Here is a 57,671-nt window from a genome sequence, read left to right as displayed (position 1 = left end):
CAGCAGGGACCAGGTTTGTTCCTTTCAGTTCAGCCACTTCAATATTGGCATCGGCACGAGCGAACTCGTGGAATGGGTGAAGTGTTTCTTCCAGCGCAGGATCGGAGACTTCATATGTTCCGTCTGCTGCTTTCACAGCGAGAGCTTGAGCTTCCTTGCTTTTCAGCACAACTTTGTCGCCGTCTTTTTCAAATGTCAGATCAATTCGAGAGATGTGTGAGCCATATTTATTCGGTTCGGAGATCAATACGCCGTTAACCGTTTGGGATTCAATCAAGGTATGCATGTGTCCGGCAAATATGGCAGCCAGCTCCGGGTTGGCATTGGCGATATCCGTCACTCCGGTTCCCGGATTTCCGTTCTCGTTGTCCAGTCCCATATGCATGAGTCCAACCATGACATCAACTTTGCCTTTCAGCTCAGCAATGGCCTTCTTGGTCTCTTCCACAGGATCTTTGACGATGATGCCGTCCAGGTGATCCGTACCTTTCTCGAACTCGGTAATCATTGGTGTGTTCATTCCGATAACACCCACTTTGATTCCGTCTTTCTCGATAATCGTATAGGCAGGCATGTAGCGGTCGCCGTTTTCTTTGAAAATATTACCCACGAGAGGTTGTCCATTGAATTGGGAAGAGATCTTCTCCAGTACGTCCAGCCCAAAGTTAAACTCATGGTTACCCATAACCCATGCGTCATATTTCATTTCGTTCATTGCCACCATCATGGGAGATTGGGGCTGATCATTGAACAACTCAGCCGAGTTATCCTGAATCATGTCGCCTGCATCGAGCAGAATCGTATTGGGATTCTCCGCACGCACTTTTTTCACAATCGTGTAGAGCTGTGTCATGCTACCGGTTGGGTTTGGACCGTCCAGAGCATAGTCCCACGGCATAAATCGACCATGAATATCGGATGTTCCCAGCAACGTGATCTTAGTCTCCTTGTCTGCCTCAGCAGCCTGAACCGGAGTGGAAGCAAAAGGGGCAAACAAAATGGAGGCACATAAGAGGAACGATAAAGGCCATCCGGCGAAACGTTTTGTTGAAATTTTGCGCATGTTGTAATCTCCCTTGTTATCTAGTGTGTGTAAAGATATGTATCATTTCATACTAGATAAACATGTGGTGAATGTAAACTCCAATGTAAGAGTTATGTTGGATTTAAGAGAGTGAATCTATAAATAGCTTCAGAAAAAGCATTTAATTCTATTTTCTTTACAATAAAATACTATAATTTGACAGGTGTTAAAAACCAAAATTATCCAGTAAAATGATGTTTGTAAGCGCTTAACAAAAAATGAATACTAAGGAGGAAAATCATTGATTAAGTCTAAGTGGTTCAAAACAGTCGGCTCATTGGCATTGGTAGGGATTCTCGCTGCTTCTGTTGCGGTTGGCAGTGTGAGTGCTGGTTTGGCGAAAGGTAGCAAATTTCTGGGCAATATTATTGCCAACCAGGTTCCTTCGAATTTTAACCCATATTGGAATCAGGTAACTCCGGAGAACTCTACCAAGTGGGATGCTATTGAAGGCACACGCAACGTAATGAATTGGGGCCAGGCGGACATGGCCTACAACTATGCTAACAATAACGGATTTCCGTTCAAATTCCATACGCTCGTATGGGGAAATCAACAGCCAAATTGGATTAACAGTCTCTCAGCCGCAGATCAGAAGGCTGAAGTGACACAATGGATTAAAGCCGCAGGACAGCGGTATTCGAAGTCTGCCTTCGTTGATGTGGTGAATGAACCTCTGCATGCGAAACCATCCTATCGCAATGCCATTGGTGGAGATGGGGCAACGGGTTGGGACTGGGTTATCTGGTCATTTCAACAGGCGAGACAAGCCTTCCCTAACTCCAAATTGTTAATTAATGAGTATGGTATTATCGGTGATCCCGCTAAAGCGGACCAATATATCCAGATTATCAACCTTTTGAAAAACAGAGGTCTAGTTGATGGTATTGGAATCCAGGCGCATTACTTCAATATGGACAACGTTTCTGTGAGCACGATGAACACGGTATTGAACAAGCTCGCAGCGACAGGGTTGCCAATCTATGTATCCGAGCTGGATATGACAGGTGACGACAATACACAATTGCAACGTTATCAGCAGAAATTCCCTGTGCTGTGGAAACACTCTGCTGTTAAAGGTGTGACGCTGTGGGGTTACAACCAGAATCAAACCTGGCAGGCTGGCTCTCACTTGGTCAATAGCAACGGTACAGAACGTCCGGCTATGCAATGGCTGAGAAATTACCTGGCGAATAATCCTTAAGCTTGCGTTTTGACGAGTCTGATCTTCTATGTAGATTGGTTGATTATATAACACCATATAGCGCCTGTTCCACATGTTAAGCATGGGAACATGGCGCTATTTGTGTTAATGCTTTGTCTCAACAGTGTTCGGCAATTCATGGTGCAGGGAAACATTTGATTTTAATCCAAACCAATACAAAAGCGATCAGTGCAAAGATCATTCCGCTCCAGATCAGTTGATGTATTCCTAGGTTCGCGATGAACCAGCCGCCGATAGCAGTACCCAGGGTAATACCTAGGTTGGAAAAGGATACATACAAGCTGTTGCCGAATTCAGGCGCGTCCTGCGCTTCAGCGGTTAACCAGGTTTGGCTTACAATTAATCCTCCTGAATGCACGGATGCCCAGAGGATGACTACAATAACCATCCACATGAAGTGAGGACCGGCCCAATAGACGAGTGCGTAAGCTGCTACATACAGCAGGGGGAAGATGAGGACAGTTCGGACCACACTCTTACGCAGAAACTGTCCAAACCCCAAATTTCCGATAATCATGACGACACCAAAGACGGTCAGCATGACGCTGATCCATGATCCGCTCATGTGGGTGACCTGTCCAAGATACTCGGCGAAATAACTGTACACGGAGAACATGGCGGCGAATATAAAAATGACTGCGGCAACATTCAGCCATAATCCAGGTTTGCGCAGAATACCGAGCTGCTTGCCATAGGACATCTTTTCCTTCACGGGCATCGAGGGTAACCAGATCCATATGCCGATCAAAGCGACCACACTGACCATCGCTCCAAACAGGAAGGCGATTTCGAGGGATAGGCGTTCAGCAAGATACGATGTGAGTGGCACGCCAAAGGCAAAGCCCGCTGTAACTCCAGTGAATACTTTGGCGACGGCCTGACTGCTTTTCTCTGCTGTTACGAGTTGGGCACTGGTGACCAGGGCTACGGAAAAAAAGACGGGATGGAATAACGCGGGAATGATACGGAAGATAAGCATGGTATCAAAGGTTGTGGCGTAGGCATATACGACGTTTGAAATGGCAAACATCAGCACAGCGGTTAAAAGGATGATTTTGCGATTAATTCCGGACGCCAGCAAGGTGAGAAAAGGGCCCGCAATGGCTACGACTAGCGCAAATATACTGACCAGCCAACCTGCCTGTGCAGCCGAGATGCCGAATTTATGCGCAACCTGAGGAAGTACCCCCACGATTCCCATTTCTGTTGTAATAATTCCGAATACCCCGAGTGCCAGCATCAAGATAAGGAGTGGATTGACCTGTTGTGATTTCATGCAAAGCGTACCTCCAATAAATTTAAATATACAGAAAAGTAGATATATCATGTCGTAATGAGCCTGCCTTGCCTCCTATAATATGATGGACATGAGAGTAAGTTCTCTGGATTACATTATATCTAGATTTATAGATTTGTAAATATAAAAGGTGAAACGTCATATCTTTAAGTCGTCTTCGGCTTGTGTTCTACAGGAGTAATCATGGTGACAATAAGCATGGTCTGGTCCATGAAAAATAGCGCCGGCTCAAGGAATTCCTGAGCTCAACGCTATTGATGTCCGCGTTTTTAACGATGTGTTGGATTAGTTATTTCGGATGAATAACCATGCTGTTGAATGAATCGGCTTCCAGCTCCATGTGTAGGGTCTGTCCTTCCTCGATGGTCAGATACAGATTTCGACGGTCTTGGAATGGATTATTAATGACAATGATGAGACTGTTATCCGGGTTGCGGAAAGCAACGGATTTACCGCTCCAGGCGCCAGACAAGCCGACTCTTCGAGCACCAGGAACAATATGATGAGCGAAGTGTTTCATCACATAATACTCAGGGTTCCGAGTAACCTCCTTATTGTCGGGATCTATCGTAATCATGGAGTTCTGCTCCCAGCCCCATGTGCTGCGGCCTTTGGGTTCCAGAACCATGTTCCAGTAGATGTACGCGTTCACTCCATTGCTGAAGTAGTGCTGGTAGAGGTTATATACATATTTGGCATAGTTCCATGAGTTGTTGCCATCACCGCATTCGTTCTCGGTCTGCATATAACGCAGCTCCGGATAACTGGCCGAGGTACGTTGAATGGCATTTTTGCCTGCCCATTGATACCCAACACCTTTGATATAGGAATAGGCCTTTGGATCACTCAGGACAAGCCCGGCATACTCATCGAAGTCGTTTGTTTTTTTCTTGATCAATTCTTCCCATGGATCAGGGGCATTGATCGTTCCGAGCCAGATTTCCGTATCCAGACCGTGTTGGTCAAAAGCCGGGCCCAGATAATCGGCGATAAACTCACGAAGCTGCTCGCCTGTCCACATGCAAGAAGGGAATTTCTGATCTGCAATCACTTCGTTCTGCACATGCACCTGATGGATCGTAATGCCTGCTTCACGGTAGGCCTGTACAAATTTTACAAAATACAGAGCGTAGGCCTCCAGAATATCTTTCTCCCAGCGCAGTGTCCCATAGTTATAGGCTTTCGGCGACTTCATCCACGTTGGCGGACTCCATGGCGAAGCGAAGAATTGCAGGTTCGGGTTATAAGTCAGAGCTTCCTTGATGTAAGGAATCAGATATTTGAAATCACGATTGATCGAAAAATGTTCCATGGCCACGTCGCCGTCCACCTCATTGTGGCTGTACCACTGTTCTGCATAATCACTTGCGCCGATGGGCAGGCGACAGATGTTAAACTTGTGCTCACCCTCCGGATGGAAGAGAGAGTGAAATACCTCATGGCGCTGCTCCTCATTTAAGTGGGACAGAGCCATATAACCAAGCTCGTTGAAACATCCGCCAAACCCTTCCACAAGTTGGTGCTGTTCACCCGTCAGTTTTAAGTTAGCGCTTTCATTAGTCGGCACAAAAGATAGCTCTCTCCACGGGCTGTCTTGGGTTGTGGAATAACCAGTGAGCGTGAATGTCATGTGAATTTCCTCCTCGCTTGAACCTCAGTTGTCATATATATTACGTTCAGTATAACAACTCCCACGGCAAAAGAAGATATGCTAAACCGTGTGAAATTTACCCTAATCCAAGATGAAGCATCATGAGTTCGTATCCGCACAGACAGATGGTATAGTGTGTTTGCTTGTGATCGGCGATGTCCATATACCATTATCCAATGTCATAACACAACACAGCGAAAATCCCCACTGATTGTTCAGACGGGGACTTGCGCTATGTTTCTCAAATTCTCTTAAGGCTGTACACTTTCACCAAGCTGTTTATTTTCAAAAATCAGAATCGTTTTGCTGCTTCCGATGTAACCAACAGAGGTATTGAATTGCTCTGAAATGAAGCGTACAGGTACAAAAGCTTTACCATTTTTCATCAGAAGAGGAGCATCATTGATCGCAAGCGTATCATTCACGGCAACTTGTTTGTTACCCACGCTCCAGCGGATGGTCTTATCATGCTGTGTGATCACGGCTTCGCGCGTACCGTTGTTCCAGTTCACACGGGCGTTTAACTGCTCCGAGACAAAACGCAGAGGCACATAGGTGCGCCCTTCATCGATAAAAGGTGCAGCATCCAGTGCATAAGCACGATCCCCGACATAGGCAGTGGTGGACCCTTCAATCAGACGTTGGAAGCTGCCCTGCGGCGTTCGTTTCTGCTCCCGCACATTCATCTGGTTCAGAAGCTGCATCGTATGACTACCACTCACAACATCCAGATAATTATTCTGCACTGTGAGTCCGGCAGGCACAACCTCTGAGACAGACGTTTGAATACCCGAGGATAACGAGGTAGACGCCGAGATATCCTGTATAACATTTGTCGCTGACTGATCACGGGTAAACGTAAAACCTGCAATCGGTGTGAGATCCCACACCCGGTTGTTGGATAATTTTAATACGTCCAGGCTGGAAAGCTGCCGTAAAGGTTCCAGATCATAAATCTGATTGGATTCTGCATTCAACTCCGTCAGCCCAGTCAGTCCCTCAAGCCCTTTGAGGTGCTGTACTTGGTTACCAGAGATATCAAGTGTCCGAAGGCGTGTCATGTGCGCCAGTGGTGTCAGATCCGTGATTTGGTTGCCTGCCACATTCAGATTCCGCAGTGTATTTGGCAATTCAGCCAGTACGTCCAGCGTCTGAACCTGGTTGTTAGCTATGTTGAGTTGTTGGAGCCGGGTTTTACCCATGAGCGGTGTCAGATCGCTAATGGTATTGTTCGAAATCTCAAGCCACTTCAGTGCATCCGCATCCGAGAGGGCCGCAAGACTGGCAATCTGGTTACCGCTGGCGTGGAACGTATGTAATCGGTTGAACCCACGTACAACCTCTATAGAAGAAATGGAATTATTGCTGATATACAGCCGTCCCAAGTCTTTCAATTCAGTAAGTGCGTCTATGGATGTAATGTAATTATTGCGAACATCGATCTCGCGAAGCTGGGTTAGGTGCTCCAGCGGTGTGAGATCCTCAATCTCATTCCCATATAATCGGAGGTGTGTCAGGTTGGTTGCATATTCGAGACCGGACAGGCTGTGAATACCTGCATTGCTCAGATCCACCACTTCAAGCTGCTCCAGATCCGTTGAAGTTAAGGGCACATCCAGAGGTTTGTTCAGGATTAGTTTCAGTCCGTCCTCCAAAGCAGGATCTTCAATGATTCCCTCGCCCAAGTCCGTGGTTGTGTAAGCCATGGCTTGCCCCGATGCCCCGAGACTCAGGATGAATACTAGAAGTAATAGCGTCATTCTTCTCATTGCATGCATTCCCTCCGATTTTTAGAATTATAAAATAATCCGAACAGATTGAGTTAATTAAGTATAGTATTTACACGATAACAGCAACCGGAAGGTTGTTCTGCCCACGGGAGTGCTCAGTGTGAATTGAATAGTTTAACATATGCAGGTTCGGCTCAAAGCACATCTATAGTTATTAACCCGTCAACAGGGAAAAGGAACAAGAAATTTCGTAATAGGTATTTCTCTACTTCTATTCTATATGAAACAATCCCTGCTCTGCACTCTTCAGAGACATGTTTATCAAAAAAAATAGAACATCCACCACAGACCCTATTCAACCCACCCTTGAAACGGGTAATGATGAAGTAAAGATGCCATTTTGGAGGGGAAGATGTGAGTATGCGCCAAGCCATGATCATTAGTAATCCATCGTCAGGTAAGGAAGAGGCCGAGCAGTATGTGTCCCAAGTCAGAGAAATTCTGGAGTCACAGCAGTATGAGGTGGTTGTTAATGAGACGGCCGGGGAAGGTGATGCCACCAACTACTGTCTGAGCGCCTGCAAAGACGGCTGTGATCTGGTCATCTCCATCGGAGGCGACGGTACACTGCATGAGACGATTAACGGCATGATGGATCAGGATCATCGTCCCCGACTGGGCATTATACCGCTAGGTACGGTGAATGATTTTGCGCGAGCGCTGAATATCTCGCTTGACCCGGAAGAAGCCATTAGGCAGTTATGTTCGAATCAGACCCATATCGTGGATATGGGGAAAATCAATGATCGCCTGTTTGCTAACGTTGTGGCTGCGGGTTCTTTGGCAGAAGCTTTGTTCTCCGTATCTTCAGAAGAGAAGTCGAAGTTGGGATCATTCGCATATCTCAAAGAAGGCTTGAAAGATCTGGTGAATACACCAGCCAATCATCTAACCATCGAATATGACGGACAGATCTGGGAGGGGGAATCGCCACTTTTCCTGGCGGCGCTGACCAACTCGGTTGGAGGATTCGAGAAGTTGTCTCCGGATGCAGAGGTGGACGATGGTTTGATACATTGTTTTGTTGTTCGTAATATCAGTGTGTTCAACAGTCTGACCCTTGGCACTTCCCTTTTATTTGGCAGTCTGAAAGACCATAAGGACGTGGACTATTTTACAGCCAAAGAAGTTCATGTTCGCTCAGACGAAGCCATTCGCACCAATGTAGATGGGGAAGAAGGTCCTGCCCTGCCGATTCATATCCGTGTCCTGCCAAGGCATATTGAGGTTATCATACCGGAAGAAGTATAACTTGTTCTTTTGGATCTATAGGCTGGAATGAAGAACCTATCATTTCTCCATATGAAAGTAGGATAAATCTATTGAAACCGATTGCAGATATATGTCACAATCAAAAGTAAGATACACGATAATATTCGAATATGGAGGGAAAACATCTTGAGAACGATTAAATTGGGCAGCAGTGCACTAGAAGTACCTGTAGTCGCGGTGGGCTGCATGCGGATTAATTCACTAGACGGTAAGGAAGCCGAACATTTTGTTCGTTCTGCAATGGAGGTTGGCGCGAATTTCTTTGACCATGCCGACATTTATGGCACAGGAACATGTGAGGAGATCTTCGCCGAAGCGGTACAGATGAATCCCCAAGTTCGTGAAAATATGATTCTTCAATCCAAATGTGGTATCCGCAAAGGCATGTTTGATTTCTCCAAAGAGCACATCCTGAATTCAGTCGATGGCATCCTGCAACGTCTGAAAACGGAATATCTTGACGTTCTGCTGCTGCACCGTCCAGATGCATTGGTTGAGCCGGAGGAAGTGGCTGAAGCCTTTGATCAACTGGAGCGCGAAGGTAAAGTGCGTCACTTCGGGGTATCCAACCAGAATCCGAACCAGATCGAATTGTTGAAAAAATACGTGAAACAGCCACTGGTAGCCAATCAGTTGCAGATGAGTATTACCAATACGACGATGATTGACAGTGGCATCAACGTGAACATGGAGAACGACGCTGCGGTTAACCGTGACGGCAGTATCCTGGATTATTGTCGTCTGCATGATATCACCATTCAGCCGTGGTCCCCGTTCCAGTACGGATTCTTCGAAGGTGTATTCCTGGGTAGCGACAAGTTCCCGGAATTGAATGCAAAGATTGACGAGATTGCTGCGAAGTATGACGTGAGCAATACAACGATTGCAATCGCATGGTTGCTTCGTCACCCTGCACAGATGCAACCTGTGACAGGCACGATGAATATTGAACGTCTGCAAGACTGTGTAAAAGCAGGAGATGTTCATCTCACTCGTCCAGAGTGGTATGAAATTTACCGTGCGGCAGGTAATATACTGCCTTAAATCCAAGTTATAGTGAGCATACTGACTGCTGAGTCAGTTGAGGACACGAGCCCGTGGATGGCTCGTGTTTTTTGTCTATTTTCAGGTTTGATGCCAGACGGGTTTCCGATATAAAATAAGGATATGATTGTCTGTTTTATAAAAGGATTAAAATGGTTTTAATACAAATTAGTTGAAATTATCATATTGACCGATACTTTCTAATTACATATAATTACTTTTGCATACCGATAATCCCGTTTATGTTTTTTATTTTGGAGGGTGGTGTTCGTTTGGAGTCGACAACCACGATACGCGATCACTTGGAAAGTTATCTGAAGCGTGAACAGATGTCCATTAGTCATTTTTCGGAAACGTCAGGGATTAATTCGGGTACGCTCAGCAATATTTTGAATAAAAATCGGCCAATTGCCATGCAGCAGTTGGATCGCATTACTTCCGCCATGAGACTGGAAGAAGGTTACTTCTATGAGTTATACATAGATGAGTGTTTTGTGCACGCGACCCCGGACTGGCGAAGACTGGGACCCTTCCTTCATCGCTGTGCCGAGTTGGACAAATTGGACTGTATTGAAGAGGTTATTCGTCTAATGATGGATAATCTATCTTATATTCCTTTGTTATTTGATGTGGCTGAAGAATTCTACCAAGCGGGTAAATTCAAACCGGCCATTCTTCTATATGAGAACATTGCTGAAAGCGAGAAAATGCAACATTCCGAGCGGCTTGCACTCTGTCAGTATCGACTATTCCGGTTGGGACTGACCAATGATCAGCAGCGGAATCTGATTATTGCAGCACGGTTCGAATATTATGTGGATCGGCTGGATGAGCGCTATCAATTGGATGCGCTTAACGAACTAATTAATGCATTTGGAGCGTTGCATAGATGGAACAAGGTTCAGGAGTTATCTGAAAAATTGAAAATAAAAGCGTCCATCCATTATGAGATGAATGGCCGAAGGAAACAAGAAGAGACCAAAAGACCAATTGTCTTCTATATTCTGTACTCCGATCTAGCTGCAGGAAGTGCCTGTTATCATTTGAAAGACTACACTGGGGCACTTAAATATGTTTCTTTATATTCGGATAATCACTGGGTGAAGAACCCGGATAAAGATGAAATCGTTGTTATGAATCAGTTTCAGGAATGGGCTGAAGCGAATCGATATATATATCATTTAATGGGTGGTCATTTTGAGGTGTTACCTGATTATCTGGCGTATATCTCGACGAAGGAAAATGAGATATTCCCAGCGCTGTGTGATATTGTAACAGCGGCTAATCGTTATGATAAGGATATTGATCATGTTCTCAAACAGTATGAATCGTACTTCACTTATCAGGAACAGAGCAACCGAATTGGCAAAGTGAGCAGACAGGTTACGGATGATCGATATTTACGACTTTTAGCAGATTTAGGTGCATATTATTTAAAGAAAGACGAGTTCCATTTAGGGATAGAATTTGTTCTGGATAGTTTGAAATTTTCTATTGAAATTAGCAGTGGACGAGGTATGCTTAGAGGTGTCGGACTGTTTGAGCAATACCGGGAATTTGCATCTGAGACGGCGAAAAAGCAATACAAAATGATAATTAGTGAGGTGCAGAAACTCAATGAAGAGAAAGTTGGCTTTGCTGATAGCTACCTGTAGTATCGTTGTATTCATCGTAGCCCCTGCTACGGAACCTGTCCCAGGCAAGGAAATCCCGAACCCCGAAATTATGAGACCGGCTGATCATGGATTTGGAACTTAACAAAAGTAAAGAGCGCTTCTGATTTATTCAGAAGCGTTCTTTTTTTGTGTATCAAAGTGGAAGAATAAGTATGTCGTATCTCACATGCGCTTTTGATTGGCATAATACACTAAAATATGACAAAAAGGAGGGATACTATGGATCGCCTGGATTTGATATCACGGATCGAAGATGCCAGACAGTTGTTATATCGCATGCATATGGAATACGGCAGTCTGCTTCATCCGGAAGTGATCCAGCAATCCGTAGTCCTGGACGGGCTTATTAATCAATACAACAGAGCCAAGGTAGGAAAAGCGATGAATTAAGTTCGCCTATTTACATTTGAGTTTTTGTATACTATAGTTAGTTACATGAGTAACTAACCGACTAACTGACTAATGAATACGTATGAAAGTTGGAAGCACATGAAATCGACTTTGGATGAATCTCAGCCTATTTTTCATCAGATTGCCACGATGATTATGGACGATATTGTAGAGGGCAGATTGAAAGTGGAAGAACAGGTTCCCTCAACCAATGAACTGTCACGTTTCTACAATATCAATCCGGCTACAGCCCGCAAAGGACTGCAGGAACTCGTGGACAAGGGGATTATATACAAACAGCGAGGTGTTGGAATGTTTGTTGCAAAGGGAGCAAGAGAAGCATTGCTCGTTGAACGGAAACAAGATTTTTATGAAGAATACATCAAGCCTTTACTTGAAGAAGCCAGACGGATTCACATGAATGAAGACATGATCATTGATCTGATTCGCGGCAAGAAGGATAAGGAGAGTGAGTTATGATTCATATGGAGCAGGTCAACTACAGCTACCAGAAGACGCCCGTTCTGAACCAGATTACGCTACATGAGAGTGAGCCAATCATTAGTGCAATCTGGGGAAGAAATGGAGCGGGGAAAACAACCATGATGAGTTTACTGGCAGGGCATAACCGCCCGGACAGTGGAACCGTTCAGATCATGGGTCAAGACCCCTATAATAATCTGGCTTCCCAAGAGCATCTGTGTTACATCCAGGAGAATCATCCCCTGGGGAAAAACTGGACAGTTAGTGATATGGTTCAAATGGGACAATATTTTCATCCGCAGTGGAATCAGGATTTGGCGGAACGTTTAATCGATGTGTTCGAACTACCGGCGAAGAAGAAAATCATTAAATTTTCGAAAGGCATGAAGACTGCTGCCCAGATTATATTGGGTCTTGCCAGTAATGCAAAGATAACCATTCTGGATGAACCCACCAATGGGCTCGATGCTGAGAAGCGTAAATTCTTCTATAATGCGCTACTGGAAAGTTATGAAGATAACCCGCGTATGATTCTGATATCCAGCCATCACATTGAGGAGATTCAGCCTTTATGTGAGTCTCTTATCGTTTTGCAAGCCGGAGAGGTGTTGTTAAATCAACCGATGGAAGAGATGCGTGAAAAAGGGATTCTTCTAACAGGGGGAATTAATGATATCAACCGAGTCACAGCAGGTGTTAAAGTTATAGAGTCTTCCCAGATGGGATCAACTGTGAAAGTGATGATTGATGAGCCCTACTCGAAAATGTGGAAGGATATCGCTCATTCACAGGGGCTTTCTATTGAGAAAGCGACATTACAAGATTATTTGGTTAACAGAACCCGTAATCAAGAGGGGGTTAAACCATGAACGCAGTAAAAGGTACAAACCGACTGATTCGCGATGATATGCGTTTGTTTCTGACCATATTTTCATCCATCGCTCTAATGCTCACCGTTGTATATTTGGCCATTGGCTTCATATTTGATGTCTCGTATGCTACGCAACTGTTTGGTCCCATGTACGGAGGGATATGTGCGTTTGCAATCGGGGGAATGATTACACTGTTTCCGGTTGCGATTGGTATGGGCAGTACACGAATTCAATTTATGAAATCCTTCTATATGAACTCGGTATGGATGGTTGCAGGCACCATGGTTATTCTGCATGTGGCGTATTTCCTCATACACCTGCTTCAGGGAAAAGGAATTGTTGACGTAACCCTTTATCAACCGGGCATGTTGTATTCAAGCGAATATCATTTCTTATCCTACCTGTGGATCGATCTGATGTGCGGCTTTCTCGTACTGGGAATCTCTGTCTTCCCAACGGTTTGTTGGATGCGATTGGGGATGCGTAACTTCTTCATTATGTTCTTTGGGGTAGGTCTAATTATCACACTGATCGTTGTCTTCGCAGATTTTGGGGAGTGGATGAAGTGGTTTGCGAGTGTGAATATGATGACATTGTTTACCGTTCTAGGGTGTATTGGTGGTGCGCTACTTCTGTCTACGTACCCGATGATGAAGAATGCACCGCTTACCATGAAATCCAAAAAAGACTGACAGGAAACAGTTATAAAGGAACTGGGCAAGGAATCTAAGCGAAACTTCCTGTAAATATGAAAAACACGAGTGCGAACACGCCTCGTGTTTTTTGTAGCATATTAAATCACAGAATATACCTATTCAACAATCTTTGTGCGGAATTCCAAACTGAAATGTGTATGAGTTAAGCCTGAGCCTGCGGTTTGAATCCTTCGTCTTTGAGGTACTCGCCGGCTTCGCTACGCGTTTCAAAAGCCATATCCAGGTTATCACCGGAATACACATACCACATGTCATCTTCGTATTTTAAAGTCAGCGTATGTCCATCTTCATCGATCCACGTTCCGCCACCCGTAGAGGTTGTAGACAATGCAGGAGCAGCAGCTTTTACTTGTTCTGGCTCTTGGAATTCAGCTGCGTTGGGATTGTGAGACATCGCTTGGATCGTTTGATCTAACAATGTGCGCAGATCTGTTTCGGAGTAATCACGAATATTGACGAATCCTTTAGCATTGGTCTCATAGTTAGACAGTAGTCCTGCATAGATATAACCGTTTCCGTTAGGGTGAATATGGAGAGCAACAATTTTTTTATCATACGCACTATCCTCGTAGTGGAAATTAACTCGACCGAGAGAAACATCTTTGCGTTGCAGTTGGGGATACGATTGTAACACTTCTAGCTTTTGTTCCACGTTAAGCATAATTGCCTCCTGTAAATGTTCAATAGAGGTGATTATAACATGCCCTCCTGTTAATTTCCCGATAAAATGTTTCTCCCCAGTTCTTTCAGGTGTTCCATAACTTGCAGATAGGGATATGGCCCGTAGCTTACACGTGCTACACCCAGTGTGGCAAGCTGTTTTGGTGAAGGCTCAGGAGACGTAACCATAACGTTAATTGGCAGCGGTGAACGCTCACACAATTCCTGAATCAGTTGGTGATCCTGCAAACCGGGTACAAACAGACCACTGGCTCCTGCATCTGCATAATGGCTCGAACGTATAAGTGCTTCCTCCAGGAGAGAGTGGTTATGGTGTTCAGGTGCATGTTGCAGAAAAATATCTGTGCGGGCGTTAATGAACAACGGGATGCCTGCCTGCTGCGTAGCTTCCCGGGCGGCGGACAATCTCGGGCATTGCTCCTCCACAGTGTACAATCCCAAGCCAGCGGGAAGTTGATCTTCAATGTTGATTCCTACAGCACCATGATCGATGACTTGCAGGATATTTCGCTTCACTTCTGACACAAACCTCCCATACCCTCCCTCTATATCGATCGTTACAGGCAGATCCACGCTTGCTGTAATCCGTGCGAGATTGGCAAGCACCAGATGGAATTGCATGGCTTCACCATCGCGTTCACCGTGGGCCGCTGCAACGGACCAGCTTCCGGTAGCAATGGCCGTTGCTCCAGCGGATTGGATGGCTTGTGCGCTTCCGGCATCCCATACATTGACCAGAACAAGTGGTTTTCCTTTCACATGGTATTGTTGGAACAACGCTGCTTTTTCTTCTAAGGTACTCATATTATGTTGACTCTCCTTTGTTATATCATGCATTCCTTTGGACATTTGATGCGTACTTCATTACTTCATTCCGTTATTCGCAGCTATCCTGTTCCTGCCCCTGTTTCTCGTGAGTCAAAAGCCAGTTTTTGCGAGTTAATCCCCCGCCATATCCACCCAGTTCGCCACTGGCATTGATTACACGGTGGCATGGAATCACAATCGCAAGCTGATTGGCACCATTCGCCTGTGCCACAGCTCGGCAAGCAGTCGGTTTTCCCAGTGCATTTGCAATCTCCTGATATGACCTCGTTTCACCAGCCGGAATGGCCAGCAACTCGTCCCACACACGCTTTTGGAATGGTGTTCCTAAACAGAACAACGGTGTGTCGAATGCTGTCCGAATACCTTGAAAGTACTCGTTTAGTTCACGCTCAATGGACTGGATGGGAGCTGTAGTACCGGGCACAATCGCTGATTTGGTTCGTTTGCGCAGACGCTCAACTTCGCGTTCCAGACCTCTGCGGTCCACAAATTCCAGTAAATATAGCGACTCCTCATCAGCAATAGCCATCATCGGGCCGAGGCGGGTGTCAATCCAGGACGCTTTTAGGATATGTCCTTCATCGACTTGTGTAGGGGCAGCACCCATGATCCGTGAAAAGGCATCGCGGAAGCCGCTGCTTGATTCATATCCAGTAGATAATTGACTATCAATCACGGTGCGACCGGAGCGAATATTTTTCAGGGCAAGTCCCATGCGGCGAGCGCGAGCATATTCTACAAAGGTCATGCCGAACCGCTTCTTGAATTGTCGGCGAGCAGTGGATTCGTCGATGGAGAGGGCCTTGAAATCCTGTTCTTTCCAGCGTTTCTCCGGTTGTTTCTCCACAGCTTCCACTAATATGCGAACGACATCGGATACTTGGTTGGGGTGAGAGAGCGGGCGACAGCGCTGGCAAGGGCGATATGAGGCCAGAAGTGCCTGCTGAGCCGTCTCATAGAATTCGCAGTTTTCGAATTTTGGCTTTCGCGCCGGGCATGTGGGACGACAGAACACACCCGTGGTTCGGACCCCAACATAGAATAAACCCTCGTATTCCGAATCCTTGGCCACAAGCGCCTCGTAATATTGTTCCTTTAGATCAGCAGAAATCATGGGGCACGTCCTTACTCATTAGAATCTTTATCTATAACCTATTATAGAAAAACGTTACAGCAAGCATCGCCGAAAATCAGGCATGAATATTGGATAGATTAAATCGGATATAACATTGAAATTCGGTTGTTCAGAATTTGTTTAGAGTGAACTGGTAGTATAGACCTATCAGGGTAGGGATACTTAGGCAAAGATACCTATACAGTGAAAAAGTGAATTATTGATCATTCATTGTTATAGGAAAAATACATAGGTAAACATGAAATTAAAGATTAGCGGAATGAAAGTCTGGAGGTCGACTAGAATGAGATATTCTACGTACAAAAGTATTTATGAGTCCGTTTATACCAAAACGTCCGAGTCTCGCACCGTGTATGTTAAAGATCAATTCATGCAGCGTGTGAAGGCGCCATCTTGGCTAATGAAGATCGTCACTATAACTCTAATTATAATCATAGGGTGTAGTGCTGTATTCACTGCATTTGCCGGGGATGAGCAATTATTATCGGGTGACCAGATCGTTGTATCTCAGGGAGATACACTGTGGGGCATTTCATTGGCATATAAACCTCAGCAGATGGACACTCGTGTGTATGTAGAAGCAATCAAGAAAGTGAACAAAATCGAGCATAATGCCATCCAGATTGGACAAGTGTTGGTCTTGCCTGGGTTTGATCGATAAATTAAACAGTGCATGACGTCATGAACAGAGTTCTTTTTTTACTCATCGAGGTGCAGTTACATACTGAATTTATTAATCATTTACATATAATGGAGCTTCATGTGGGACGATATGGTGTAGTGATTAGTAAGTAGTATGTTGGATATATGTACTGTAAATGGATGAAGGGAGAATTAGATGATGAAAATAAATATAAAGAAATCTGCACTTTGCATGTCTGTGCTATGTATTTCGTTATTAGTCACTGCCTGTGGCACTAGTGGAGAATCAGTTCAGGAGCACGCCTATCCGCAATCGAAGCAACCCGTAGAGGAAGCTGGGGAAAACTCTGTTCCGAATGCGGATGCGAAGAATAACAATGATCAAGGTAGTGCCAGTGGTGATGAGGGCAAGCCTACGGCTCAATCGGAATCCACTGAACCGTCTGAGCAGATTGATATCGTCATTGACCAGTCGGAGAAACCGAGTGAGGGTAACAGCTTTGATTTTGGATTCAAGCAGGTTCCGAAGGGCTATACACTAACGGAGATGCGATGGACGTCTAACACGGTTACGATTGTGAATTCACTACAGGAAGCCATTGAACATGGTGGAAATGGTGAAGAGGGGTTCTACTTTAGCGGCAATGGACAATTCTCCGGCTTTATCTATTCGGATGAGATGAAGGGTGAGCGGGGCAAAGCCACATTTGTCTTCACAAATGATGAGGGGAACGAAATCATGTCCGAAAAAGAAATTAAGTTGAAGTAGCAGGCACATCATGAAGGCTCCGACTGGAGCCTGTTGAACAGGAAAAGCAGCCACTTGGGCTGCTTTTTTTGACATACATAATTACAAGCTCGCCGATCTATCCGTTCTGTTGCTACATAAAGTCAAAGAAATAACGGACCACGTGGAACATAACCGGCGAGGTATAGGTCAGGCTGTCGACCCGGCTCAGGTAGCTTTTTTTGAGCGAATCGAACTTATTGTCATCTCCGATTAACAGATCGCGCTTCAGTACAGACACCGTCAGACTGCCGAAGAATCCAGCCAAACTGATCAAGACCCCGATGAATAGCGAGAATTTCCAATCAAATGGCGTCAGGTAGGGATGGATAAAATAAGACGTTGCTGTCGTTACAATAAACGCACACGCGAACCCTTCCCAGGTGACAAAAGGATTGGCGGTAGGCACCACTTTTCGTTTGCCCAGATAGATAGAGACCAGATAGTGCACCACATCATTAAGCTGTGTTAACACGACTAGGAACAACACCAGCTTGGACCCGTACTCCGGTGTGGCAAAAGGAAAATAGGCCAGGTGGCTCAGTCCAAACACCATCAGCATCAGTCCCCATTGTGTGGAGCTGACACTGCGTAGGAACCCGACCGTACCTTTGTTGATCAGACGAGGCAGGGGCAGCACCAGGAACACATATAGTGGAATAAACACGATAAACATGCCATACCATCCAATGTAGATCCAGTAGAACTGAACCGGAATTGCCAGATACGCCCATAGGAACAGCCTGCGGTCGGCTTTGCGTGTACTGCGAATCATGGAGAAGTATTCTTTGAGTGAGAAGAATGCAAGCACCATGAGGGAGATGAGGGACACGATGGGGTTAAAAAGGGTGGCGAGGCAGAAGATCACAAACATACCCCACCAGGTTTTGATTTTTTGGCCGATGCCTGAATAGTCTTTGCTTGGCTGGAGCTTTGCAATAATTTTGTACACGATATGTATCACAAGTAAAGCTGTGAAGATTAACGTTAGTGTAAAGAGTGAACTGCTCACGTACTGATCACCTGCTTATTCAAAGTAAGATTCCATTATAGGGTACCTATGTTATTATGAAGGAATAGTACCGACTTGATAAGGGGAAATTTTGCTATGACAGATGAACGCTCCATCTATATCTTGCTTACGAATACAGGAACGCTGTTTACCAAGGTTATTCAGAGTTATACCCGAGCGCCATATAATCACGCATCGATCTCGTTTGACCGGGAGTTAACCGAGCTGTACAGCTTCGGACGTAAACATCCGAGCAATCCGCTAAATGGCGGGTTTGTGAAGGAAGATATTCAGACAGGTACATACAGCAAATATCCCAATACCACATGTGTCATATACAAGCTTCAGGTGACGGATCGTGAAGTGGAAAAGATGAAACGTGTGCTGCACATCTTCATCCGCAGCCGCCAGAAATATATGTACAATCTGCTCGGCGTGATTGGCATTACACTCAAGGAACCGGTGGAGTTCAGCAACTCCTACTTCTGCTCCCAATTTGTAGCTGAGATTCTACAGCGTTCGGGAATCAAATTGTGGAATAAGCTGCCTGCGCTGGTGACACCGGATGATTTTCGCCAGAGTGAACGATTGCAATTGGTCTATGAAGGAAAGTTAAGCGAGTATACGCTGGGGAATGCAGAGCAAGAGTAGGGTAGGTGCGTGTGCTGGTGCTTGCCAAGCAAATCCAATCATGAAATAGCCTGCTGCCACGGATAACGAGGCAGCAGGCTATTTGTGTACTTCATGTAGATGATGGTGAGGATGAGGATCGGTCGAAATTAACCTCTTCAAGGAATTCGATCACTTCACCATTCGGACTGTGGACGAGCGCATTTCTAACCAGAAGTGCAGGTTCACCAAGCGATATCCAATCCGGTTCAACATAGGCCTTGGCTCCATGGGCGAGCGCTCGCTCATAGATATCTTCTACATCATGCACGTAAAAGGCGAAATGTAACAGTGCGCCGTGCCGGACCGCTTCAGGAGAGGTGGCAGGTTCACCCTCCGCTGGAATGACAGCTTTTGGGTCAAATACCTCAATACAGGTGCGATAATCCGGAGAGATCAGCATACATGCGCGATAGTCTGATAGTAGGTCATAGATAACATGTTTAACAAAAAAATGTTGAATTATGACGAAAAAAATGAAATAAACCCCCATCTTTCATATATATTATGGAAATCACCCCTTTTTTTTGCTCCAATGTTCAGAATCCGTTCAGAGTTGTGTACTACAATAGGCCTATCTTTTGAAAGCGAGATTAGGGGGATAAGAAATATGCAGTACAGAAAAATAGTGAACATATTGCTCATTTTGCTATTGGTAGCACCATGGTTGGCACCAGTAGGAAAGGTTAGCGCAGAAGTATCGTATCCGGTACCGGGGAAAAATGGTCTAATTACAGTAAAGAACATTGGTGATGACTCGGTTGAACTAAGTTGGGAGTATGCCGAGTCAGTTACAACGTCTTCACCTGATCTGAATTATCAAGTATTCGTCTCCCAGGCACCTAATATCAAAGATATGGAGGAAATCAGCGGATTTCCACAATACGCCTATGGTAATTGGGTTGGTGGTAGCGATTCCGAAACAGGTATATTCACCAAAGTGATTACCGATTTAGTCGAAGGGGAAACGTATTATTTTAATGTAATCGTTCAGGATAGAAATAATATGGAAATTGCATACCAGATGCAATCCATAACATTTACATCGAATACCTTGCTAAGCGAATTCAACAATGTTATTGGGGCAAATTTTGATGCCTCAAGAATAAGTGAGCTACTTCAAAATACGAGCTTCATCACCATGGTTCCAGCATTTGAATCACTTCCTCCTGATGAACAGAATGCAATCATATCGTTAGTGGGACATTCCCATCTACCAGATGGTAAATATCTGAACACGGATCAAATTCAATTTACGGTTGATCTGGCATTCCAAGGTCTATTAGTTATGCGTGAACATCAATTGCCTGTTATGCAAGCTAAGCTAACCTCTTATTTTGAGAAACTAGCTAGTGCGAACAATGTATTCAGCCCAGCGTATTTAAGTGCGATTCAGCCACAACTGTATCAGTATCTATTGGGGGCCGATCTAGATAAAAACATATTATCATATTCAGTTAATCTAGATAGAATTGGAAATGATCTATCACTAGAACAGTCTGTGATGAATCTCAATATGATGCTTAGTCAAAGTTTCTATTTCACCAAAGCATCAACGACTAACGAAATGAATGAAGCTTTAACAGGGCTATATAAAATTCAACAAAAAGCGGAGCAATATAAGGGAACTCCTAAGGAGAGCTTCATAGGGATATTCCCGCTTGATTTCCATAAAATGCAGATTATTTCTTCTAATGTTGCGGAAATGGAACGGTTGTCAAAGTGGATGTTGGATAGAAAGCCAAATGGGGGTTACACCAATTACAGTGAGATACAAATAGCTTTCAATAACTTCTTCTTCCCGATGATTCCACCACTACCGACATTCCCACCATTCCCACCAATTCAGCCAATACCGGTAGCACCAGCAGTAAGCGTAGATGACAATGTAAATGTCATTGTTGATGCCGATGAGACTATGGAATACACTCAGAACAATGGCGAAAATTGGTTTGTTTACAGCTCCACGAACCCACCCCAATTTGAAGGGAATACAACGGTATGGGTTCGTGTTAAGGCAAACGGAAGTAATACTGCAAGCCTCTATAAGATCTTGGTTTTTACTCAGAATATAGAAACAGACTCACTTGAGTTATTGAATCTAGCTAAGAGTAATGAAGATGTAAAAGGTGTGCTTGCCGCAATCCAAGGTTCCACGTTGGGACTCGGACTGCCTGTAGATTTCAGTGATTGGAGCAACGATGAGAAAGAATCTGTAGCTGTATTTGTCACTTTAATGAATGGGGCAAAGGAATATGTGAGTAAAGAACAAGTACAATATGTACTTGATATGGCTGTAGAACCACGAAACCTCTTTAATAAACCTGCACTGACTGATGTTGAGGAGAATATCAATGCTTATTTTTCCAAATTATTAAATTTACCTGAAGTTTTTAGCATAAACCTCGACCCAAGTATTCAATCACTATATAAAGTAGGGAAAATGTATGAAAATTTGTCTGTTGTAGATAAACAAATTTTTGCATACCGCATGAAATTTTACTCAATGCGTGATGAGATTCCTTCATATCAGAACAGAGATCAACTTTCTACGTCGTTATCTACTTATAATGCAATCAATGATGTAACTACTCAAACCAAGATGTATAATGCTTTGGTACGTCTTCGTTTGGTACAGAAGGAATCAACACAGTATAACAATCTCCCTAGTACTATCAAATATATGGTAGAGTTTCCGCTTAACATGGACAAAGTGGATAGCATAGATTATGCGACATATAGAAAACTTGCCCAGTGGATGATTGATAAGCGTCCAGTTGGTGGTTATGAAAACTATAAAAACATCCAAAAAACTTTTGATCAGTTCTTTAATCCAGCAGATCCTTTGAAGGTAATCAACGAAGCGAGAGCTACGAAGAATACTGATGCTATCCTGGGAGTAATTACTCAACCGGAATGGTTGGATCTTCCGGCTGGCTTTGACACTCTCCAACCTGAGGAGAAGAAAGCCATAGCTAATGTGGTAATGACCTTTTTACCGAGTGACTATGCCTATAATCTTAAGAAACAAGTAGAATATGCTGTGAAAATTGGATATAAAGGCATCCAAACGATCAAACAAACAGACAGGATCCTTTTCCAACAGCATTTGAATGAGTTCTATTCCCTTTTTGTTGAGTCAACAGAGTACTTTGAATATCCAGGGATGGAAATGTTTAAAGAGTTAGGTCAAAAATATTTAAATGCATCCAATGTGGATAAAGAGTTGCTTGCTTATACCGCAAAACGTCTGTTTCAGGGTTCGGATCTTTCAATTGAACAGGTTTACGGTGCTTCTTTAATGTTAGTCATGAATTATTCCTACATTAATGATGCTAGAGGCGTTAGCGAGATGCAGAATGCCATGCTGATGCTATACAGCTTCCAACAATCGACTGAGGCGATGGAACCTTACGAACCATTCCTACTTAAGTTGAACGCTATGAAGGATCTAGTAGAAGATGAGAATCGAATGGGGAAACTCGCCCAATGGATGCTGGACCGCAAGCCTGCTAACGGATACAGCAGTATTAGCGAAGTGCAGACAGCATTTGATCGTTTCTTCGATCAGGTCATAATTATTAATCCAACACCAACACCAACACCAACACCATCAACTGGCGGTGGAAGTGGAGGAGGATCTTCACCTGTAACCCCTACACCTGCACCAACAACGAAACAAGAACAGATCGTGGTTGACGTTAATGGAACAAACGGCACCAACCTGACCAAAACACCAATCACACGTACAACGGAAATCAACGGCACGATCAAAGATCTGGTGAAGATGACCGAAGCGATTGCCAAGGAATCCGTTGAAAAAGCGAAGCAATTGAACATGAACACCGCACGCATTGTTATTCCAGACACCAAAGATTCCGTGTCCGAGACACGGATTGAACTGCCTAAAGCAGCGGTAAAAGAACTAAATGATGGCTCGCTCAAGTTGGAGATTTCCACTGAGAATGTAGTGATTTCCGTTCCTACGAATTCCATCGCCGGATTCGATCAAGACTTATACTTCCGCGTTGTACCTTTGAAAAAGGAATCAGAGCGCAAAGAAGTCGAAGAGCGTGCGAAGAAAGAGCAATTGATTCAACAAGTTGCTCCGAATACGAATGTTCGTGTATTGGCTCGTCCGGTAGAGATCGACACAAATATGCAGAGCCGCGAAGTGACACTCACGTTGCCACTGCGTGACAGTCTGCCAACCGATCCGGCTGCTCGTCAGCAAGCATTGGACAACCTGGCGATCTACATCGAACACAGTGACGGCACAAAAGAATTGATTCAAGGCAAATTGGTGAAACTCGCGGATAACAGCGAAGGCATCGAATTTACCGTAACAAAATTCAGTACGTTCACCCTCGTTGTTGTGGATGGACTGAAAGCTTCACAAGGTACACACCAACCGTACATCCAAGGATTTGGTACAGATTTCCGCCCAGATGCATTCGTAACGCGTGCACAGATGGCAGCCATGCTGGCTCGCAATCTTTCAACTGAAGCGGCAGTAGGTTCCACCAATAGCATGAGTTACAAGGATGTATCTGCGACACACTGGGCAACAAATGAAATTCAAAAAGCACAATCTGCAGGTATCATGAACGGCATGAGCAACACCCAATTTGCACCGGAAGGTTCGATCACCCGTGCACAGATGGCAACGATTGCGTATCGCTGGATGCAGCAACAAGCGAGTAATACAACAGTGAATGGTACAGCAGTGTCCTTCACAGATGTATCCGCAGATCTGTGGGCAGCAGATGCAATTGCTTATGTGCAATCCGCTGGCCTGATGGTTGGTTACAACGATGGTACATTCAAACCAGACAGCAAGCTGACGCGTGCTGAAGCGGTGAAAGTGTTGAACGTATTGTTCAATCGTACACCCCTAACTGGCGCAGGTACATCAACTTTCAGTGATATACCAGCAACACATTGGGCATATGCAGATATCGAAGCTGCAGCGCAGAAATAAAATAGCATATTATAACTTAAAAAGGGGTGTCCCAAACCATGAATCATGGCGGGACGCCCCTTTTACTCGTCTATAACCAGAACAAGTCTTGTGGATACATCATTGCTCACTGAGCTGTTTTTTTTTAGTTTACGTACGGAGCTTAACGGACTTTCAAGTGGAGAAGATGTGAATCGGGACTCACTCACCATTTGGATCGTGGAGATCAGTATGCTTCCAAAGTGTGCCGTAGCAAACTCGGAAAAATCTGTTGTGACAATGCCTGTATTGAAGCTTTTCACATCATCGTTATCTTAGTCTTTACTTTAATTTATACATTGACCAAATATTCGTTATATCTTCTATGAATCCTTTCGGGAACATTGAGACCAATTTCAGCTAATTTGGCTTGTATAGTTTCAAAGAATTTTAAACAATCTTGTTTTTTATTTTGTTCAATTAAGAATTCTAATAATAAAAACATATATTGCTCATTGAATTCATCCAATTCTAGCATCATTTGTAAACAATTAAATTTGAGTAAGGAATTAATTGAGTTTGTGCTTGTGACATATTGTTCAAGTGTATGCAGTACACCCTGCTTTAACCGGAGTCTTATTTGAATAGCCCATAGGTATTCTTCCTCCACCAAATAATCTCCCTCATAGCAATTAATTAACTGTTGAATAGACTTTTCATCATGTTTTTCCCGTTCCAGCAATTGATTGAGCTCCTCATAATCACTTTCAATTTCAACATTTAATTGGTAGTGATTATTTACCAATTGAATCGGGTCTTGTATTCCCTTTTCTTTTAAAAGCTTTCTCAATTGATAAATAGAGGTATGTAAATTACTTGAGGCCTTTTCAAAGTCCAAGTTTATCCATAATTCTTCAGAGATGATGGCATTCGACATTGGTCCTTTTTGATTAAATAATAAGAATAGGAAAAGTTCGCGTACTTTCCTTGTACGCCATTTTACTACCTCTTGCTGAGTATCAAGAAGATAGAAACTGCCTAAAGTATGAGCGTATAAAAGATTCTTTTTATTATTACGGGGCGCTTTAACTTGTAATTGCGATTTTTTCTGTGCTTTTGTTAGCGCTGTAATCAACCGTTTTTCATGTACAGGCTTTAATAAATAATCGGTTGCCTCCACTTCAAAAGCATCCACTGCGAATTGCGCATGTGCTGTCACAAAAATGATTTGTAAGGATGGGTATTTTTGTAACAGTTGTCTAGCTATTTGCATACCGTGCATATCGATCATTTCGATATCTAAAAAGACAAGTTCAATGGCCTCTTTCTCCAGAAAGCGAAGGGCATCTACTGCATTTGTAAATGCCCCCTTGATTGTAACCTGGAATTGTGTCAGCCGTTTAATCATAATGCTTAATACATCGATTGCCATTTTTTCATCATCAACAATAATTATGTTCATGCTCCACCACCCTCTGGTAATAAAATGACAATAGTTGTTCCCTTTTCTTCCTCGCTGTATAAACGTAAACTTGCATTTTTCATTAATTTGAATTTTTTTAATGGGTTCATAAACCCAATACGTGTGCTTTCTTCATTTATCAGCTTCTGAAGTTTTTCCTCGGGAATACCTACACCATTATCATAGATTTTAATTCGGACAAATTGCCCTTCCCGTTGAATACTTACCTCAATTGTACCGCCTGATTGTTTCTTAGAGATACCATGGAAAACAGCATTTTCAACTAATGGCTGAATGGATAGTGCTGGAATCATTAATTGAATGGATTCATCAATATCATATTTTATATTTAAACGATCACCATAACGCATCTTTTCAATATATAAGTATGCCTTGACAAGCTCCATCTCTTCTTCAACAGAGACATAGCTATTTCGGTAATGGACATTAAGTTTGGCACGGAAGTAGGTCGCCAGACAGTAGAGTGCTTCACGGGTGTTGTCCATATCCGTATAGCTTAAACCAATAATTGTATTCAGCGTGTTGTAGACAAAATGCGGTGTGACCTGTGAATACAAATAATTCATTTCTACTTCAATTGCATCAATTGAATATTGACGGACGGCTAACAGAGATTCAATACGAATAAATAGTTCATCCATTAAAATAGGTTTTTGTAAGTAATCATTTGCACCAACTTTTAAAGATAACACTAAATCAGACTGCTTCATGATCGCTGTTAAGATAATAATCGGTAATTCCAGCATATCATATTGTTTTCGTACTCGCTTACATAGCTCATAACCTGACATTCCATTCATCATTAAATCTATTAACATACAATCTACCTGATTGGTTTTAATATAATCTACTGCATCGAAACCATTATCTACTGCAATTACAGTATATCCCTTAAGTCTTAGTGCCTCAGCTAAAGCCTTTATATTGACATGGTTATCGTCTACCACAAGTATTTTTTTATTATTTCCTTTATAGATGAGAGGCAATTGAAGCTGTAATTCTCTAGCTCTATGCCCGGTAATTGTAGATGATTGCTCAATGCTTATCTGTTCGTCAGTGGCCAGTGGCATTGTAAATGTAAATGTAGTACCTTCTCCTAATGTACTTGTAACATAAATCGCACCTTTTAACTTTTCGACAATATTTTTAGTAATACTTAATCCCAAACCGAGCCCTTCTTTTGTATGATGATTATTTCCTTGGTAAAAGGCATCAAAGATCCGATCAATCATGTGTGCCGGAATACCACAGCCTGTATCTCTTACTTGGATGACCATCTCATGTTGATGGACATAGGCTGTCACAGCAATTTCCCCAACTTCTGTATATTTAATAGCGTTGTGCAGCAAGTTGTATAGAACCTGCTTAAAACGTAATTCATCCGTGTATATATTCGGTAATTCCGAGTCTACTTCTGCAGTAACACTTACTTGATGACTCTTTGGCATCACACTGCGAACTTCCAACACGACTTCAGTAATAACAGAGAGTGGAACACTACGTGGGGCAACTCTTACTTCTCCGGTCATTTGATTTGAAGAGAACAACAAATCCTCTACTAAATGTCCTAAACGTTGAGTAACACTATGAATTAAAATGACTTGCTCTTGTTGAGCCCGTTTTAAGGGTCCCTGAGCTCCTTCCATTAAGGATTTCGATAAATTTAAAATACCGTTAAGGGGTGTGCGTAATTCATGCGAAGTATTCAGTAAAAATACATCCTTCATTTGATTATGTGCAAGCAATTCCTCTGATAGTGCCTGGACTTTCAAAATAGCCTGGTTCGCACGGAAATTTAATAATGAAGCAAACCCGAATAATATAAGTAGAAATAATGCAAATTCTGTGTAATCTATGGGAATCCCCATAATAAAGTTAAACATCAGTAAAATGCTATAACAACAAATCGCTGAAATCACAATTAGAACATAACGAACGCCTTCTAGACGTTGTATTGTTACTTTAATAAGAGCCCATAGATTATAGAATATGACTGGAGCCGTAACACAGATATAGGCTATTTTTCTCAGAAACAACTCCAAATCTGAAGAAGCCCTGTGATTTTGGGTAATCGGGTTATAAATACCATAAAAAACAATTACTATGCCTAGTAAAATCATAAGCAAATATATCGTTCTTCTTTTTTGTACTTGCGGGTACATGGAATGAATAAACAGTGTTAAAGCTATTAGCGCGATCGGAATAATACTGAGCTGCAATCGCAATTGATTGGCAGGTAAAATGTCAGGGAATAATAGGAAGAACACTTTTTGGTTAATAAATGACATATAAAGTCCTAATGAGATGGTAAAAAGACCAAAGAACAGTTCTTCTTTGCGTTTCCGATTCTGTAAAAATGTAAAGATATAGATGATTCCGAATACCACATGCCCAATACATACGAATGAATCTAAAAATACCTTCCAACGATATTGTTGCTGAATGGCTCCCATCGTCCCAAATTCAATAGGATAGACAATACCTGCCTGTGGGGAATTATAGTTGGATACTTGAATAATAATATCCAGCTCTTTATGTTCGCTACGAGCAAATACGGTATATTTATCATCATTTTCGGATCCAAATTCACTTAAAACAGTGCTTGTTTTCCCCCTCGCTCCTAGTTCCACATCATTTATAAACACACGATTTGCTTGACGAATATTCCGTATAAACAAACCGTAAAATCCCTCTGTCGGTACATGAATCCTAACATGATAGGTCCCAACTGAAATTCCTTCTTTATTGGGTTCTACGTACTCTTTCCAATGAAATGGTACATCAAGTGTAATTCGTTTATTCTGATAGCTATCCAGTTTTTCGGAAGATGCAATTAGGACGTTTGGGTAAAATTCCCAATCACCTTCCAACTTAACCGTCCTTTGTAACTGCTCCGTATCTATTTTTACAATTCCATCATGTACAATTTTGGGATGGTTACTGGTAAGATAATGCCAATTGCCAAGTGAAAAGACACTTACAAACAGCATGATAATACTCACAATGATTAGGATATTCCTTTTCATTATCATGCCTCCATATATGATTGAATTAATATGATGTTCTCATCATATTGTTAATGTTTTTTTCAATCAACTCCTTTTGGAATGTTATCATATTGCGCTTGAACAAAATCTGAACAACGGAGCCTATTCTTAAAGATTTATATTCATATCAAAAACACCCCGTCAAGGTAAGATCCTGGACGGGATGTTTTACTTTAGCTCATTTCATAGATACAGATATTATTTTAATTCTGCTGAAATGATTACATTTTGAGCTTCTGCATTGGCAGTAATAATTACGTTATTATTTTCAGCTGTAATAGCGTAATTCGGAAATGCATCTGTAAATACCTCAGCAATGGCTGCAGAAAGCGTTGAATCCGTTGCTTCCCTTGATAATGTAATTACTTTTTCAACTGGCGTTCCATCAATAGTGATTGCAATGGTTTGATTACGTGTAGTTGTTCCTTCCAACGCAATCACATCTGATACTGTAAATGATGCAATTTGTTGTGATCCTGGTGAAGGGATTAGACTTGGCTTTATAGTAGTAGCTTTAAACCCAGCGCTTCCAGCATATCTTATAGAGGACGTTAATTCTGGGTCTATTCCACTTGCCACCTTTTCTGTTACCGTTACTATAGTATATGGGCTTCCACCAAGTTCTACAACAGTATCATATTTTTCAGTTGCAACTGGAGTTTCATTTTTTTTCATGACACCTCCACTAACCTGAGCAACATATACGTCATCTAGAGCAAATCCTTCTCCATTTGTAGTAAGGTTTATATCAACGGTAAATTTATAAATTCCTTGTTGTGTTACCGTTATAGGTTCAGCACCATTTTGTGTATTATTTACAACAGACATTTTAAATGCCTCGATTGCACTTGGCACTGTTAATTCCACTACACTTTCATCTTTAGTATTATGGGCCGCATCCTCTAAGTTAGTAACCTTTACAGTTACTGTACCAGCTGCTGTAATATCAGCTGCTAAGGTTACAGTCAACGTCTTCTTATCTTCCGACCAAACTCCCGATTCCGGATCGATTTCTTGGTCACCAATGGATAATTGACTGAAAGTTACAGGTTCACTAAATGTCAGCTCAACATTCTCACCCACATTAGCTTTTCCATCGGTATTACCATCTACTAATGCTGCTGAAGTAATGGTTGGAACCTTATTTTCCTTAATCGTTACTTGGAAATCTTTCGTTTTCGTCATTCCATTGTGTGTAAGTGTGGCTGTTAATGTCACCACATCATCCGCATCGTCATTGCTGCTTCTAGTAACCGTTCCATCAGCATTGACTGTTGCACCATCAACGGTATCAGCAGTCCATGCAACTGAAACGCCATCTACATCCGTTGGTAAATTTAAAGCCTCGGTTACTTCCTGTAAGGTTGGATTATTGGCCTTAATTAGGCTTTCATCCATTTTTACCCATGCATTATTAAGTGCTGCTAAATCTTCAGGTGCATACTCATACGGAGCTTTTCTTTTTCCAGAAGCAGCAGCGTCTATATCAAACACAGTGGTATCCGAAACATTCAAATTGGTATAATTAACATTATTTCCAATCCCAAATCCATTCGCGGCTGGAGCTTTGACAACAATTTCACTTGCACCACTTGTTGTTAAACTAGAGCCATCTCCCAAGTTAATACCATATACGGTACCCGTGTACGAAGAATTTGCTTCAACATTTATTTTACTATCAGCGATATTTACAGTAGCATTTTTGGCCGTTTGAATAACTCTAGAACCACCGTTTGCACCATTTGATGAGATTGTAGAATTAATAATATCTATTGAAGCACCTTCTGCATCAGCTCGTATTCCATATGCGTAATAAGCGGGATTCTGGTTGTTATCAAATTTAAGTAGAATATTTGTATCTTTGATTGTTAGTTTTGCATTCGCAGTTTTTAATATAATCGCTGAAAACCCGTAACCACCAGTACCCGCTTGGGCATCAACTGTTACATGATCAAATGTAACGTTTGCTGATCCACTAATATAAACGGGTCCACGATCTCCACTTTGTGCGGAATAACCACCTGTTACCTTTAGATTTTTCAATAAAACTTCATTCTGATTTACTGTGACCCCCAAACCACCCTTAAATTCCAATTTATTCTGACCGTCAATAATAACGGGGTTAGCTAAAGTGACCTTAGGATCTGAAACAAGAACTGAAATAGTACCTGTTACAGTGTCATCCACTGTTATTGTTTTTACCAAACCATTTTTCACATAGTTATGATTAACACTATTTACTACTTCCGTACTGTCTTTTACACGTAAAACAGTCGAAGTGGTAACCTTAAGAGTTTCCCCGTCTGCAAAAGTGATTTTTTGCAAATTACCGTTTTTTGTAACATTTACAGACTTGAGCGAAAATGAACCTGAAGCGATGGTACCTTGCGCGAGGTCTTCATCTGTGTATGAGATCTCCAAGCCTTCAACCGGTTCCCCATTCTGTGAGAAAGTAATCGAATTTTTTATTTTCCCAGCTGCTTCACTGACAACTGCGCCATTCTCCCAAATAAAGTCGCCTGTTAAATCATTTTGAGCAATTTCATAATCAAACGGTACATGCTGCAATTTAACTGAATTGGTTATACTTTGCCCGCCATTTGCATCTTTTACTGAGCCTGCGACTAGGGAAATTTCAGAGCCGACTTTGAAAACATTAGGGCTAGTAGTGTCTCCACCGATTGTCATTGTAAGACTTGTCCCATCTTCAGACCAAACAGCTTTTATATCATCACCCATGCCAAATACAAAATCTTTTCCAAAAAGCTCCAGATCAATATTATGATCCTCTGTGTTCCCACTATATCGAACGGGTTCACTAAATTTGAATGTAATTGTATCACCTGGAGATGTATCACCATCTTTATCCATATCATTTAAAATTGCACTTACCAGGTATGGCTTTTTCGATTCTAACACTGTCGTTCCGATGGAAGCCTCCTTGGTTGCATTTCCATTCGTTGCCGTAACCTTTAAAGTCACTTGGTCATTTTCATTATCCGCATCATCCTGCGTTACGTTTCCTGTTGAAAGATCAATGCTTGCGTTATGGTCGCCCACTTTTGTAGCTGAATCCCATTTAAAGCTTGTACCATTCGGTCCCTCTGTAACTAAATCAAGTGAAGTAGATACCTGCTCTAAGCTTGGGTTTTCTTTTTTAATAAGTGAAGGGAGCAATGCCGTATCGACTACTAACTTTAATTCATCCCCTGTTAAAGGCTTCCCTTTTTCAGCAATCGCTTTTTTCACTGCTGTAGTTACATCTGTGATATTTTCCGGCTTAACACCCTTAATATCCATACCTTCGAACAGTTTTATCAAAACCTCTGCAGCCGGTGCTGGTGTTGCATTGATTTTATCTTGCATTACCTCTACAGGGCGTTTAATCGTATGTGTCATTTTACCATTAGCATCTACTGTTACGATAATTTGTGACTCTTTTAAGGAAGGTGCATCTTCTTTAATTGAAATAGTAGCTGTACCCGGACCTTTTGATGTGATGATGATTTCTCCATCCTTTAAGGTAGCGGTTGCGACTGTTTCATTATTTGATGTAATTGTTGTACCAATCATGCCTACAGCAAGTGGGTCTTCGTTGTCTGTATCTTCAATATTATTGGCTTTTAAAGTTTGAGAAACAAATGGATTCGGTACGCCCCCATTGTTTCCACCGTCAGTTGATCCGCCACCATTAGATCCACCACCAGTAAATCCGCCTCCACTCGAAGGTGCAGTCGGTGTTGTTGGAATGATCGGGGAGGTAGAGCGTTCTACCTGCCCTGTATTCGTCACATTTTTAATTGCTGACGATATACCTCCAGGGTATTGCACAGCTTCTTCAGGCTTTATATTTACTGGCTTAATTAGAGTATCAATTGTAGTGTCTTTTGGCACAATCAGTTGACTTCCGTATTGTTTCGTTTCTACTGTCGACAGTTGGGCTTTGTTTTCAAGCGTTACTTTTATTGGCGTGTCAATTGTTAGATTGTTTGTTTCAAGCTGTCCTTTGACGACTACGTTCTGATTCCCATTAAAATGGATTGAATTCATTTTACCGGCAACTTCGATACCCGATACATTATTACCAACCATAATAGATGGTGTAGCATTATTCGTGACAATTTCAGTGTTGTCACGATTCACAACAACTTCATCTACTGTCGTGTTCGTAAGCTTAATAACTGATTTTTGCTCACGTTTTGCATCCCCTTCAATGATCAATTTTCCGTTTAATGCAAGCCCATTTAATTCAATTTGCCTTTGGTCACCTTTTTTAATCGTAATATCACCAGTAATATTAGCATTTGCCAGATTAATATAATCGCCCGCAATGGTTATATTTGCTTCGACATTACCTCCTGCCAAATCTAATATTAACGGGTTATCCACCGTTCCTCCATTAGTCAATTCCAGGTTGCGAATACCGATGATTTTTGTGCCAATTTTGATAAAGTCTAAATTCGCCTCATTCAACGCTGCTAAATTTTTGGAATGAAGTAATGGCTGAAGCTCTTTTTTGATGTAAAATACCTGACCACCCATAGTCATTTTATTGCCGCTAATCTCAGAAATGATTTTCTCATCTGGTTGGCGGTTATCACGATAATCTGTTGTTTTCTCGGATCTTATTGTGAATGCTGCCATATCTCCACGAGTTAGTGTCGAAATTCCGCCGTATTTTAGGGCGGATTGTCCGGTTGTAATACCTAGATCATATAAGGTTTGAATATATGGAGCAGCCCAATTATTTTTTAATTGTGTATCCGTAAATGGTAAATTAATTTCTTTAGCAGGTTCTAAACCATAGCCATTGACAATAATTTTTGCCATTTGATTTCGTGTAATAGGTGAGTTCGGTTTAAATGTCCCATCCTGGAAGCCATCGATAACACCTGCTTCTTTTAATGCTTCTATGTATGGGTATGCCCAGTCACTCGTTGAAACATCTTTAAACGTAGGATTAAAAGATTTATTAACATTTAATCCTAGATTGAGTGCTAGAATTTTAGAAGCTTCTGCTCGTGTTAACAGTCCTCCTGGCTTGAATGAACCATCTTTATAACCACTAACAAAACCACGCTCAAATAGTTCATTCACATATTCATAGTAATCCGAAGCAACTTTGATATCTGTAAAAGTTTCCCCATTCTCACTCGCTTTTATATAGTCCGGTGCCACAACGGTAAGTGCGCTTGTTGCTATCGTTGTAGCAAGTGCTATTTTGAAAAGTTTGTCATATAATACGGTGTTTTTATTCATCCTACTACTTCCTCCTCATGATTTAATTTCAGTTTGATAGATATGTCCTTAATTTAACGAAGTGCATCTGAACAAAATCTGAACAAAATCTAATTAAGACGCTATGCCCGATGGAGGCAAAGAAGCGTTACATCGCTTGTAGATGCTTTCCCGTGGGACGTTCATCATAAAGAAGTGAGAGGTACTCTTGGCTATTCCGTGACCGCACTGTATAGCATTCTTGGCGACGGCACAACGTGGGCGATCGAGATGGCACGTATACATTTTGATCGAATTGAACACCTGCGAATCCACGAGTGTAACAAAGAAGGCCACCCCTGGGGGTGGCCTTGTGTTGGTTTTTCGTAAGAAGCTCGTTTCATTGATCGTGAATGGGAGATCTTTTCGCAACGCTGTATTAATCACTCTCATGTGAGGCGTCTTTGAAAAAAACACCATCCCGCAGTTGGTCTACAAATCCCTGCAACCACTCATAATACTGCTCGGCATGCTGAAGTTTATGCAAATCCCGCAAAGCGTCTTCCCGTTCCTCCGGCAGCGTTGTTCTGGCGAGAATAATCTCCGATAACTCCGGAATGACCTCGCCAAGGCTTTCCTGCATCACGTCAATTTCCCGTTGAAGCTTGGCCCCGAAGAAGTTCTGAAATGTACGGAAAAAGTTGGTTTCAGCCAGATACTGATCCTGGCGTTCCCGTTTTTCCTCCAATTTATAGATCATCTGGGATTCGGTAAGAGAACGTACTGCATAACTCATATTACTCTTGCTCATGTTCATGGATGTTTTCATCTCTTCCAGCGTCATAGGGCGATCTTCAAAATACATAATGCCATACAGTTGACCAAATGAATGATTGACTCCGTAAAGATCCATCGTATTTGCAATCGCACCAATTACCTTTTTCCTCAGCTCAGGCCGATAGGACAACGAAGAATGGTTCTGATCCTCGGCAGCGTCATTTCCCACAATCTCACCTCTAGTATATGGATGGGATTCCCTGTTTTCATTTCACATTTTACATGACTTGCTCCAATTTTAACATAAGCCGGAATTAGAATTTTCAATACAAGTGTACAATCAATTTTGTACAGAAGAAATATAAAGCTGATTATACTTAAAAATTCCCAATCATTAAAGAAAAATTGGACAGTAAGGAGTGGGGGATTTGCGTTTAAAACTATGGAGGGAGTCTGAAGCGGTTCTATTCACGCTGCCAGCTCTAATCCCATTGCTGATCTTCTGGCTGGGACCTCTGGGATATATCGTTTATCTCAGTTTCACCGATTGGGACTTCATGAGCCCGGACAAGTTGTTCGTTGGATTAGACAATTACAGTTATCTGCTGACGAACTCTGAATTCTATCGATCACTGAAAGTCACCTTGTTATTCGGACTGGGGAGTGTAATCCCAACCATTGTGGGCGGATTGGCACTTGCGATGCTCATGAATAGCAAAATCAAATCATCCGGCATCTTCCGGACATTACTCTTCTCACCTTGGGTCACCCCGACAGTTGCGGTGTCCATTGCGTGGTCCTGGATCTTCGAGCCCGAAGTGGGACTTGCTAATCTCATGCTGGGCTGGGCTGGTGTATCTCCGATTGGCTGGTTGCGTGACGCGGACTGGGCATTGGTTGCCGTTCTCATCGTTACTCTTTGGAAGTCAATTGGGTGGGCGATGGTATTTTATCTGGTTGCACTACGAAATCTACCGTCCGATCTACTCGAAGCAGCTTCAATCGATGGAGCCAACGGTTGGGACAAGTTCAGAAGTATCACACTGCCACTGATCTCACCAACGACATTCTTTCTCTCGATTATTCTTACAATCCAGTCCTTGCAAGCCTATGACCAGATTAATGTCATGACGCAGGGCGGACCGGCGGGATCAACGAGAACGTTGCTGTACATGTATTACCAGTCTGCATTCGAATCCTTTAACGTAGGTGAAGCTTCGTCCATCGCCGTTGTGATTATTCTGATCTGCGTGTTGCTCTCGGGAGTATCCTTCCTGCTTGGCAGACGTCTGGTGCACTACTAATGACAATGACATTGCCCAACAAAAAGTCTAAACGGATGAAGCGCAAGGAGTTGCAGAACGTGTCACATACCAATTTTAAAATAAGTAAAATGATCCGCTACCTCCTGTTAGCCGTTATCGCGCTGGGTACAGCCTTTCCCTTCTATTGGATGGTCATTAGCGGATTCAAAACCAATGATGAGATCTGGCAGTTCCCGCCGACCTTCTGGCCGGAGACATTCCTGTGGAGCAACTATGTAGACGCCTGGAATGCGGCACCATTTGCCCGTTACATCCTGAACAGTACCGGGGTAGCATTAGCCATCTGTCTATTTCAGATCGTCAACTCCAGTATGATGGCGTACGCCCTGACACATATGAAATTCCGTCTCAAAGGTGTACTGACATCCCTGATTCTGGTGGGTTATATGATACCGAGTACAGCCGTGTATCTGCCTAGTTACTTGGTGCTTAGCGAACTTAACCTGTTGGATTCCTACACAGGCTTAATTGTATCCAACTGTGTCAGCGTGTTCTCAATCTTCCTGATCCGGCAGGCGTTCATGCAGGTATCTCATGAATTAGTGGAAGCCGGACAGCTGGACGGTGCATCTCACTTCCGGATTCTCTGGACAATTATCACGCCGCTTGTTCGCTCAAGCTTCGCCGTGATGGTTCTGATTACGTTCATTGAACAATACAACAACTATTTCTGGCCTATGCTCATCACCAAAGACCCTGACTTGCAGCTGGTATCGGCTGGTCTGCGCAGCTTCTTTGTAGAAGGTGGGGCATATGGACTGGCTTGGCCACAGATTATGGCTGCGAGTGCCTTCACGATCGCACCACTACTTATTCTCTTCCTGTTCACCCAGAAGACCATCATGCAGAGCGTGAATATCACGGCTGGTGTGAACAAGAACTGATATTAACTACCCTACTATATAAATTGAAATAAACATTTACACAAAACGGAGAGGACAGAAATAATCTGAAGAAGCGAAGCGCTCGCCTTTATCCCCGAATTTCACCTTTATAAAAAGGAATCAAAAAAATCTGGGGATAACAGCGATCGGAAGGTTGTTCTGTCATTGGAGTGGCTAGTGTAAATATTTCTTAGTTCAATTTATGCAAACCAACATTTCACCTAAAACGGGAGGAACGACAATGAATTGGAGTCAGGCAAGCATGACATGGAAAAAGAGATTGAGGTTGAACTGGAAGGGTGGCATGTCGCTGGTACTCGCGACCAGCTTTGCGCTACTGACGGCTTGTGGAACACAAGCACCTGCAGAATCAAGCACGACGGCTGCTGCCAGTGGAACCGAAGCTCAGGCGAAAGATCCGGTGGAGATTGAATTCTGGTATGGTCTGGGTGGTAATCTGGGCGATAACATGAAAAAAACGATTGATGCGTTCAACGCCTCCCAGAACGAAGTCGTTGTAAAAGGGATTGTACAAGCAGATTACACGGAAACGGAACAGAAGCTGCAAGCAGCAATTGCTTCCAAGAAGGTTCCAGCCGCTGTACTCAGCTCCAATATAGACTGGGCACGCAAAGGATATTACGCACCCATGGATGAGATGATTGCCGCTGATCCGAATTTTAAGAAAGACGATTTCATTCAGACATTCCTGAACCAGGGACAGGTGGATGGAAAGCAATACTTTTTGCCAATGTACGGTACAACCCAGATCATGTATTACCGCATGGATACGTTCAAGGAGAACGGAATCGACCCAGCGAGTCTGACGACATGGGAGAAGCTGGCTGAGGCGGCTGCGAAGATGAGCAAACAAGAAAATGGCAAGACCACCTTCTATGGTTGGGAACCGATGTGGGGTAGAGACAATATGATCGATGCCGTGCTGGGTAAGGGCGGACAGATTCTTAGCGACGATGGCAAAACCGTCATGATCGACTCTCCGGAATGGTTCGAGACATGGGACATGTTCCGTAAATGGATCAACGAAGACAAGATTATGGGTATTCACTATGGAGGTCAGGGCTGGGAGTACTGGTACAAAACGATTGATGATGTGATGAAAAATAAAGCAGCAGGTTATACCGGATCTAGCGGTGACCAAGGGGACTTGGACTTTAGCGTAGTCGCTGCCATGCAACAACCAGGCTGGGAAGGTGTTGGTGAAGGAAAACCGGTAGCCAGTGCCATTTCGGCAGGTATTCCGTCAGCTGCAACTCCTGAACAACAACAGGCAGCTTACAAGTGGCTTACGTATTTCTCTGAGACTTCGAACACAGCTTCATGGTCCATGAACACCGGATATATCGCAGTTCGTCAATCGGCTCAACAAGATCCAGAGTTCATGAAATTCAGTGAGGAAAATCCACAGGTCACTGTACCACTGCAACAGGCAGCTCACGCTTCGGCTCCATTCCAGGATCCAACGGGTGGCAAGATCAATGATGCATTGAAAGATGCAGCTGATCAGGTTCAGATCAATAATATGCCAGCAGAACAAGCGCTGAAGGAAGCGAAAGAGAAAGCGCAGAAGGAACTGGATCGTGTAGCAAAATAATAATCGTATACAGGCATGTGAATTAAGCGAAAAGGGCGGTACATGCTGTACCGTCCTTTTTGTTCATACAAGATCGCAGACAAGGAGTTTAGCCAATGCAAGATGAGACGTATGTGGACGGATTACCGAATCCGATTGAAGCCGTTTTGTTTGACAAGGACGGGACATTGCTTGATTTTACAGGTATGTGGGGATTCTGGACCGATTGTGTGTTGAACGACTTCAGAGATCAGTTGGCAATCCGAGGACTGCGTATCAACACAGAGGAACTTCCGCAGATCTGGGGTACATTCCACGATGAACAAGGCCGAATGAATGGGTATGACGTGCGAGGGCCGCTTGCGATGGGAACCATGGATGAAGTGTATGCCGTGCTGACGTGGCATGGATATCGTGCGGGCCTCAGCTGGGCGCAATCCAAGATTATGGTTCGGGGATGCTTGGCGCGAGCGGAGGAAGAGATGGAGCAGCATCGTCCAGCACGTCCGTTACCGGGAGTTCAAGCATTCCTGGAACAGTGCCGTAGCGAAGGCGTGGTTATGGGTGTAGTGACGGCAGATGATACACCAAGTGCAATTAAACATTTGCAGTGGATGGGACTAGAATCCTTTTTTGACGTGGTGATTGGTACGGATCTGGTGGAGCGGGGCAAACCTTTTCCCGATATGCTTCTGCTTGCCTGTGAACGGTTGGGTGTATCTGTGCAGCATACGGTGGTCATTGGAGATACGGATGGAGATATGGAGATGGCACGAACCGCTGGTGCGGGGTACAGGATTGGCATTGGAGAACCGGGAAAAATCCGCTTGGCGGATAGAACGATTCAATCGTTCCATGAATTGCTGAATGGTGGGCTTGGCCGATGACGAACAGTCACGCTTACTTGGGCTGGGTTCTGTTGGCTCTGGCCATCGGACTGGAGCTGAGTGCTACTATTTTGCTAAAAGTATCGGATGGATTCTCACGGTTATGGCCTTCGATTATGATGTTTGTTTGTTATGGCGCAAGCTTTACGTTCCTCAATTTTGCAGTGAAGTATATGCCGCTGGCTGTAGCTTATGCGATCTGGTCTGGCGTGGGCATTACACTCATTGGCGTCGTAGGGCATTACTATTTCGGTGAACGTCTGCGGCTCACGTCGATGGTCTGGATCGGTTTTATTCTGATTGGCATTATTGGACTGAAATGGAGTGATTCTTGATGGAAAATGAACATACACCTGAGCAACCTCTTACTACCTTCCAAGTCATTACAGATACGCATGTACGGGACGAGGCAGACCACATTCATAACCGACATCTGGAGCAAGCATTAGCCGATATAGCTACATTCAGTCAGGGAAGCAGTGGGATTATGCATGTGGGCGATGTGACGGATCGAGGTCTGCCGAGCGAGTACCGTGAGTTGCAACGTATATGGAAGCAACATGCGGAGCACTTGCCGGATATCCGGTACACGGTAGGTAATCATGATATTGGAGCCGTGGTATGGCAAGATCCGCCGATCATTTTGCTTGAGTTGAAAGAGGATGAAGTAGCCGACATGTTGGAGCAGGAAGCAGATATGGAGCTGGTCACAAAACAAACCGCTGCTGAATCAGCTGCACTGATTGAGCAGTTATCGGGCGGAACCTATACGTTGTCTGCTGCACCTACGGAGCAGGAGGGCCAGGATGGGGGAGCGATCTCTTCAGGAGTTGACCCCATTACAGTTTCCGGGTTATGGCAGCGTCGATTAAGTGATTTTGAAGGGACAACCGGCATGAGGGGCTCTTACCACGACCATTGGATTGATGGGTATCATTATATTTTCCTGGGCACCGAGCAACCTCATCCGAAGGATTGCGATATGTCGGCTGAACAATTGGCGTGGCTGGATGCCAAATTGTCTGAGCATGCAACACCGAATCAACCGATCTTTCTCTTCTTACACCAGCCGCTTATGGATACGGTGGCAGGATCGATGAAGGAACAAGGCTGGTATGGTGTGAATCAGGATGCAGAACTCAAGGCCGTTCTAGCCAAATACCCGCAAGCGATCCTGTTCTCGGGTCACACCCATTGGCAGCTGGAGGCACAGCATACGATGTACGATGGTGCAGGCCAGATGCCAACCATGTTCAATGCGTCGTCTGTAGGTTATCTCTGGACGGATCAGGATGAACATCTGGAGGGCAGTGAAGGACTTCATGTGGAGGTTTATAAGGATCGAGTGGTTGTGAAGGGACGGAACTTTGTTACGGGTGAATGGATCGAGGGTGCTGCGTTTACGGTGCATTATCCTGTAGAAGGTTAGTTATTAGGATAGTCAACGGGAAGGGGTCATTCTAAGGGTCAATATCATTAAGATAAGTTAGATTTGATGATACTGCTCAAAGGGTGGCCTTTTTGGTGTCCATCTTAAAGGTATGTATCAGATCATCCACCCCATAAAGTTCCACGTGAAACGTAGTAGGGGCATATAATACTGGGTAAAGTTGTAAATGGGTGTTCGTACAAACTATACTCAAATAAGTACACATTAACTTATTAATCGTTAGTCTAACCTATTCATGGAGAGGAAGTAGAGGCGGCATATGAAAGAACTTCAAGTTGCAACGAAGTACGGTACAGTTCAAGGCGAGCTTTTGCATGGTGCAAGCGTATGGAAGGGCATTCCCTACGCGAAACCCCCAGTAGGTGAATTACGTTTCCAGGCTCCGATACAACCCGAGTCATGGGATGGAATCAGACAGGCCACTCAATTTGGACCTGAGAATATACAACCTCGAAATCATCAACCAGAAGGCCTGACAGAACTTCCGAATGAGTCAGAAGATAGTCTATATCTGAACATCTGGGCGCCTAAGGAAAAAAGCGCGGAACCACTGCCGGTCATGGTATGGATTCACGGCGGCTCTTTCGTATCAGGTTCAGGTAGCCAGCCTATGTATGATGGTACGCAGTTAGCGGTTCGGGGTGAGGTCATCGTTGTGACAATCAACTACCGACTCGGACCTTTGGGTTTCCTTCACATGGCCCCATTGGATGATTCATATGTATCCAATGCAGGTCTGCTGGATCAGGTTGCGGCATTACAGTGGGTGAAGGATAATATCTCTGCTTTTGGTGGTAACCCGGATCAAGTTACGGTGTTCGGCGAATCAGCAGGCAGCATGAGTATTGCAGCACTGATGGCGATGCCAGCGGCCAAAGGACTTTTCCAACGTGCCATTATGGAGAGCGGTGCTTCTCAGTTCATGCCGGCAGAGCAAGCTTCAGCGTTGCGGGAAGGGATGTTAAAGATTCTTGGGGTGGACCGGGACAACCTGCAGAAGTTAAATACAATTCCTGTAGAGCAGATTGTTGCAGCGGGTGAAACGGTCAAACAGCAGAGCGGTGCAGGTATGGCATTGTTGTTCCAACCTGTATTGGATGGGCATACACTGCCACAGGTGCCACTTCAGGCGGTGAGCGAAGGCTCAGCGCAGGATATTCCGGTGCTGATTGGTACGACATTACACGAGGGTGCACTGTTCATCCAGCCACATGTGCCTTTTTCAAAAGAAATCGATATGGTTCAGGGCGTAGACTTTATGACGCCAGATCTGGACAACCGGGTAGCCATCGCCGATAGTTATCCAAAAACGGCAGATGGACAAGCCCAAGTCATGACCGATATGTTCTTCTGGCGGTCAGCGCTGCAATATGCTGCGGCACAACAGAAATATGCCCCGGTGTGGATGTATCGATTTGATTGGGTGATGCCGGAACATCCCTTGTTAAAAAGAGCGATTCACAGCATCGAAATGTTCTTTGTGTTTAATACACTGCATGTCCTCAAGTTCATGAATGCGGAGCCGGATGAAGCTGCGGCAGCACTTGCCCTCAAGGTACAGGATGCCTGGATTTCCTTTGCCAAGAATGGCCAACCTGAAGTTGCAGGTGTGAACTGGCCTGAATATGAGCAGGATCGTGCGACACTAATCTTCAACCATGAGATTGAGGTTGTATATGATCCGGATGCAGCCAAGCGAGAGCTGTTAGGGTTATAATCCTGGCTGGTTATTGTGTATGGATACTCTAAATAGTTGCAATGAGCAAATTAAAAAGAGGACGTTCATTCTGAGAATGAACGTCCTCTTTTGGTAATCCGGCTGAATAGTAAGCAGAACGTAAGCACTAATTCGAGGTACATTATGCCTTGTTAAACTCCAAACATTATTTACGAGAGGCACGTGTGCGGGACACCTCATCGAAGTAGAAGGAACGTTTTCCACGGGAGAAGAGCACGATCAAGACATGAACAAAGAGCACGGCGTAGACTAACATATAGATACCGAATGTCCCCAAGGAGATCCACATTTGATAAGGCTGAAGCATAACATCCTGATGACCTGAAAAAGCATAATCGTTGACCAAGCGAATGATCGTAACGAGCAGCCATGGAACATAGAGTGCGGCAAATCTTTTGAATAACGATTCACTGGTGGGTGTGCCGGTCTGACGATTCACATAGCGGAATCGCAAAATGGCCGAGCCTGGAGTTACCCCATTCCGCACCCAAGGTATGAAGAACAGCACAATGACCATTGCAATGGATGTACTTAGCGCATTACTGATTACATCAGACGCTGTAAAGATGGAGAGTAGATTCGAAAGGAAGACAATAATGATTCCATCAATAATTAACGCGAGCAATTGAGGCATAGCATACACGCGATTTTGTTCCACGATCTGCTCACTTTTCGCCTGAATGCTTGCACGTGATGGGAATAAAGCAAGCAGGATGGGCGCTATGAAGAATCCAATGACTGCTCCCGAAGTATTCAATAACAGATCATCTACATCGAACAGGCGGTAAGGACAATTATAATACCCGTAAAATCCGGTGATTTGAGTGATCTCGAAGAATAAGGAAAGGCCCAATCCACCAACCAGGGCGTACTTCCAGAATGATCTCTTTTGAAAAAAATAACGGATATATACACCCAGCGGCATGAGAAGCAGGACGTTAAATAGAACTTGCAGAAAAGCTCTGCCCTGAATCATACTGAGATAGCTGGAAGGCTGAGACCATACAATGGGTGTTTCCTTCATGATGTCTTTGACAAAAGTGAATGCAACCAGATTGTAGTAGATCGTGTCAGAGGCTTGCTGCGCACAGGTATCTCGCGTAGTCGGAAACGGGAGAATGACGAGGCAATAGGCGGCCAGAATATAAAAGATAAACGAAAAGCTGATGCCAAACCGTGACCAGCTGAAGAAGCCGTCTTTACGATATCCATAGATCAACCATGGCACCAGCAAAAACATGGCGGCAACGACAAAGATAAAAAAAGCCGTTTGCACAGGAAAAACATATGAGGACATGAGCAGGAACTCCTTTGGTATTAAATATAATAACAATTCATAGAGATATTAAAATTCATGTAAATGTAGTGCGTATCTATTAGTTACATCATAAGCAGTTACCCTTAAAGTGAGGGAGGCATGAACCTTAAATTTGGTTTAAATCCATCCATGCAGTGACCAAGCGTATGGAATATACCGTCGATATCCCGTATACTTGCGGGAAAGCCAATCGTAGAATGGAGAGTTTAATACATATGTCTAATTTGCCTAACTGCCCGAAATGTAATTCTGAGTACACGTACGAGGATGGTAATCTGCTCGTTTGCCCGGAGTGTGCGCATGAATGGTCTTTGGAAGCAGACAATGAGAATGCAGAGGATGCAAAAGTAATCCGTGATGCCAACGGAAATGTGCTAAGTGATGGCGATACCGTTACCGTCATTAAAGATCTGAAGGTTAAGGGTAGCTCACTCGTGGTTAAACAGGGCACGAAGGTGAAGAATATTCGCCTGATTGATGGGGATCATGATATTGATTGCAAGATCGACAGCTTGGGTGCAATGAAGTTGAAGTCTGAGTTTGTGAAAAAGATATAAGTTCGAGAAACGTTCAGTTCCGCATTCAATGGGAATTGAACGTTTTTTGTTTGACAGGAAATATTTAGTAGATATATACTGGTTGGAATTTAATTTTGAACATGGTTAGGTGGTCTACATATTAGAAAAGGCAGGTGTCAGAGCGATGAAGAGAGATCACATTATTAAATATTATTCCGGGTTTGATGAGTGGGGGAGACTGGAGCGGGAACCGATTGAATTCATCATTAACATGCATTACATCAGGGGACATCTCCCCACTGCTGGTTGTATTCTGGATAATGGCGCAGGACCAGGAAAGTATGCCATGGAGCTTGCGAAATTGGGGTACCAGGTCACTTTATCGGATCTGACACCTTCCTCGGTGGATACTGCGAGGCAAAAGGCTGAGGAGTTTAGTTTGACACAGCAATTCGATGGATTCCATGTTCTCGATGCGACTTCGCTCTCCGGTATGGCTGACGAGACTTATGATGCGTCCCTCATGCTGGGGCCGTTATATCATCTGCAGACAGACGAAGAGCGCACGGCTGCTGTACGGGAGTTGTACCGTGTAACCAAGCGAGGGGGCGTGGTGTTTGTAGCCATGCAGAGCCGAATGCGCATGAGTATCAATTCGCTGCAATCCCCGCAGCACTGGAAACCAAATGACCATATGGGAGCAATCCGTTCTTTTGTGGAAAAGGGTATATTCGATCATCAGGATCAAGGACGATTTACGGGAGCATACTATTTTAATATTCAGGACGTTAAGCCCTTCATGGAACAACATGGATTTGAAACCGTGGATTTGATCGGTTCATCCAGCCTTAGAGCAATGCTGACGGACGAGCAGCTACAACACTGGCAAGAACGCGGCGAGTATGATGAACTTATGCACTATATGATTGAAGCCGCCAAAGACCCTTCTATATTGGGAATCTCGTCGCATCTGCTGTACATTGGGAGGAAGAAATAAACATAAATGTACCCTCTGGAAACAGAGGGTACTTGTGTTTTTCATCAAAATAGTTCAATATTAAGATACATAACAAAAGGTGATCTACTTACAATAGGTAAGATGAACAACGGATCGCTTCATACCAGGGAGGAACAGACAATGGAAATCGGAATTAGTACATTTGTGGAGACGAATCCGGATGTAAAAACAGGAGAACTTATCAGTCATGCGCAGCGCATTCGCGATGTTGTTGAAGAGATTGTTTTGGCAGATCAGGTGGGTCTGGATGTATACGGCGTGGGAGAACATCATCGTGCTGACTATGCGGCTTCATCACCAGCTGTCATTCTGGCAGCCGCAGCTTCACAGACCAAAAATATTCGCTTGACGAGTGCGGTAACGGTGCTTTCATCGCATGATCCGGTTCGGGTCTATCAAGATTTCGCGACACTGGACGGCATTTCGAACGGGCGTGCAGAGATTATGGCAGGGCGGGGATCATTTATCGAATCGTTCCCACTATTCGGCTATGATCTGAACGACTACGATGAGTTATTCGATGAGAAATTGGATTTGCTGCTCAAGCTGCGTGATTCGGAAAAAGTAACCTGGGAAGGCAAACACCGCCCTTCCTTTAACAATCTGGGCATCTACCCGCGCCCGGTACAGGAGAAACTTCCGGTATGGATTGGCAGTGGCGGTAATCAGGAATCCGTCGTTCGTGCAGGATTGCTCGGTTTGCCACTGGTGCTTGCCATTATTGGTGGCCGTCCGGTACAATTTGCACCACTGGTGGAACTGTACAAGAAAGCAGCTGCACATGCGGGACATGATGCTTCCAAGCTGACCGTTGCTTCTCACTCTCACGGCTTCATTGCCGATACAACAGACGAAGCTGTGGAGAAATTCTTCCCGCCAGCGCAAGCGGTCATGAACATACTGGGCCGTGAACGTGGATGGGGACACTACAGCCGTGCAACATTTGATGCAGCGCGTAGCCTGGAGGGTGCATTGTATGTAGGTGATGTGGAGACCGTAGCTCAGAAAATTATTTACCTGCGCAAAGAAGTTGGGATCACACGCTTCATGTTGCACACCCCCCTCGGCACCATGCCGCACAACGAGGTTATGAGAGCAATCGAACTGCTGGGTAAAGAAGTCGCTCCAATTGTGCGCAAAGAAATTGCACGTTGGGAAGCTGAGAACCAAGAGGCACGTTAATCGACTGAAACCGTTACGGAACTAGATAAAGTCAACCGAAAAAAGGAGCATGCCCTAGGCGTAATACGCCTAGGGCATGCTCCTTTTTCGTTATCTTCCAAAAGTATCTAAAACAGCACAGATCTAATGCTTATCCATTCGCAGATGTACTCACAAGGGAGTGTATAACCATGGACAACGTATGATCATAGAGGGTTTTGGCAGCTTCTTCACTCTCAATATGGCCTCCCAAATACAGATGAATAACACCGTGTAATGGAGCCCAGATCATCCGAACCGCAAGCAGGGGATCTTGCACCTGAAGCATTCCCTGTTCAATCGCTATCTCCACCAAAGCAGACACTTGCTTCAGTGCAGTCGCTGTTCCCTGTAAGGTCTCTCCATCTGGTTTGAATTCGGAAAAAGATCCTCCAAACATCAGCTGATAGAAGCTGGATTGAGAAATGCCGAAGTCCCAGTAGACGTAGGCCAGATCACGGAAATATTGTTCGAACGATTCCTGCCGGGGTATAGTTTCAAATCGCTGGGCCATAAGAGAACATCCCTCTAAATATAGATGCTTGGCTAACCCTTCTTTTTTCCCGAACAGGTTATATATGATCTTGGTGGAGCACTCCATGCGTTCAGCTACACGGCGTACCGTGACGGCCTCTGGTCCATGCTCTTGCAGTAAAGCAGCAGCAGCATGCACAATATTTTGCCGCAGATTATCCGAGTGCTGAAGTCTGGCTTCCTGAAAGGTTGTTACCGTATGTGCAGATTCTGTGGAACCCGAATTAAGATTCTTCATTGATTTCATCCTCGTAACCGTATTGTTGTTGAACAGAAACTACGTTTCCTTTTCTTAAGATTATAGAATTTATACGTTTTCAGCGGAGCTGAAGGATTCGATGATCGCAAGAAAAACTTCAGCTTAAATGCGGTCTGTCTTCTATGGAAGTACGTCGATATATTTTTTTCTTATGGTCATTCTACTGTTTTACGCCGGATGACGTCAATTTAATCCGAATTTAGTAAGTAAGCACCACGTTCTAGATTCAAATTTATCAAATGTATTTGACAGCGTCATGAAATTTGGTTACGATGATTCTATAAAGAAACAATGTTTCCTAATGAAAACGAGTGTTTAAATTATGCATAGAGGATGGATGAGAGATGATAAAGGAACAGCGTCAATGGGTACTTATTACAGGTGCTTCTTCAGGTATTGGGGAAGTTTTTGCACTCGAAATGGCTTCCAAGGGTAAAAATATTGTGCTGGTGGCCAGAACAGAATCCAAACTGAATCAATTGGCAGAACGTATAGAACGTACATATCAAGTAAGGGCTGAGGTGATCGTTTCGGATTTGTCTCAAGTCGATGCACCTCAGAGGGTATATGAGGAATGTCAGAATCGGGGAATACACATCGATATGCTGATCAACAATGCGGGATTTGCTACTCATGGATTATTTGAACAGGTGGATGGTTCCCGGCAGCAGGAGGAAGTTATGTTGAACGTGCTCGCCTTGACAAACATGACACATCTTTTTTTGCCGGACATGTTACAGAAGCGAAATGGTGCTGTCATTAATGTGTCGTCGACGGCTGCCTTTCAACCTGATCCGTATATGGCTGTGTATGGAGCAACGAAGGCATTTGTACTTTCTTTTACAGAGGCATTATACGAAGAAAACAGGAAGCGTGGCGTTCAGTTTTTGGCCCTATGCCCAGGCTCAACCGAGACTTCGTTCTTTGATGTAGTGGGCGCTGATGAAGCCTCGGTGGGTAAACGTGATACACCTGAGCATGTCGTGGCGGTGGCCATGAGTGCACTCGAGTCAGGCAAACCTTATGCTGTACCGGGGGCCGGCAATTACTGGACAGCGCAGTTCACCCGCCTCGTGCCACGCAAGTTGATGTTGCGAATCGTAGGAAGTATGCTCCGTCCACGTTCCAAGGATGGTAAAGCAGAAAAAGTACAAGCCTGATTAGTGGTATAGGGTAAAAGCTTTAGGCCAAAATGCCTTTGGCCCGAGCTTCCTTTATCCAGCCTGGAAATTCGGTAAGGAGACGATCATACAATTCTTCGTCGCTGATTTTGGAGATGTCGTCCAGTGCAAAAAAGTCAGCATTATCGATGAAACGTCCAGTCATATCATCGAGATTCTCCAGAATACCGTAATTGGCTTGTCCCAAGCCGACGAATTGCCAGAACAGATTTTTGGTTGAGCTTTCGGTAATAAGCCGCATGATTTTCCCTTTTTGACTGACTCCACCATCGCTAAAAAAGATAATATACGTTGGGATCTTTACATTAGGTTCCTCGATCGTGTATTTGCGAATGACATCCTGCATCACAGGAGGTTCATTGTTGGTACCGCCTTTGCTTCCCAACGTATATGTGCGTTCAATATAATTCTCGAAATCCCTGGCGGTGACGCTAGGGGCACGTAAAAAGTCTTTGGCAAAGAACCAGACGTCCATCTCTCCGTTATCATCAAACGCTGATGCAATCGCCAGGATACGCTCGAAGGCTTCTTGCACGATGCCTTTGCGATACAGATGGTACATGGAACCTGATGCATCAAATACAACGGCAACACGTGCCTGTATTGGTTCGATCTTTTTCTTTTGCAGAGACAGGGTTACTTTACGCTTGAGGAGATCGATCTTAGTCAGGTTAAGCGGTGCATGATTCGTGTTTGGTGCAGCATCAGGTACCAAGACTTCTGGAGAGGCGGCTGCCACTTCAGCTTGTGCCGTGAGAAGAATCTGTTCGGCTTCCAAGTTGTCGTTACTCTCAATTTCAACACCGAATGACTCTGCGAGCGGCTGTAATCCACCAAAGAAACCTCGTCCAATCGCACGAACTTTGAACCCGTCTCGATACTTATAGATTTCAATGAAAATAAGAGCTGTTTCCGCAGTGACCTGCGTGATCCCATAAGTGATCTGCTGGGAACCCGCTTGTACAATCGCCTGACATGCCTGAACATCGGCGAAAGTCCCTCCCGCATCCAGGGTAGCCGTAAACACACATTTTTCCACAGGGGCCTGCCGTAATTGATTTGTATCCAGTACAAAAGAGGATTTCAGTTCCTCTGCCTGTTGCAAAAGCACACTTTGATGGGGATCGGCCTTCTGATTATAAAATACAAAATAGTCGTCAGATGGGACCTTTCCCTCTTCGTTCACCATAAAGCAGCTAACATCCAAGGGAGAAGGAGATGATGTACATTGAATGGTTACCTGAAGTTGGATGGATTCGTTGATACTGATATTCTGGCCTGTGTTTAAGTGAATGAACGAATCTGTCATAATCGGATGCCTCTCTTCTCCAATATAATGGTTGAAAATGTACAGTAACAAGATCGATTCTGAGACAAATGTTTCCATAAGTCAATCGTTTACCCGATGTTCTTACGTCTGCTCAGACTCGTACTTTTCCCGATGCTCCTTCTTCATCTTCACATAGTCTGGATCCGTCTTCGCAATCTCCCATTGTGCTTTGAATATAGCTGCGGCTTCTGCCTTCACCTTATCATTCTGATAGGGCAAGATTGAGCCATCCTCCTTCGAGTATTTGCGTCCTCCTTTGTGATTTGTATACCGTCTGGCCCGTGTATAACCCATCTGGAGAAATTTGCGAGCCATATCCATACCCACGAAATCCCCCTTTTTCTTATACTCCAAAAATAGCTCATAGATTTTCTCCGATGACTCTGTTGCAATCTCTGGTGTTTTGAATCGCCAGTGTGGCAGAATCTCGCCCTTGTACGGCTCTACCATCAGCACACCCTGCTCTCCCCGGCCTACGGTGTACAGCTCAGGATGTTTGCGCAGATCCAACTCATCATAATTGAGACTGTAATCAAATTTTTTCATGTTTACACCCTCCTTGGTAGGGATTACCCCGATTCTGAACCAACAAGCACGGTTAATGGGGAACAATAGAAGGAATTACACAGGAGGGGTAACGGTATGGGAATGTCCGGCAGATATCTTGTGGTAACAAAGGAGATAGTTGAATCCATTAAGTCAGGTGAGATCAGTGTGCATGATTGTGCAGTGGATCTGGATATTGATAAAACGTGGCAGATGCTTCAATTCACGCTGAACGGTAACTTGGTAGAAGGGGAGCCGCCCCTGGGATATGTGGTGCCTCTCGCAGGTGAGCAATACGTGGGAAACTATTCGGACATGGATCTGTTTTTGCTTAGTAACGAGCAGGTGCTGGAAGCATACATGGCATTGGAGCAGCTCACACCGGAGGAATTGAAGCAACGGTATAGTCTGGACCGGATGATTGCTGAAGGCGTCTACCCTGTCATGGAAGATTGGGATGCGGAAGAGACATTTCAGGAGATCGTTCAGACCGTGGATGATGTCCAGGCCTTGTTTCAGGCCACGGCTGCAAGTGGGAACGGGATCATCTTTTATGTTTTCTAAGTGAGCATTGAAATTATGATGGAAAATGTGTGGGAGACGTTGGGACAGGTTTGAACTGCTCCTATTCGGGTTATTGATAGACACAAGGCTCAGGCCTTGATGACATGACAATCCGGTAGAAGAGAGGGAATGCGATATGACACAGGATCAGAACGAAGAGAACAAAGCGATTCAAGAGGACGAGCCGGATCAATTCGAGACTCCCGCAACTGCGGAAGATGAAGAAACGGATGAGAAGCTCGCAGAAGATCAGGAGCAAGAATAACTCCCAGTATTGCATAATGAAGCAGGATGTTTTATCGAATCTTACGATATGCTGAAATATAGATAGACCAGAGGTCGGACATGTTCCGGCCTTTTGGTTTATTTTTTTGCGTATCCGTTTACAAGAATTACCTATACCTTCATAATGGAAATGAACCATATTTTTCTAAGGAGGAGTTCATATTAAGAATCGGAAGTTAGTCCAATGGATGGCAGTGCCACTTGTATTATTAATGGTTGTTCTTACAGGATGTCAGGCTGTGGGTGGAGTAGACGTTGGCAAAGCAATGGCCAATGGCGCGAGTATCAAGTCCGGTGAATCCAGACAATCCATGAATATAAACATAGAACCGGCTAAGGAATTTGCTACAGAGAAAGACCTTGAAATGATCGAACTTATTAACTCCATATCCCTGGATATTGATCAAGCCAAAATGAAAGATGCGAAGACAGCATCGATCAAAGGTACACTGAGCATGGAGGGAGCGAAGTTACCTTTCCACCTGTCCATGAATGAGTCCCAATTGGTGATTGATCTGGACGGAGCCCAGAAACCGCTGTACATATCTCTGGATACGTTCCAGGATGCACAAGCGCTTCCAATGGTGGATACGAAGGCTCTGGAGAAACAACTCGAGGAACTTTCCCCGAAACTGTTCTCTTTTGTTCTGAAACATCTGTCCAATCCGAAGAACATCTCCGTAACACCGGTACAGGAATCCGTGAATGGCGAAGCGCTTAGCCTCTCCAAGCTGCATCTGGAAGTTAGTGGTGAAGAGATGCTTGCCATGGTTAAACCGTTCCTGACGAGTATTTCTAAAGATGAGCAAGGACTGAAAGACCTGATTGGCGATCTGTATGATGTGTTCTACCCTGTACTTGAAGCTGTGAATGAGGTTGAAGGCGGGGGAGATGAAACGCTGAATTCGATCGTTCCTGAATCGAAAGATGAAGCTGTTGCGTCACTATATGCCATCATCAAAGTAGGACTGGACAGTATGCTGGTCAATTACGATCAGGAGCTGAACAACCTGTTGAATGAGACCCCTGAATTTAAAACGGTCTTTGGCACAGATACCAAACTGAAATTGGATTTTTATCTCGACAGCAAGCTTGATGTTCGCAAGCAAAACTTTGAACTGAAAGTAGCGCTGCCTGCTTCTGAGGATCTGCCGGTGAACTCTGTAACCGTAAGTGGAGACAGTGAACAGTGGAATATCGGTGGCACAGTTGCAGTTGATGAAGTGGATGTATCGGGCGGCGTTATGGATCTGATGAAGGATGATATTACGCCTGGACAGATGCTGCGCAATTTTGATTCCAATTCACTGGCATACCAATTGCTGAAAGATGAAGCTGGAATCACGAGTAAAAGTGTAGTGCTCTTCCCGGATGATGAATACGCTGGAGCGATCACCGTTAAGAATACAACATTTGTTCCGCTTCGCTACGTGTCTGAGGAATTGGATGCGGAAGTGAAATGGACCAAAGGCTCAAACCAAATCGTTGTCATTGATGACATCACTGGTGATGAGATTGTCCTGACCGTAGGTTCCAAGAAGGCAACCGTTGCTGGTAAAGAAGTAACCATGGTGGAATCCGCCTATGTAGGCAAGGACGGCAAGACGTATGTGCCGCTGCGCTTTGTGGCTGAATCCCTTGGAGCTACTGTAGATAAGGAACAAGAAACAGGCTGGATTTACATTGACCGTCCTTAATTGCTTGAAGTAACAAGTAAAGTACAAAGACCCGACATAGATATATCAAAGAACGCCCTTTTCTGGCCATTTTGCCGGGGGCGTTCTTTTTCATGTAATCGAGATAACATATCATCCGCAGTTTAGGTGTGCTGTAGAATCTGCGGCTTTTTGCTGAATCCGGTACTCCCGGCTGTAAAGCCCATCTGACGATAGAATTCATGTGCAGCTTCACGTTCAGGGCGATTACCACTGTTCAGAGACAGGGAGTCCACGTCATGCGTGGCGGCCCATTGTTCGGCTTCCAGAATGAGCTGACGGCCGATGCCTGAGCCCCTGAACTGGTCGTGAACAACCAATGCCATGATACGGCAGTGTCTTCCGTTCTTTTCATACAGATAAGACGTCTGTAATCCGATCAGTCCAACTACACGTCCGCGTGCTTCAGCAACCAGTGTGGTGAAGTTAGCATCTGCAGCAATGTGGGTATAGCGCTCCTCCATCTCGGCGTACGTGGTGGGATAACCAAGTTGGTCCATCAGAATGACCATATCTTGCAGATCTGTAGTGGAGCTATGTCTAATCGTCACATCCAGGCTCATAATGTTATATCCTCCTTGGGTCTTTCCTTCAATGAAAGTTCAATAATGGTATCCAGCAACTCTGCAAAAGAAATGCCTGCAGCGGCTGCACTTTTGGGCAGCAGACTGTTACGGGTAAGACCCGGCAGCGTGTTTACTTCAAGCACATAAGGCAAACCTTCGCGAATCATCATATCCACGCGCGCGTAGACACTGCATTTCAGCACCTGATAACAGGCAAGTGCCGCGGCTTCCACACGATGGTGAAGATCCGCAGGCAATTGCACAACCTGCTCATCTGCTCCGTGGTCATCGTATTTGGAAGAATAATCGAAAAACTCGGCGTTCGAACGAATGGAGATCACCGGCAGCATCTTACCATCCAGAATGGCACAGGTAATCTCCTCACCTTCGATATACTGTTCAATCATGACTGTATCATCCCAGGCGAGGGCAGCCTCCACAGCAGCGGGCAGGGCGGCAGCCTCTTTCACTACTTGGGTACCGATGCTGGAACCGCCTGAATTGGGTTTGACCACCACGGGGTACGTTAATTGTTGAACAGCAGTTGAGGACAGTTCCTCGATATGACTCACTCGTAGCCACTCTCCGGTAAGCACACCTGCATGCTGCATAAGTTGTTTGGACATGTCTTTATCCATGCATACACTGCTCGCCAGCACACCACAACCTGTGTAGGGAATACCCAGAGATTCCAATGTGCCTTGGACCGTACCGTCTTCGCCGTATTTGCCATGCAGGGCAAGCAGTGCCACATCGATCCCCGCTGACTTGTCGATTAGATCGCGCTTGGTATTCAGCTCAATGGGTACAACCTCGTATTTGTCTCTATTCAGGTTTGCAATCATCTCCTGTCCGGTCAGCAGGGAAATATCCCGCTCTGAAGATGTACCGCCCATAATCACTCCAACTTTCATGTGAAATCCTCCTTATCTCATTTGAGCTGCTGTCTCGCCAATGATGCGAATGCCTTTACGTATATTTTCATCGCTGACTCTGGAGAAACCCAGGCGCATCGTGTTTACACCCTGACCGGGTTCCAGATAAAAGGTATCCCCTGGTGTGAACGTCACACCTTTCACTTTACAGGCCGCCAGCAGTTCACGGGTTCTGTATTCGGACGGGAACTGCACGAACAGATGCAGACCACCCGCACCGGAGATCCGGCACATTGGCAGATGCTGCTTCAGGCAACGCACAACCAATTCATATTTTCGCTTATACTCCGTCCGAGCTCTCTTCAAATATTTCTCGAAATTACCGTTGCTCAGATATTGATACAATAACGATTGGTCCAGCGTGGAGGTATGGATGCTGCGTGCCCGTTTCATACTCTCCAGATAATCAATCAGCGCCGCATCCGCAATAATCCAACCTACCCGCAGGCCTGGGAACAGGACTTTGGAGAAGCTGCCCAGATACACCAGTCCATTGCCTTTGCCCATGCTGGCGATCAGGGGAGATACGTGGGAACCGGAATAGCGCAACTCTTCGTTGAATCCATCCTCAATGATGGGTACTTGATACTTGTTCATCAACCGGATGATCTCTACCCGTTTTGCAGGGGACGTCACAATCCCGGTTGGATTGTGATAGGATGGCACGAGATACGCCAGATCATATGGACTTGCCTCAAGTTCATGTTCCAGTTGCTTCAAGTCCAAGCCATCTGGCTCCATGTTCACACCGGTCAGGTGAAACTGGTGCAGCTTCAGATTTTTGATCACCGTGTGGTGCGTTGGATTCTCGCAGAGCGCTTTTCCGCTTTTTTTGCGCAACGCTCCAAGCACCAGATCGAAACCTTCCGTGAATCCGTTGGTGATCAGAATGTCCTTGCCACGGAGGTCAACACCTTTGTTCTCCATATATCGTAGTAAATAGTTCATCAGCGGTCTGTATCCCTGCGCATATCCGTAATTCAGCAGTACTTCGCCTTCAAGTGACATGCGATCCAGAAAAGCCCGTTTCACGTTGTGCAGATCAAACAGCTTTTCATCCGGTGCTATGCTGGTAAACGATATCTCGCCGCGCTCTGCTCCGGAGCCATGCTTCATCAGATCGTACTGCTCTGCCTGAATTGCATATTCACTTACCTCTGTCTTCCAGTCCAGTTCCCAGCTCGCTGCTGCCTCAGGTGTTTCGATGGAGGCACTGACGTAATTGCCCTTGCCTTTGACTGCGTAGATCAAGCCTTCATCTTCAAGCTCGGCATAAGCGAGCAGGACTGTGCTGCGGCTAACCTTCATGAGTGTACTGAGTTCACGGGTCGAGGGCAGTTTTTGTTTGGCTTGCAGGCCGCCTTTGAGCATCAATCGCTTCATATAATCTTTGACTTGTATATATACAGGGCGGTCCTCCGTCAGTTGCAGATCGGAATACATCCCATCACTCCCTCTACTGGTATCTTGCCATATTATAAACCCAGCAGAAAGAACCACGATACCTCTGTTTCCCTGAGCGTGTGGTTGGTTGTTCGCACAAACGCAAAAAAGCCCTGGCAGTATGCCGGGCCTGGTGGTGAAACTTGATCCATTTTCTATAGTACTGCTGCTATAATTTCTACAGTTGTATTGCATGACTAGTCTCTCTAGGATCGATAGCTATCTGACCTTCTACGTGTGTCTATTAACTTCAGTACGACTATAATTGCAGGCTTTCTAGGTGATACTAAAAATCTACAGTGAATCATGAATCTAGGTCTTCCTAGGTTTGCTTGCTGCAAGGGGTCGATTAGATGATGAATCTACAATCTATAAACTAGGGTTCTTGCTAACTGTACTCTTGTCGTGATCACATAACAGAATTCAGCATGAAAAAGATATTCAATCATAGGGTACAATAGACGGAGGTAGATATAAAGACGTATGTCTCAGTGCCCAATTTCTTCCTCATACCCCTATAGTACCACTTTGAATCAGGGAAGTTAACCTTTTTTTTGAAATATTTGTCGTAATAGCGAAAATTGCGTGAATTGTACTTCATATAGAATGAAATGGTGTCCCTTTATAATATGTGATAAGATCTAAACCTATAGATAATGAGGAAGTGAGCCTATTGATTAATATTACTGTGCCAACACCGGATGTAACCATCACAAAGCAGGTTGATCCACAGCTTAGTCACATTTATGGATTTACTGATTTTCACCTGATTACCCGGGAACTAGGCGGGATTTTCATGTTTTACAATGCCGCTGGAGAGTTGTTATTTGTCGGTAAAGCACGAAAATTAAGACCCCGCATCAAAAAGCATTTTGAAGACACCGTATCACCAATCAAGAATCACCGCGAGGAAGTAACGAAGATTGAAGTATGCCTGGTTGAAGATCCGGTAGATCGTGAAATTTACGAGACGTATATCATCAACACGATGCGTGCGAAATACAATGTAGATAAAGTGTTGTACAAATAAGACGCTTAAAAAGCACATGAACATGCAATGTCTGGGACATATGTCCTAAGTGTTGCGCCAGGGGGTAAGGATGTAATCGAAGGATTGCATCCGATTCCTTCTGGTGCCATTCCGATCTTTTCGAGGGAGTAGCTTGTAGAATTTGAAACGTAGTAAGCCCAAGCCTAGTATCACAGATATACCAAATACATATGAAGAGGTGATTGTGTTGATCGGTCGTAGCGGTAACCCTACACTTAAAGACAGCACGTTTGAAAACAGAGGATATGGAGAAGATCGGTATCAGAATTACATGACGATCAACGGCACGGTGAACAAAGCGTTTATTACGCTGGTGATCCTGCTGGGCAGTGCATTTGCAACCTGGATGATGTTCTTTAACGGACAACAAGTGATGCCGCTTGCTTATGGCGGATTAATCGTTGGTTTTATCCTGGCGCTTGTGATTTCGTTCAAACCTGTAGCGGCACCTTATCTCGTACCTGTCTATGCCGTGGCAGAAGGCCTGTTCCTTGGAGCACTCTCCGCAACCTATGAGTCCCTGTATAACGGAATTACCTTGCAGGCGGCTCTGTTGACCATGGCTGTATTCATCGCTCTGCTGGTGGCATACAAAACCAGATTGATCAAAGCT

Annotated in this window: 47 protein-coding genes and 1 pseudogene (2 of these 48 only partly in view); 28 read left to right on the top strand and 20 right to left on the bottom strand. The window is 44.2% G+C overall.

Features of this window, described 5'->3' with window-relative positions; all coding sequences use genetic code 11:
* Nucleotides 1–1,063, bottom strand: a pseudogene (locus AC4E8D_RS31150) (5'-nucleotidase C-terminal domain-containing protein) (it extends 1,231 nt beyond the left edge of the window).
* Between the two features lie 262 nt (nucleotides 1,064–1,325).
* On the opposite strand from AC4E8D_RS31150, the gene AC4E8D_RS31145 reads away from it, so the two are divergent.
* Complete coding sequence (locus tag AC4E8D_RS31145) at nucleotides 1,326–2,288, top strand: endo-1,4-beta-xylanase (protein ID WP_221820079.1); 963 nt, start codon at nucleotides 1,326–1,328, stop codon at nucleotides 2,286–2,288.
* Between the two features lie 136 nt (nucleotides 2,289–2,424).
* Here the strand turns inward: AC4E8D_RS31145 and AC4E8D_RS31140 are convergent, their stop codons facing one another.
* From AC4E8D_RS31140 to AC4E8D_RS31130, 3 genes are all read right to left on the bottom strand, one after another.
* Complete coding sequence (locus AC4E8D_RS31140; protein WP_221820078.1) at nucleotides 2,425–3,585, bottom strand: MFS transporter; 1,161 nt, start codon at nucleotides 3,583–3,585, stop codon at nucleotides 2,425–2,427.
* A gap of 310 nt (nucleotides 3,586–3,895) precedes the next feature.
* The gene (locus AC4E8D_RS31135; protein ID WP_221820077.1) at nucleotides 3,896–5,236 is read right to left on the bottom strand and encodes a glycoside hydrolase family 30 protein; all 1,341 of its coding nucleotides are present in this window, start codon (nucleotides 5,234–5,236) and stop codon (nucleotides 3,896–3,898) included.
* A gap of 272 nt (nucleotides 5,237–5,508) precedes the next feature.
* Nucleotides 5,509–7,026: a leucine-rich repeat domain-containing protein gene (locus AC4E8D_RS31130; RefSeq protein WP_221820076.1), complete on the bottom strand. Its 1,518-nt coding sequence runs from the start codon at nucleotides 7,024–7,026 to the stop codon at nucleotides 5,509–5,511.
* A 381-nt stretch (nucleotides 7,027–7,407) separates the two neighbouring features.
* On the opposite strand from AC4E8D_RS31130, the gene AC4E8D_RS31125 reads away from it, so the two are divergent.
* The 7 genes from AC4E8D_RS31125 to AC4E8D_RS31095 all read left to right on the top strand — a co-directional run bounded on the left by AC4E8D_RS31125 (nucleotide 7,408) and on the right by AC4E8D_RS31095 (nucleotide 13,476).
* Entirely contained in the window at nucleotides 7,408–8,298 is an 891-nt protein-coding gene (locus AC4E8D_RS31125; protein ID WP_221820287.1) for a diacylglycerol/lipid kinase family protein, read from the top strand.
* A gap of 147 nt (nucleotides 8,299–8,445) precedes the next feature.
* Nucleotides 8,446–9,363, top strand: coding sequence for an aldo/keto reductase (locus AC4E8D_RS31120; RefSeq protein ID WP_076213731.1), 918 nt, complete (start codon nucleotides 8,446–8,448; stop codon nucleotides 9,361–9,363).
* A 272-nt stretch (nucleotides 9,364–9,635) separates the two neighbouring features.
* Nucleotides 9,636–11,018 (top strand): transcriptional regulator, encoded by a 1,383-nt coding sequence (locus AC4E8D_RS31115; protein ID WP_221820075.1) that lies wholly within the window; start codon nucleotides 9,636–9,638, stop codon nucleotides 11,016–11,018.
* Nucleotides 11,019–11,258: 240 nt separating this feature from the next.
* Nucleotides 11,259–11,429, top strand: coding sequence for an aspartyl-phosphate phosphatase Spo0E family protein (locus AC4E8D_RS31110; RefSeq protein WP_017691550.1), 171 nt, complete (start codon nucleotides 11,259–11,261; stop codon nucleotides 11,427–11,429).
* Between the two features lie 99 nt (nucleotides 11,430–11,528).
* Complete coding sequence (locus AC4E8D_RS31105) at nucleotides 11,529–11,909, top strand: GntR family transcriptional regulator (RefSeq protein ID WP_036611682.1); 381 nt, start codon at nucleotides 11,529–11,531, stop codon at nucleotides 11,907–11,909.
* Nucleotides 11,906–12,781, top strand: coding sequence for an ATP-binding cassette domain-containing protein (locus AC4E8D_RS31100; protein ID WP_221820074.1), 876 nt, complete (start codon nucleotides 11,906–11,908; stop codon nucleotides 12,779–12,781). Before AC4E8D_RS31105 ends, AC4E8D_RS31100 begins: the two co-directional genes overlap by 4 nt.
* A complete protein-coding gene (locus AC4E8D_RS31095) occupies nucleotides 12,778–13,476 on the top strand; it encodes a hypothetical protein (RefSeq protein WP_221820072.1) in 699 nt (232 codons plus the stop codon). Before AC4E8D_RS31100 ends, AC4E8D_RS31095 begins: the two co-directional genes overlap by 4 nt.
* Before the next feature lie 166 nt (nucleotides 13,477–13,642).
* Here the strand turns inward: AC4E8D_RS31095 and AC4E8D_RS31090 are convergent, their stop codons facing one another.
* The 3 genes from AC4E8D_RS31090 to AC4E8D_RS31080 all read right to left on the bottom strand — a co-directional run bounded on the left by AC4E8D_RS31090 (nucleotide 13,643) and on the right by AC4E8D_RS31080 (nucleotide 16,123).
* Complete coding sequence (locus AC4E8D_RS31090; protein ID WP_221820071.1) at nucleotides 13,643–14,161, bottom strand: hypothetical protein; 519 nt, start codon at nucleotides 14,159–14,161, stop codon at nucleotides 13,643–13,645.
* A 50-nt stretch (nucleotides 14,162–14,211) separates the two neighbouring features.
* Nucleotides 14,212–14,985 carry an isocitrate lyase/PEP mutase family protein gene (locus AC4E8D_RS31085; protein ID WP_221820070.1) on the bottom strand — a complete coding sequence of 258 codons (774 nt, stop codon included), beginning with the start codon at nucleotides 14,983–14,985 and terminating at the stop codon, nucleotides 14,212–14,214.
* Nucleotides 14,986–15,058: 73 nt separating this feature from the next.
* Nucleotides 15,059–16,123, bottom strand: a complete 1,065-nt coding sequence (locus tag AC4E8D_RS31080; protein WP_221820069.1) for a bifunctional transcriptional activator/DNA repair enzyme AdaA — start codon at nucleotides 16,121–16,123, stop codon at nucleotides 15,059–15,061.
* A 304-nt stretch (nucleotides 16,124–16,427) separates the two neighbouring features.
* On the opposite strand from AC4E8D_RS31080, the gene AC4E8D_RS31075 reads away from it, so the two are divergent.
* A complete protein-coding gene (locus tag AC4E8D_RS31075; protein ID WP_221820068.1) occupies nucleotides 16,428–16,805 on the top strand; it encodes a LysM peptidoglycan-binding domain-containing protein in 378 nt (125 codons plus the stop codon).
* Between the two features lie 177 nt (nucleotides 16,806–16,982).
* Nucleotides 16,983–17,555 (top strand): hypothetical protein, encoded by a 573-nt coding sequence (locus tag AC4E8D_RS31070; protein ID WP_490205666.1) that lies wholly within the window; start codon nucleotides 16,983–16,985, stop codon nucleotides 17,553–17,555.
* A gap of 112 nt (nucleotides 17,556–17,667) precedes the next feature.
* Here the strand turns inward: AC4E8D_RS31070 and AC4E8D_RS31065 are convergent, their stop codons facing one another.
* Nucleotides 17,668–18,585, bottom strand: coding sequence for a phosphatidate cytidylyltransferase (locus AC4E8D_RS31065; RefSeq protein ID WP_221820064.1), 918 nt, complete (start codon nucleotides 18,583–18,585; stop codon nucleotides 17,668–17,670).
* A gap of 96 nt (nucleotides 18,586–18,681) precedes the next feature.
* Here AC4E8D_RS31065 and AC4E8D_RS31060 point away from each other — a divergent pair, with 96 nt between their 5' ends.
* Complete coding sequence (locus AC4E8D_RS31060) at nucleotides 18,682–19,236, top strand: hypothetical protein (protein WP_169482236.1); 555 nt, start codon at nucleotides 18,682–18,684, stop codon at nucleotides 19,234–19,236.
* Nucleotides 19,237–19,327: 91 nt separating this feature from the next.
* Here AC4E8D_RS31060 and AC4E8D_RS31055 read toward each other — a convergent pair whose 3' ends face one another.
* The gene (locus AC4E8D_RS31055) at nucleotides 19,328–19,657 is read right to left on the bottom strand and encodes a VOC family protein (protein ID WP_339306227.1); all 330 of its coding nucleotides are present in this window, start codon (nucleotides 19,655–19,657) and stop codon (nucleotides 19,328–19,330) included.
* A gap of 207 nt (nucleotides 19,658–19,864) precedes the next feature.
* Between AC4E8D_RS31055 and AC4E8D_RS31050 the strand changes: the two genes are divergently transcribed.
* Entirely contained in the window at nucleotides 19,865–24,235 is a 4,371-nt protein-coding gene (locus AC4E8D_RS31050) for a DUF4073 domain-containing protein (RefSeq protein WP_490205665.1), read from the top strand.
* Nucleotides 24,236–24,545: 310 nt separating this feature from the next.
* Here the strand turns inward: AC4E8D_RS31050 and AC4E8D_RS31045 are convergent, their stop codons facing one another.
* From AC4E8D_RS31045 to AC4E8D_RS31030, 4 genes are all read right to left on the bottom strand, one after another.
* A complete protein-coding gene (locus AC4E8D_RS31045) occupies nucleotides 24,546–25,655 on the bottom strand; it encodes a response regulator (protein ID WP_490205664.1) in 1,110 nt (369 codons plus the stop codon).
* Nucleotides 25,652–28,702, bottom strand: a complete 3,051-nt coding sequence (locus AC4E8D_RS31040) for an ATP-binding protein (RefSeq protein WP_490205663.1) — start codon at nucleotides 28,700–28,702, stop codon at nucleotides 25,652–25,654. The genes AC4E8D_RS31045 and AC4E8D_RS31040 overlap by 4 nt, the downstream gene beginning before the upstream one ends.
* 219 nt (nucleotides 28,703–28,921) lie before the next feature.
* Entirely contained in the window at nucleotides 28,922–33,982 is a 5,061-nt protein-coding gene (locus AC4E8D_RS31035) for an S-layer homology domain-containing protein (protein WP_490205662.1), read from the bottom strand.
* 397 nt (nucleotides 33,983–34,379) lie between these two features.
* Nucleotides 34,380–34,946, bottom strand: coding sequence for a GbsR/MarR family transcriptional regulator (locus tag AC4E8D_RS31030; protein ID WP_449003644.1), 567 nt, complete (start codon nucleotides 34,944–34,946; stop codon nucleotides 34,380–34,382).
* 199 nt (nucleotides 34,947–35,145) lie between these two features.
* On the opposite strand from AC4E8D_RS31030, the gene AC4E8D_RS31025 reads away from it, so the two are divergent.
* From AC4E8D_RS31025 to AC4E8D_RS30995, 7 genes are all read left to right on the top strand, one after another.
* Nucleotides 35,146–36,021, top strand: a complete 876-nt coding sequence (locus tag AC4E8D_RS31025) for a carbohydrate ABC transporter permease (RefSeq protein ID WP_340014999.1) — start codon at nucleotides 35,146–35,148, stop codon at nucleotides 36,019–36,021.
* Nucleotides 36,022–36,110: 89 nt separating this feature from the next.
* A complete protein-coding gene (locus AC4E8D_RS31020; RefSeq protein ID WP_248278243.1) occupies nucleotides 36,111–36,926 on the top strand; it encodes a carbohydrate ABC transporter permease in 816 nt (271 codons plus the stop codon).
* A 241-nt stretch (nucleotides 36,927–37,167) separates the two neighbouring features.
* Nucleotides 37,168–38,541: an ABC transporter substrate-binding protein gene (locus AC4E8D_RS31015; protein ID WP_490205661.1), complete on the top strand. Its 1,374-nt coding sequence runs from the start codon at nucleotides 37,168–37,170 to the stop codon at nucleotides 38,539–38,541.
* Nucleotides 38,542–38,636: 95 nt separating this feature from the next.
* On the top strand, nucleotides 38,637–39,407 hold the full coding sequence (locus AC4E8D_RS31010) for an HAD family hydrolase (RefSeq protein WP_449003646.1): 771 nt from the start codon (nucleotides 38,637–38,639) through the stop codon (nucleotides 39,405–39,407).
* Nucleotides 39,404–39,742: a DMT family transporter gene (locus AC4E8D_RS31005; RefSeq protein ID WP_062836644.1), complete on the top strand. Its 339-nt coding sequence runs from the start codon at nucleotides 39,404–39,406 to the stop codon at nucleotides 39,740–39,742. Before AC4E8D_RS31010 ends, AC4E8D_RS31005 begins: the two co-directional genes overlap by 4 nt.
* Nucleotides 39,742–40,836 (top strand): metallophosphoesterase family protein, encoded by a 1,095-nt coding sequence (locus tag AC4E8D_RS31000; RefSeq protein WP_221820058.1) that lies wholly within the window; start codon nucleotides 39,742–39,744, stop codon nucleotides 40,834–40,836. The genes AC4E8D_RS31005 and AC4E8D_RS31000 overlap by 1 nt, the downstream gene beginning before the upstream one ends.
* A 280-nt stretch (nucleotides 40,837–41,116) precedes the next feature.
* Nucleotides 41,117–42,574 (top strand): carboxylesterase/lipase family protein, encoded by a 1,458-nt coding sequence (locus AC4E8D_RS30995; RefSeq protein WP_490205660.1) that lies wholly within the window; start codon nucleotides 41,117–41,119, stop codon nucleotides 42,572–42,574.
* Nucleotides 42,575–42,740: 166 nt separating this feature from the next.
* Here the strand turns inward: AC4E8D_RS30995 and AC4E8D_RS30990 are convergent, their stop codons facing one another.
* Nucleotides 42,741–43,892 carry a VanZ family protein gene (locus AC4E8D_RS30990; RefSeq protein WP_490205659.1) on the bottom strand — a complete coding sequence of 384 codons (1,152 nt, stop codon included), beginning with the start codon at nucleotides 43,890–43,892 and terminating at the stop codon, nucleotides 42,741–42,743.
* Nucleotides 43,893–44,128: 236 nt separating this feature from the next.
* Between AC4E8D_RS30990 and AC4E8D_RS30985 the strand changes: the two genes are divergently transcribed.
* The 3 genes from AC4E8D_RS30985 (at nucleotide 44,129) to AC4E8D_RS30975 (ending at nucleotide 46,631) form a co-directional block, all read left to right on the top strand.
* On the top strand, nucleotides 44,129–44,470 hold the full coding sequence (locus AC4E8D_RS30985) for a zinc ribbon domain-containing protein YjdM (protein WP_169482263.1): 342 nt from the start codon (nucleotides 44,129–44,131) through the stop codon (nucleotides 44,468–44,470).
* Nucleotides 44,471–44,615: 145 nt separating this feature from the next.
* Nucleotides 44,616–45,428 (top strand): class I SAM-dependent methyltransferase, encoded by an 813-nt coding sequence (locus tag AC4E8D_RS30980; RefSeq protein ID WP_237177987.1) that lies wholly within the window; start codon nucleotides 44,616–44,618, stop codon nucleotides 45,426–45,428.
* A 141-nt stretch (nucleotides 45,429–45,569) separates the two neighbouring features.
* Nucleotides 45,570–46,631: an LLM class flavin-dependent oxidoreductase gene (locus AC4E8D_RS30975; protein WP_091035571.1), complete on the top strand. Its 1,062-nt coding sequence runs from the start codon at nucleotides 45,570–45,572 to the stop codon at nucleotides 46,629–46,631.
* Nucleotides 46,632–46,761: 130 nt separating this feature from the next.
* Here AC4E8D_RS30975 and AC4E8D_RS30970 read toward each other — a convergent pair whose 3' ends face one another.
* Nucleotides 46,762–47,421: a TetR/AcrR family transcriptional regulator gene (locus AC4E8D_RS30970; protein ID WP_221820054.1), complete on the bottom strand. Its 660-nt coding sequence runs from the start codon at nucleotides 47,419–47,421 to the stop codon at nucleotides 46,762–46,764.
* Nucleotides 47,422–47,786: 365 nt separating this feature from the next.
* Between AC4E8D_RS30970 and AC4E8D_RS30965 the strand changes: the two genes are divergently transcribed.
* Nucleotides 47,787–48,602 carry an SDR family NAD(P)-dependent oxidoreductase gene (locus AC4E8D_RS30965; protein ID WP_490205658.1) on the top strand — a complete coding sequence of 272 codons (816 nt, stop codon included), beginning with the start codon at nucleotides 47,787–47,789 and terminating at the stop codon, nucleotides 48,600–48,602.
* Nucleotides 48,603–48,624: 22 nt separating this feature from the next.
* On the opposite strand, the gene AC4E8D_RS30960 is transcribed toward AC4E8D_RS30965, so the two are convergent.
* Nucleotides 48,625–49,932 (bottom strand): VWA domain-containing protein, encoded by a 1,308-nt coding sequence (locus AC4E8D_RS30960; protein ID WP_490205657.1) that lies wholly within the window; start codon nucleotides 49,930–49,932, stop codon nucleotides 48,625–48,627.
* Between the two features lie 102 nt (nucleotides 49,933–50,034).
* Complete coding sequence (locus AC4E8D_RS30955) at nucleotides 50,035–50,499, bottom strand: DUF4385 domain-containing protein (protein WP_237177984.1); 465 nt, start codon at nucleotides 50,497–50,499, stop codon at nucleotides 50,035–50,037.
* 96 nt (nucleotides 50,500–50,595) lie between these two features.
* Here AC4E8D_RS30955 and AC4E8D_RS30950 point away from each other — a divergent pair, with 96 nt between their 5' ends.
* From AC4E8D_RS30950 to AC4E8D_RS30940, 3 genes are all read left to right on the top strand, one after another.
* On the top strand, nucleotides 50,596–51,063 hold the full coding sequence (locus AC4E8D_RS30950) for a YfbM family protein (RefSeq protein WP_339180604.1): 468 nt from the start codon (nucleotides 50,596–50,598) through the stop codon (nucleotides 51,061–51,063).
* A gap of 136 nt (nucleotides 51,064–51,199) precedes the next feature.
* Nucleotides 51,200–51,328, top strand: a complete 129-nt coding sequence (locus tag AC4E8D_RS30945) for a hypothetical protein (RefSeq protein WP_017691584.1) — start codon at nucleotides 51,200–51,202, stop codon at nucleotides 51,326–51,328.
* A 208-nt stretch (nucleotides 51,329–51,536) separates the two neighbouring features.
* On the top strand, nucleotides 51,537–53,045 hold the full coding sequence (locus tag AC4E8D_RS30940) for a copper amine oxidase N-terminal domain-containing protein (protein ID WP_339306202.1): 1,509 nt from the start codon (nucleotides 51,537–51,539) through the stop codon (nucleotides 53,043–53,045).
* A gap of 122 nt (nucleotides 53,046–53,167) precedes the next feature.
* Here AC4E8D_RS30940 and AC4E8D_RS30935 read toward each other — a convergent pair whose 3' ends face one another.
* From AC4E8D_RS30935 to pdxR, 3 genes are read right to left on the bottom strand one after another with little or no spacing between them, the layout of a single operon-like run.
* Nucleotides 53,168–53,626, bottom strand: coding sequence for a GNAT family N-acetyltransferase (locus AC4E8D_RS30935; protein WP_260632665.1), 459 nt, complete (start codon nucleotides 53,624–53,626; stop codon nucleotides 53,168–53,170).
* A complete protein-coding gene (locus AC4E8D_RS30930) occupies nucleotides 53,623–54,543 on the bottom strand; it encodes a D-alanine--D-alanine ligase (protein ID WP_221820048.1) in 921 nt (306 codons plus the stop codon). Before AC4E8D_RS30930 ends, AC4E8D_RS30935 begins: the two co-directional genes overlap by 4 nt.
* Before the next feature lie 12 nt (nucleotides 54,544–54,555).
* Nucleotides 54,556–56,007, bottom strand: a complete 1,452-nt coding sequence (gene pdxR / locus AC4E8D_RS30925; protein WP_490205656.1) for a MocR-like pyridoxine biosynthesis transcription factor PdxR — start codon at nucleotides 56,005–56,007, stop codon at nucleotides 54,556–54,558.
* A gap of 673 nt (nucleotides 56,008–56,680) precedes the next feature.
* Between pdxR and AC4E8D_RS30920 the strand changes: the two genes are divergently transcribed.
* Nucleotides 56,681–57,037 carry a nucleotide excision repair endonuclease gene (locus AC4E8D_RS30920; protein ID WP_076213814.1) on the top strand — a complete coding sequence of 119 codons (357 nt, stop codon included), beginning with the start codon at nucleotides 56,681–56,683 and terminating at the stop codon, nucleotides 57,035–57,037.
* Between the two features lie 208 nt (nucleotides 57,038–57,245).
* Nucleotides 57,246–57,671 carry the 5' portion of a Bax inhibitor-1/YccA family protein gene (locus AC4E8D_RS30915; protein WP_221820284.1) on the top strand. Its footprint extends 321 nt past the window's final position, so the window shows 426 of its 747 coding nt (coding positions 1–426); it begins with the start codon at nucleotides 57,246–57,248; the stop codon falls past the right edge of the window.

The organism is Paenibacillus sp. SRL342, from assembly GCF_984798905.1.
Note: the sequence above shows the minus strand (reverse complement) of the source record. Positions and strands in the feature narration are given on the sequence as shown.

Excerpts from the sequence above, each read along its gene's own strand:
- AC4E8D_RS31020 (WP_248278243.1), top strand. The coding sequence starts at position 36,111 with ATGATCCGCTACCTCCTGTTAGCCGTTATCGCGCTGGGTACAGCCTTT.
- AC4E8D_RS30970 (WP_221820054.1), bottom strand. The coding sequence starts at position 47,421 with ATGAAGAATCTTAATTCGGGTTCCACAGAATCTGCACATACGGTAACA.
- AC4E8D_RS31060 (WP_169482236.1), top strand. The coding sequence starts at position 18,682 with ATGACAGATGAACGCTCCATCTATATCTTGCTTACGAATACAGGAACG.
- AC4E8D_RS30960 (WP_490205657.1), bottom strand. The coding sequence starts at position 49,932 with ATGACAGATTCGTTCATTCACTTAAACACAGGCCAGAATATCAGTATC.
- AC4E8D_RS30980 (WP_237177987.1), top strand. The coding sequence starts at position 44,616 with ATGAAGAGAGATCACATTATTAAATATTATTCCGGGTTTGATGAGTGG.
- AC4E8D_RS31045 (WP_490205664.1), bottom strand. The coding sequence starts at position 25,655 with ATGAACATAATTATTGTTGATGATGAAAAAATGGCAATCGATGTATTA.
- AC4E8D_RS30990 (WP_490205659.1), bottom strand. The coding sequence starts at position 43,892 with ATGTCCTCATATGTTTTTCCTGTGCAAACGGCTTTTTTTATCTTTGTC.
- AC4E8D_RS31070 (WP_490205666.1), top strand. The coding sequence starts at position 16,983 with ATGATGAAAATAAATATAAAGAAATCTGCACTTTGCATGTCTGTGCTA.
- AC4E8D_RS30945 (WP_017691584.1), top strand. The coding sequence starts at position 51,200 with ATGACACAGGATCAGAACGAAGAGAACAAAGCGATTCAAGAGGACGAG.
- AC4E8D_RS31075 (WP_221820068.1), top strand. The coding sequence starts at position 16,428 with ATGAGATATTCTACGTACAAAAGTATTTATGAGTCCGTTTATACCAAA.
- AC4E8D_RS30995 (WP_490205660.1), top strand. The coding sequence starts at position 41,117 with ATGAAAGAACTTCAAGTTGCAACGAAGTACGGTACAGTTCAAGGCGAG.
- AC4E8D_RS30955 (WP_237177984.1), bottom strand. The coding sequence starts at position 50,499 with ATGAAAAAATTTGATTACAGTCTCAATTATGATGAGTTGGATCTGCGC.
- AC4E8D_RS30975 (WP_091035571.1), top strand. The coding sequence starts at position 45,570 with ATGGAAATCGGAATTAGTACATTTGTGGAGACGAATCCGGATGTAAAA.
- AC4E8D_RS31080 (WP_221820069.1), bottom strand. The coding sequence starts at position 16,123 with ATGATTTCTGCTGATCTAAAGGAACAATATTACGAGGCGCTTGTGGCC.
- AC4E8D_RS31010 (WP_449003646.1), top strand. The coding sequence starts at position 38,637 with ATGCAAGATGAGACGTATGTGGACGGATTACCGAATCCGATTGAAGCC.
- AC4E8D_RS31130 (WP_221820076.1), bottom strand. The coding sequence starts at position 7,026 with ATGAGAAGAATGACGCTATTACTTCTAGTATTCATCCTGAGTCTCGGG.
- AC4E8D_RS31040 (WP_490205663.1), bottom strand. The coding sequence starts at position 28,702 with ATGAAAAGGAATATCCTAATCATTGTGAGTATTATCATGCTGTTTGTA.
- AC4E8D_RS31110 (WP_017691550.1), top strand. The coding sequence starts at position 11,259 with ATGGATCGCCTGGATTTGATATCACGGATCGAAGATGCCAGACAGTTG.
- AC4E8D_RS31085 (WP_221820070.1), bottom strand. The coding sequence starts at position 14,985 with ATGAGTACCTTAGAAGAAAAAGCAGCGTTGTTCCAACAATACCATGTG.
- AC4E8D_RS30935 (WP_260632665.1), bottom strand. The coding sequence starts at position 53,626 with ATGAGCCTGGATGTGACGATTAGACATAGCTCCACTACAGATCTGCAA.
- AC4E8D_RS31100 (WP_221820074.1), top strand. The coding sequence starts at position 11,906 with ATGATTCATATGGAGCAGGTCAACTACAGCTACCAGAAGACGCCCGTT.
- AC4E8D_RS31005 (WP_062836644.1), top strand. The coding sequence starts at position 39,404 with ATGACGAACAGTCACGCTTACTTGGGCTGGGTTCTGTTGGCTCTGGCC.
- AC4E8D_RS30930 (WP_221820048.1), bottom strand. The coding sequence starts at position 54,543 with ATGAAAGTTGGAGTGATTATGGGCGGTACATCTTCAGAGCGGGATATT.
- pdxR (WP_490205656.1), bottom strand. The coding sequence starts at position 56,007 with ATGTATTCCGATCTGCAACTGACGGAGGACCGCCCTGTATATATACAA.
- AC4E8D_RS31105 (WP_036611682.1), top strand. The coding sequence starts at position 11,529 with ATGAAATCGACTTTGGATGAATCTCAGCCTATTTTTCATCAGATTGCC.
- AC4E8D_RS31035 (WP_490205662.1), bottom strand. The coding sequence starts at position 33,982 with ATGAATAAAAACACCGTATTATATGACAAACTTTTCAAAATAGCACTT.
- AC4E8D_RS30985 (WP_169482263.1), top strand. The coding sequence starts at position 44,129 with ATGTCTAATTTGCCTAACTGCCCGAAATGTAATTCTGAGTACACGTAC.
- AC4E8D_RS30940 (WP_339306202.1), top strand. The coding sequence starts at position 51,537 with ATGGCAGTGCCACTTGTATTATTAATGGTTGTTCTTACAGGATGTCAG.
- AC4E8D_RS31090 (WP_221820071.1), bottom strand. The coding sequence starts at position 14,161 with ATGCTTAACGTGGAACAAAAGCTAGAAGTGTTACAATCGTATCCCCAA.
- AC4E8D_RS31000 (WP_221820058.1), top strand. The coding sequence starts at position 39,742 with ATGGAAAATGAACATACACCTGAGCAACCTCTTACTACCTTCCAAGTC.
- AC4E8D_RS31125 (WP_221820287.1), top strand. The coding sequence starts at position 7,408 with ATGCGCCAAGCCATGATCATTAGTAATCCATCGTCAGGTAAGGAAGAG.
- AC4E8D_RS31015 (WP_490205661.1), top strand. The coding sequence starts at position 37,168 with ATGAATTGGAGTCAGGCAAGCATGACATGGAAAAAGAGATTGAGGTTG.
- AC4E8D_RS31140 (WP_221820078.1), bottom strand. The coding sequence starts at position 3,585 with ATGAAATCACAACAGGTCAATCCACTCCTTATCTTGATGCTGGCACTC.
- AC4E8D_RS30965 (WP_490205658.1), top strand. The coding sequence starts at position 47,787 with ATGATAAAGGAACAGCGTCAATGGGTACTTATTACAGGTGCTTCTTCA.
- AC4E8D_RS31055 (WP_339306227.1), bottom strand. The coding sequence starts at position 19,657 with ATGCTGATCTCTCCGGATTATCGCACCTGTATTGAGGTATTTGACCCA.
- AC4E8D_RS31095 (WP_221820072.1), top strand. The coding sequence starts at position 12,778 with ATGAACGCAGTAAAAGGTACAAACCGACTGATTCGCGATGATATGCGT.
- AC4E8D_RS30950 (WP_339180604.1), top strand. The coding sequence starts at position 50,596 with ATGGGAATGTCCGGCAGATATCTTGTGGTAACAAAGGAGATAGTTGAA.
- AC4E8D_RS31135 (WP_221820077.1), bottom strand. The coding sequence starts at position 5,236 with ATGACATTCACGCTCACTGGTTATTCCACAACCCAAGACAGCCCGTGG.
- AC4E8D_RS31050 (WP_490205665.1), top strand. The coding sequence starts at position 19,865 with ATGCAGTACAGAAAAATAGTGAACATATTGCTCATTTTGCTATTGGTA.